Origin of the sequence: Nitrobacter sp. 62-23, assembly GCF_001897285.1 — a bacterium.
Lineage (GTDB): Bacteria > Pseudomonadota > Alphaproteobacteria > Rhizobiales > Xanthobacteraceae > Nitrobacter.
The window spans coordinates 2,008-56,208 of sequence record NZ_MKSM01000064.1 but is presented as its reverse complement, the minus strand read 5'-3'; the positions used below and the strand labels follow the sequence as shown (position 1 = coordinate 56,208).

The 54,201-nt window shown below is 57.7% G+C and carries 60 protein-coding genes, 3 tRNA genes and 1 pseudogene (1 of these 64 only partly in view); 43 read left to right on the top strand and 21 right to left on the bottom strand.

Going from position 1 to position 54,201, the window contains the following annotated elements; translation table 11 throughout:
* The 4 genes and pseudogenes from BGO16_RS05475 to BGO16_RS05460 all read left to right on the top strand — a co-directional run.
* Window positions 1-426, top strand: the 3' portion of a protein-coding gene (locus BGO16_RS05475) for a hypothetical protein (protein WP_292617573.1). 159 nt of this gene lie to the left of the window's left edge; the window shows 426 of its 585 coding nt (coding positions 160-585); its start codon lies off the left edge, out of view; the stop codon is at window positions 424-426.
* A gap of 224 nt (window positions 427-650) precedes the next feature.
* Window positions 651-1,062 (top strand): annotated as a pseudogene (gene arr, locus BGO16_RS05470) (NAD(+)--rifampin ADP-ribosyltransferase).
* A gap of 41 nt (window positions 1,063-1,103) precedes the next feature.
* Window positions 1,104-1,418 carry a YdeI/OmpD-associated family protein gene (locus tag BGO16_RS05465; protein WP_292617572.1) on the top strand — a complete coding sequence of 105 codons (315 nt, stop codon included), beginning with the start codon at window positions 1,104-1,106 and terminating at the stop codon, window positions 1,416-1,418.
* Window positions 1,419-1,515: 97 nt separating this feature from the next.
* Entirely contained in the window at window positions 1,516-1,668 is a 153-nt protein-coding gene (locus BGO16_RS05460; protein ID WP_292617571.1) for a hypothetical protein, read from the top strand.
* A gap of 187 nt (window positions 1,669-1,855) precedes the next feature.
* Here BGO16_RS05460 and BGO16_RS05455 read toward each other — a convergent pair whose 3' ends face one another.
* Window positions 1,856-2,320 (bottom strand): MarR family winged helix-turn-helix transcriptional regulator, encoded by a 465-nt coding sequence (locus tag BGO16_RS05455; protein ID WP_292617570.1) that lies wholly within the window; start codon window positions 2,318-2,320, stop codon window positions 1,856-1,858.
* 106 nt (window positions 2,321-2,426) lie between these two features.
* On the opposite strand from BGO16_RS05455, the gene BGO16_RS05450 reads away from it, so the two are divergent.
* The 5 genes from BGO16_RS05450 to BGO16_RS05430 all read left to right on the top strand — a co-directional run bounded on the left by BGO16_RS05450 (window position 2,427) and on the right by BGO16_RS05430 (window position 5,636).
* On the top strand, window positions 2,427-2,774 hold the full coding sequence (locus BGO16_RS05450) for a VOC family protein (protein ID WP_292617569.1): 348 nt from the start codon (window positions 2,427-2,429) through the stop codon (window positions 2,772-2,774).
* 34 nt (window positions 2,775-2,808) lie between these two features.
* Complete coding sequence (locus BGO16_RS05445) at window positions 2,809-3,255, top strand: VOC family protein (protein ID WP_292617568.1); 447 nt, start codon at window positions 2,809-2,811, stop codon at window positions 3,253-3,255.
* A gap of 126 nt (window positions 3,256-3,381) precedes the next feature.
* The gene (locus tag BGO16_RS05440; RefSeq protein WP_292617567.1) at window positions 3,382-3,918 is read left to right on the top strand and encodes a dihydrofolate reductase family protein; all 537 of its coding nucleotides are present in this window, start codon (window positions 3,382-3,384) and stop codon (window positions 3,916-3,918) included.
* A 64-nt stretch (window positions 3,919-3,982) separates the two neighbouring features.
* Window positions 3,983-5,191, top strand: coding sequence for an MFS transporter (locus tag BGO16_RS05435; protein WP_292617566.1), 1,209 nt, complete (start codon window positions 3,983-3,985; stop codon window positions 5,189-5,191).
* A 43-nt stretch (window positions 5,192-5,234) separates the two neighbouring features.
* Complete coding sequence (locus tag BGO16_RS05430; protein ID WP_292617565.1) at window positions 5,235-5,636, top strand: SgcJ/EcaC family oxidoreductase; 402 nt, start codon at window positions 5,235-5,237, stop codon at window positions 5,634-5,636.
* Between the two features lie 671 nt (window positions 5,637-6,307).
* Here BGO16_RS05430 and BGO16_RS05425 read toward each other — a convergent pair.
* Entirely contained in the window at window positions 6,308-6,970 is a 663-nt protein-coding gene (locus BGO16_RS05425; RefSeq protein WP_292617564.1) for a hypothetical protein, read from the bottom strand.
* 34 nt (window positions 6,971-7,004) lie between these two features.
* Here BGO16_RS05425 and BGO16_RS05420 point away from each other — a divergent pair, with 34 nt between their 5' ends.
* The 9 genes from BGO16_RS05420 (at window position 7,005) to BGO16_RS05380 (ending at window position 16,135) form a co-directional block, all read left to right on the top strand.
* A complete protein-coding gene (locus BGO16_RS05420; protein ID WP_292617563.1) occupies window positions 7,005-7,661 on the top strand; it encodes a hypothetical protein in 657 nt (218 codons plus the stop codon).
* Window positions 7,662-7,779: 118 nt separating this feature from the next.
* Window positions 7,780-9,786, top strand: coding sequence for an outer membrane beta-barrel protein (locus tag BGO16_RS05415; protein ID WP_292617562.1), 2,007 nt, complete (start codon window positions 7,780-7,782; stop codon window positions 9,784-9,786).
* Window positions 9,787-9,798: 12 nt separating this feature from the next.
* Window positions 9,799-10,167, top strand: a complete 369-nt coding sequence (locus BGO16_RS05410; protein ID WP_292617561.1) for a hypothetical protein — start codon at window positions 9,799-9,801, stop codon at window positions 10,165-10,167.
* A gap of 296 nt (window positions 10,168-10,463) precedes the next feature.
* Window positions 10,464-11,591 carry an integrase gene (locus tag BGO16_RS05405; RefSeq protein WP_292617560.1) on the top strand — a complete coding sequence of 376 codons (1,128 nt, stop codon included), beginning with the start codon at window positions 10,464-10,466 and terminating at the stop codon, window positions 11,589-11,591.
* A gap of 191 nt (window positions 11,592-11,782) precedes the next feature.
* Window positions 11,783-12,022 carry a helix-turn-helix domain-containing protein gene (locus BGO16_RS05400; protein WP_292617559.1) on the top strand — a complete coding sequence of 80 codons (240 nt, stop codon included), beginning with the start codon at window positions 11,783-11,785 and terminating at the stop codon, window positions 12,020-12,022.
* On the top strand, window positions 12,019-14,289 hold the full coding sequence (locus BGO16_RS05395; RefSeq protein ID WP_292617558.1) for a DUF5906 domain-containing protein: 2,271 nt from the start codon (window positions 12,019-12,021) through the stop codon (window positions 14,287-14,289). Before BGO16_RS05400 ends, BGO16_RS05395 begins: the two co-directional genes overlap by 4 nt.
* Window positions 14,290-15,023: 734 nt before the next feature.
* Window positions 15,024-15,539 (top strand): hypothetical protein, encoded by a 516-nt coding sequence (locus BGO16_RS05390; RefSeq protein WP_292617557.1) that lies wholly within the window; start codon window positions 15,024-15,026, stop codon window positions 15,537-15,539.
* Window positions 15,493-15,786, top strand: coding sequence for a hypothetical protein (locus BGO16_RS05385; RefSeq protein ID WP_292617556.1), 294 nt, complete (start codon window positions 15,493-15,495; stop codon window positions 15,784-15,786). The genes BGO16_RS05390 and BGO16_RS05385 overlap by 47 nt, the downstream gene beginning before the upstream one ends.
* A gap of 109 nt (window positions 15,787-15,895) precedes the next feature.
* A complete protein-coding gene (locus BGO16_RS05380) occupies window positions 15,896-16,135 on the top strand; it encodes a hypothetical protein (protein WP_292617555.1) in 240 nt (79 codons plus the stop codon).
* Between the two features lie 42 nt (window positions 16,136-16,177).
* Here the strand turns inward: BGO16_RS05380 and BGO16_RS05375 are convergent, their stop codons facing one another.
* Complete coding sequence (locus tag BGO16_RS05375) at window positions 16,178-16,603, bottom strand: hypothetical protein (RefSeq protein ID WP_292617554.1); 426 nt, start codon at window positions 16,601-16,603, stop codon at window positions 16,178-16,180.
* A gap of 24 nt (window positions 16,604-16,627) precedes the next feature.
* On the opposite strand from BGO16_RS05375, the gene BGO16_RS05370 reads away from it, so the two are divergent.
* The 4 genes from BGO16_RS05370 to BGO16_RS05355 all read left to right on the top strand — a co-directional run bounded on the left by BGO16_RS05370 (window position 16,628) and on the right by BGO16_RS05355 (window position 18,919).
* Window positions 16,628-17,038 carry a hypothetical protein gene (locus tag BGO16_RS05370; RefSeq protein ID WP_292617553.1) on the top strand — a complete coding sequence of 137 codons (411 nt, stop codon included), beginning with the start codon at window positions 16,628-16,630 and terminating at the stop codon, window positions 17,036-17,038.
* Complete coding sequence (locus BGO16_RS05365; protein WP_292617552.1) at window positions 17,035-17,295, top strand: hypothetical protein; 261 nt, start codon at window positions 17,035-17,037, stop codon at window positions 17,293-17,295. Before BGO16_RS05370 ends, BGO16_RS05365 begins: the two co-directional genes overlap by 4 nt.
* A gap of 413 nt (window positions 17,296-17,708) precedes the next feature.
* Entirely contained in the window at window positions 17,709-17,969 is a 261-nt protein-coding gene (locus tag BGO16_RS05360) for a hypothetical protein (RefSeq protein WP_292617551.1), read from the top strand.
* Window positions 17,969-18,919 (top strand): hypothetical protein, encoded by a 951-nt coding sequence (locus BGO16_RS05355; protein WP_292617550.1) that lies wholly within the window; start codon window positions 17,969-17,971, stop codon window positions 18,917-18,919. Before BGO16_RS05360 ends, BGO16_RS05355 begins: the two co-directional genes overlap by 1 nt.
* A gap of 29 nt (window positions 18,920-18,948) precedes the next feature.
* Here BGO16_RS05355 and BGO16_RS05350 read toward each other — a convergent pair whose 3' ends face one another.
* From BGO16_RS05350 to hsdR, 3 genes are read right to left on the bottom strand one after another with little or no spacing between them, the layout of a single operon-like run.
* Complete coding sequence (locus BGO16_RS05350; RefSeq protein ID WP_292617549.1) at window positions 18,949-20,295, bottom strand: restriction endonuclease subunit S; 1,347 nt, start codon at window positions 20,293-20,295, stop codon at window positions 18,949-18,951.
* Entirely contained in the window at window positions 20,292-21,773 is a 1,482-nt protein-coding gene (locus BGO16_RS05345) for an N-6 DNA methylase (protein ID WP_292617548.1), read from the bottom strand. Before BGO16_RS05345 ends, BGO16_RS05350 begins: the two co-directional genes overlap by 4 nt.
* A 13-nt stretch (window positions 21,774-21,786) precedes the next feature.
* Window positions 21,787-25,173 (bottom strand): type I restriction-modification system endonuclease, encoded by a 3,387-nt coding sequence (hsdR, locus tag BGO16_RS05340; RefSeq protein ID WP_292617547.1) that lies wholly within the window; start codon window positions 25,171-25,173, stop codon window positions 21,787-21,789.
* A gap of 254 nt (window positions 25,174-25,427) precedes the next feature.
* On the opposite strand from hsdR, the gene BGO16_RS05335 reads away from it, so the two are divergent.
* Window positions 25,428-25,502, top strand: a tRNA-Thr gene (locus BGO16_RS05335).
* Between the two features lie 313 nt (window positions 25,503-25,815).
* Here the strand turns inward: BGO16_RS05335 and BGO16_RS05330 are convergent.
* The 7 genes from BGO16_RS05330 to BGO16_RS05300 form a co-directional block, all read right to left on the bottom strand.
* Window positions 25,816-26,052 (bottom strand): hypothetical protein, encoded by a 237-nt coding sequence (locus BGO16_RS05330; RefSeq protein WP_292617546.1) that lies wholly within the window; start codon window positions 26,050-26,052, stop codon window positions 25,816-25,818.
* 408 nt (window positions 26,053-26,460) lie between these two features.
* Window positions 26,461-26,610, bottom strand: coding sequence for a hypothetical protein (locus tag BGO16_RS05325; RefSeq protein ID WP_292617545.1), 150 nt, complete (start codon window positions 26,608-26,610; stop codon window positions 26,461-26,463).
* The gene (locus BGO16_RS05320) at window positions 26,607-26,957 is read right to left on the bottom strand and encodes a hypothetical protein (RefSeq protein WP_292617544.1); all 351 of its coding nucleotides are present in this window, start codon (window positions 26,955-26,957) and stop codon (window positions 26,607-26,609) included. Before BGO16_RS05320 ends, BGO16_RS05325 begins: the two co-directional genes overlap by 4 nt.
* Window positions 26,958-27,069: 112 nt before the next feature.
* On the bottom strand, window positions 27,070-27,393 hold the full coding sequence (locus BGO16_RS05315; protein ID WP_292617543.1) for a hypothetical protein: 324 nt from the start codon (window positions 27,391-27,393) through the stop codon (window positions 27,070-27,072).
* Window positions 27,390-27,869, bottom strand: a complete 480-nt coding sequence (locus BGO16_RS05310; RefSeq protein ID WP_292617542.1) for a hypothetical protein — start codon at window positions 27,867-27,869, stop codon at window positions 27,390-27,392. Before BGO16_RS05310 ends, BGO16_RS05315 begins: the two co-directional genes overlap by 4 nt.
* A gap of 265 nt (window positions 27,870-28,134) precedes the next feature.
* Complete coding sequence (locus tag BGO16_RS05305) at window positions 28,135-28,800, bottom strand: hypothetical protein (RefSeq protein ID WP_292617541.1); 666 nt, start codon at window positions 28,798-28,800, stop codon at window positions 28,135-28,137.
* Between the two features lie 663 nt (window positions 28,801-29,463).
* Window positions 29,464-31,968: a DUF5906 domain-containing protein gene (locus BGO16_RS05300; RefSeq protein WP_292617540.1), complete on the bottom strand. Its 2,505-nt coding sequence runs from the start codon at window positions 31,966-31,968 to the stop codon at window positions 29,464-29,466.
* A gap of 679 nt (window positions 31,969-32,647) precedes the next feature.
* Between BGO16_RS05300 and BGO16_RS05295 the strand changes: the two genes are divergently transcribed.
* The 3 genes from BGO16_RS05295 to BGO16_RS05285 all read left to right on the top strand — a co-directional run bounded on the left by BGO16_RS05295 (window position 32,648) and on the right by BGO16_RS05285 (window position 37,215).
* Window positions 32,648-32,836, top strand: coding sequence for a hypothetical protein (locus BGO16_RS05295; RefSeq protein ID WP_292617539.1), 189 nt, complete (start codon window positions 32,648-32,650; stop codon window positions 32,834-32,836).
* A 164-nt stretch (window positions 32,837-33,000) separates the two neighbouring features.
* A complete protein-coding gene (locus BGO16_RS05290) occupies window positions 33,001-35,370 on the top strand; it encodes a hypothetical protein (protein ID WP_292617538.1) in 2,370 nt (789 codons plus the stop codon).
* Between the two features lie 27 nt (window positions 35,371-35,397).
* On the top strand, window positions 35,398-37,215 hold the full coding sequence (locus BGO16_RS05285; RefSeq protein ID WP_292617537.1) for a hypothetical protein: 1,818 nt from the start codon (window positions 35,398-35,400) through the stop codon (window positions 37,213-37,215).
* 60 nt (window positions 37,216-37,275) lie between these two features.
* Here BGO16_RS05285 and BGO16_RS05280 read toward each other — a convergent pair whose 3' ends face one another.
* Complete coding sequence (locus BGO16_RS05280; RefSeq protein WP_292617536.1) at window positions 37,276-38,580, bottom strand: site-specific integrase; 1,305 nt, start codon at window positions 38,578-38,580, stop codon at window positions 37,276-37,278.
* A 511-nt stretch (window positions 38,581-39,091) separates the two neighbouring features.
* Here BGO16_RS05280 and BGO16_RS05275 point away from each other — a divergent pair.
* The 5 genes from BGO16_RS05275 to BGO16_RS05255 all read left to right on the top strand — a co-directional run bounded on the left by BGO16_RS05275 (window position 39,092) and on the right by BGO16_RS05255 (window position 41,027).
* Complete coding sequence (locus BGO16_RS05275; RefSeq protein ID WP_292617535.1) at window positions 39,092-39,277, top strand: hypothetical protein; 186 nt, start codon at window positions 39,092-39,094, stop codon at window positions 39,275-39,277.
* Window positions 39,278-39,370: 93 nt separating this feature from the next.
* A complete protein-coding gene (locus BGO16_RS05270; RefSeq protein WP_292617534.1) occupies window positions 39,371-39,550 on the top strand; it encodes a hypothetical protein in 180 nt (59 codons plus the stop codon).
* Between the two features lie 154 nt (window positions 39,551-39,704).
* Window positions 39,705-39,836 carry a hypothetical protein gene (locus BGO16_RS05265; RefSeq protein WP_292617533.1) on the top strand — a complete coding sequence of 44 codons (132 nt, stop codon included), beginning with the start codon at window positions 39,705-39,707 and terminating at the stop codon, window positions 39,834-39,836.
* A 166-nt stretch (window positions 39,837-40,002) separates the two neighbouring features.
* The gene (locus BGO16_RS05260; RefSeq protein WP_292617532.1) at window positions 40,003-40,485 is read left to right on the top strand and encodes a hypothetical protein; all 483 of its coding nucleotides are present in this window, start codon (window positions 40,003-40,005) and stop codon (window positions 40,483-40,485) included.
* Window positions 40,486-40,526: 41 nt separating this feature from the next.
* Window positions 40,527-41,027, top strand: coding sequence for a hypothetical protein (locus BGO16_RS05255; protein ID WP_292617531.1), 501 nt, complete (start codon window positions 40,527-40,529; stop codon window positions 41,025-41,027).
* 168 nt (window positions 41,028-41,195) lie between these two features.
* Here the strand turns inward: BGO16_RS05255 and rlmB are convergent, their stop codons facing one another.
* The gene (gene rlmB / locus BGO16_RS05250) at window positions 41,196-42,047 is read right to left on the bottom strand and encodes a 23S rRNA (guanosine(2251)-2'-O)-methyltransferase RlmB (protein ID WP_292617530.1); all 852 of its coding nucleotides are present in this window, start codon (window positions 42,045-42,047) and stop codon (window positions 41,196-41,198) included.
* Between the two features lie 207 nt (window positions 42,048-42,254).
* Between rlmB and BGO16_RS05245 the strand changes: the two genes are divergently transcribed.
* From BGO16_RS05245 to BGO16_RS05230, 4 genes are all read left to right on the top strand, one after another.
* A tRNA-Tyr gene (locus tag BGO16_RS05245) sits at window positions 42,255-42,340 on the top strand.
* A gap of 165 nt (window positions 42,341-42,505) precedes the next feature.
* Window positions 42,506-42,895, top strand: a complete 390-nt coding sequence (locus tag BGO16_RS05240; RefSeq protein ID WP_292617529.1) for a hypothetical protein — start codon at window positions 42,506-42,508, stop codon at window positions 42,893-42,895.
* Window positions 42,882-43,049: a hypothetical protein gene (locus BGO16_RS05235; protein WP_292617528.1), complete on the top strand. Its 168-nt coding sequence runs from the start codon at window positions 42,882-42,884 to the stop codon at window positions 43,047-43,049. The genes BGO16_RS05240 and BGO16_RS05235 overlap by 14 nt, the downstream gene beginning before the upstream one ends.
* Window positions 43,050-43,194: 145 nt before the next feature.
* A complete protein-coding gene (locus BGO16_RS05230; protein ID WP_292617527.1) occupies window positions 43,195-43,518 on the top strand; it encodes a hypothetical protein in 324 nt (107 codons plus the stop codon).
* Window positions 43,519-44,165: 647 nt separating this feature from the next.
* On the opposite strand, the gene BGO16_RS05225 is transcribed toward BGO16_RS05230, so the two are convergent.
* Window positions 44,166-44,444: a hypothetical protein gene (locus tag BGO16_RS05225; RefSeq protein ID WP_292617526.1), complete on the bottom strand. Its 279-nt coding sequence runs from the start codon at window positions 44,442-44,444 to the stop codon at window positions 44,166-44,168.
* Between the two features lie 571 nt (window positions 44,445-45,015).
* On the opposite strand from BGO16_RS05225, the gene BGO16_RS05220 reads away from it, so the two are divergent.
* From BGO16_RS05220 to BGO16_RS05210, 3 genes are all read left to right on the top strand, one after another.
* Window positions 45,016-45,321 (top strand): hypothetical protein, encoded by a 306-nt coding sequence (locus tag BGO16_RS05220; RefSeq protein WP_292617525.1) that lies wholly within the window; start codon window positions 45,016-45,018, stop codon window positions 45,319-45,321.
* A gap of 894 nt (window positions 45,322-46,215) precedes the next feature.
* Entirely contained in the window at window positions 46,216-46,941 is a 726-nt protein-coding gene (locus tag BGO16_RS05215; protein WP_292617524.1) for a Crp/Fnr family transcriptional regulator, read from the top strand.
* Between the two features lie 400 nt (window positions 46,942-47,341).
* The gene (locus BGO16_RS05210) at window positions 47,342-47,494 is read left to right on the top strand and encodes an aa3-type cytochrome c oxidase subunit IV (protein WP_292617523.1); all 153 of its coding nucleotides are present in this window, start codon (window positions 47,342-47,344) and stop codon (window positions 47,492-47,494) included.
* Between the two features lie 643 nt (window positions 47,495-48,137).
* On the opposite strand, the gene BGO16_RS05205 is transcribed toward BGO16_RS05210, so the two are convergent.
* From BGO16_RS05205 to BGO16_RS05195, 3 genes are all read right to left on the bottom strand, one after another.
* Complete coding sequence (locus BGO16_RS05205) at window positions 48,138-48,320, bottom strand: hypothetical protein (RefSeq protein WP_292617522.1); 183 nt, start codon at window positions 48,318-48,320, stop codon at window positions 48,138-48,140.
* Between the two features lie 339 nt (window positions 48,321-48,659).
* Window positions 48,660-49,097, bottom strand: coding sequence for a hypothetical protein (locus tag BGO16_RS05200; RefSeq protein WP_292617521.1), 438 nt, complete (start codon window positions 49,095-49,097; stop codon window positions 48,660-48,662).
* 352 nt (window positions 49,098-49,449) lie between these two features.
* Window positions 49,450-49,602 (bottom strand): hypothetical protein, encoded by a 153-nt coding sequence (locus BGO16_RS05195; protein WP_292617520.1) that lies wholly within the window; start codon window positions 49,600-49,602, stop codon window positions 49,450-49,452.
* A 395-nt stretch (window positions 49,603-49,997) separates the two neighbouring features.
* On the opposite strand from BGO16_RS05195, the gene BGO16_RS05190 reads away from it, so the two are divergent.
* Window positions 49,998-50,228, top strand: a complete 231-nt coding sequence (locus BGO16_RS05190) for a hypothetical protein (protein WP_292617519.1) — start codon at window positions 49,998-50,000, stop codon at window positions 50,226-50,228.
* An 801-nt stretch (window positions 50,229-51,029) separates the two neighbouring features.
* Here the strand turns inward: BGO16_RS05190 and BGO16_RS05185 are convergent.
* Window positions 51,030-51,173, bottom strand: a complete 144-nt coding sequence (locus tag BGO16_RS05185; protein WP_292617518.1) for a hypothetical protein — start codon at window positions 51,171-51,173, stop codon at window positions 51,030-51,032.
* Window positions 51,174-52,010: 837 nt separating this feature from the next.
* On the opposite strand from BGO16_RS05185, the gene BGO16_RS05180 reads away from it, so the two are divergent.
* Together BGO16_RS05180 and BGO16_RS05175 are read left to right on the top strand one after the other, a co-directional pair.
* Window positions 52,011-52,445, top strand: coding sequence for a hypothetical protein (locus BGO16_RS05180; protein ID WP_292617517.1), 435 nt, complete (start codon window positions 52,011-52,013; stop codon window positions 52,443-52,445).
* A 244-nt stretch (window positions 52,446-52,689) separates the two neighbouring features.
* The gene (locus tag BGO16_RS05175) at window positions 52,690-52,836 is read left to right on the top strand and encodes a hypothetical protein (protein ID WP_292617516.1); all 147 of its coding nucleotides are present in this window, start codon (window positions 52,690-52,692) and stop codon (window positions 52,834-52,836) included.
* 91 nt (window positions 52,837-52,927) lie between these two features.
* Here BGO16_RS05175 and BGO16_RS05170 read toward each other — a convergent pair whose 3' ends face one another.
* Window positions 52,928-53,131 (bottom strand): hypothetical protein, encoded by a 204-nt coding sequence (locus BGO16_RS05170; protein ID WP_292617515.1) that lies wholly within the window; start codon window positions 53,129-53,131, stop codon window positions 52,928-52,930.
* A 254-nt stretch (window positions 53,132-53,385) separates the two neighbouring features.
* On the opposite strand from BGO16_RS05170, the gene BGO16_RS05165 reads away from it, so the two are divergent.
* A tRNA-Gly gene (locus BGO16_RS05165) sits at window positions 53,386-53,459 on the top strand.
* Window positions 53,460-53,728: 269 nt separating this feature from the next.
* Entirely contained in the window at window positions 53,729-54,133 is a 405-nt protein-coding gene (locus BGO16_RS05160) for a GTA-gp10 family protein (RefSeq protein ID WP_292695527.1), read from the top strand.
* The last annotated feature ends 68 nt before the right edge of the window (window positions 54,134-54,201 follow it).

Sequence of the window (54,201 nt, the reverse complement as noted above, 5' to 3'; positions counted from 1 at the left end):
GCCATGCGCGGTCCAAGCTCATGGAGCATCGGCGAGCGCGAGCTGATGGCGGCCATGGTCGCGAAATGGAATTCTTGCCCGTTCTGCATCGGCGCTCACGGTGCGGTCGCCGCAAAGACAATAGAACGCAGCCTGGTCGATGCCGTGCTTACCGACTTCAGATCAGCCTCGATATCTGAAGCACTGAAGGGCACGCTTGCCTTCCTCGAAATCATGACGCTGCGGCCAATGGAGTTGTCTGCGACCCACGCACAGGCCGCGCTTCGTTCGGGGGCGACGATCGCCGCTTTGAGAGATGCCGCGGCTGTGGCAGCAGTGTTCAACATCATTACGCGCTATGCCAATGCGCTTGATTTTGCGATGCCATCCGTATCGGAGTTTGATCGCGCAGCGAGCATGTTGCTGAAGCGAGGCTATGCTTCCTAGCTGCTAAGGGTGAAGCTCAAAGACAGCACAATATGATGCCGAGTTCGCGTGTCCGCCTTTATCGGAAATCTCAGGGTCCAGGTAGCCCTGACTGGCATAGTCTCCGTCTTGAGACGAGACAATTACGGCCACATTGATGAGATTAAAGTTAGACACAAGATTTCCGATGATGCGGCGATGGCGCAGGGACAGCCCTCGATGCAGATCAAAGGAGCAGCGAGTCTATGTCAGCGACTGCCAGTATGTTCGCACAATCGTTCTTCCACGGGACCAAAACCGATCTGAAACCCGGAGACCTGATCGTCACAGGTTGCCAGTCGAATTTTCTCGAAGGCAAGCCGCTGTCCTGGGTTCACGGGCACGCTGGATGCTGCGATCTGGGGCACCGAGTTGTCCGCGGGCAGTGGAAGCGGACGGATTTATGTCGTGGAGCCGACCGGGCCGATCGAGGACGATCCCAACCTGACGGACAAGAAGTTTCCCGGTAATCCGACGCTGTCCTATCGCTCCCGTGACCCGCTGCGCGTTATTGCCGAAGTGATGATGTGGCCACAAGGTCATCCGCCAGAGCGGCTCCAGCAGATGAAGGACGGACTCGCCCGTTTGAAGGCGGAGGGCGCCGAGATCATCGACTAACGAGAGTGGCGGCTGCTGTTGGTCGCGTTGTTGGAGGTTGCATGGCAAATACCTTTCCACATGGCACCGTTCACAAAGCGGGCAAAGACCTTCAAGCGGCCTTGCGATCGGATTCGAAAGTCTTTGCGTTGTGGGAGAACCTGACGCCGCTGGGTCGTAATGAATTCATCTGCTGGGTGGAGGATGCAAAGCAGTCGCAGACACGCCAGCGCCGCATCGAGCGAACGCGCGACGAGTTGCTAGAGGGCAAGAAACGTCCTTGCTGTTGGGCGGGCTGCATTCATCGCACCGACAAGGTGCCAAGCCGATGGCAACAGGCAGTCTTGATCGATCAGAAGGGGAAAAAGAGGCGATAAATGCCCGAGCGAAGGTTCCTTTCTTCTGAGAAAAGGAGCACGGACAGATGACGATTACCGAACCCGCGCCAATGTCTGAGCGCTCGCGATCAGCTACGTGATCGGATTGCCGCTGGCGTTGCTTGCCCTTGTCTTTCTGCCAGTCGGTGGGCTCGACGGGTCGCTCGGCTGGATCTTCGTCGCCTTTCTCATCGTCGTCTATGGCATATCGGCGCTGGTCTTGTGGCGCGTGAATCCGGTGATCTTTTAGGCCCGCATCCGCTTACAACCCGGCACGGAGCGCTGGGATCGCATCCTGCTTGCATTGATGCTGCCCGCGAGGGTGGTGAGGATGTGCTGCGACTCGTGAGACCGCAAGATCGATCGAGCACGCCATGTCTGCGTGCGCTTAGCTCGCGCCGCCACGATGCCTCCGGACGAACGCCCGCTGCACCTTCTTAGCCGGCGACGCCGCCCTCAATGTCGAATCTCGAGATGAGATTCAGTTCGGAACGCAGATGATCCGGATCTGACAGTACCTTTTCGATCTCGGCATGGAGATGCCGCCAGATCGGCACCGCCTTGGCCAGAATCGTGCGCCCGGCGGGCGTGAGTTGCAACAATCGGGCACGACCGTCCGCAGGATCGTTTGCCGTCTTCACAAGGCCACGACGCTCCAGTGGCTTCAGGTTGGCAGTCAAGGTTGTCCTGTCCATCGCCAGCAGCGCCGCCACGCTGCCGAGCTTCGGCGGCGCCGGCCGGTTGAGCGACATGAGAAGAGAGAACTGCCCGCTGGTGATGCCAACGGGTTTCAGCGCGACATCGAACTGGCGCGCGAGCGCACGCGCAGCCCTCTGCGCATGCAGGCACAGGCAGGTGTCACGCACCAGAATGGTGGTTTCGAAGTCCGGGGAAGCCTTCATTTCGCGGGTTGACATCCTTGAATTAGATATGTTGATATCAACTTAGATTAAGAGCGTCAATCCGTTCGGAACCGCTTTCAGCAGTTCCGCACGAAGGAAATGAGCGATGTCGAAGATGCTTCCGTTCCTGATGTTCCAGGGCGGCCACGCCGAGACGACAATGAGTCTTTACGTCTCGCTGCCGGGCGCGGAGGGCAGCATCAAGCTCGCGCGCTTCCGGGCCGCCGGGCAGGGCGTGATGGCCAGCGACAGTCCGGTCAAGCATGCCTTCGACTTCACCCCGTCCTGGTCCTTCTTCGTCGAATGCAAGTCTGGCGAGGAGCAGGAGCGGCTGTTCGCCGAACTTTCAAATAGCGGCGAGGTGCTGATGCCGCTGGATGGTTACGGCTTCAGCAAGTGCTTCGGCTGGGTCGCTGACCGCTTCGGCGTATCCTGGCAGCTCGATCTCGCCTGACACTCTTCGAAATCCGACAAGACAGGAGACGACCATGAAAATCGTGACAAGCCTCAGCTTCCAGGGTCAGTGCCGCGAGGCCTTTGAGTTCTACGCCAAAGTCCTGGGCGGAAAGATCACCGCCGCCATGCCCTATGGCGACGGTCCTCCCGACATGCCGATCACCGACGAGAAGTACAAGACGTGGTTGATGCACTGCTGGCTCGAGGTCGGCGACCAGGCCCTGATGGGCGCAGACATGGACGTCGCCTGGGCGCGCAACGTCGACAAGCCCAAGAACGGGTTCGACGTCACCCTGCATACCACAGACAAGAATGAGGGGCAGCGCTGGTTCGACCAACTATCCGAAGGAGGAAAGGCGGTCATGCCGTTCGGCGAGACCTTCTGGTCGCCCGGCTTTGGCTCGCTCGTCGACAGGTTCGGCGTCCCCTGGATGGTCAACACCATACCTTCAGCCGGCTGGAAGCCGGCCCAGGGTTGAGTCGGCGCTGGCACGAAGCGGACCTCTTGATCACGGATCACCGACAAAGCGGAGCGCGGGTCGGATAACCCGCTTCCGCCCCGCGTCGGACGCCGTCCGGAACAATCGCGAATGAGGGCTTGGATAGTGGCGAAGCTCGTCTTTGCAATGAACCAGTCTCTGGATGGCTACGTCGACCATGATCACGAGGCATTTGCGCCTGATCCCGAGCTCTTCCGTCATTTCATCGAGCAAGTCCGCGGTCTGACGGGCAGTGTGTACGGTCGCGGCCTCTATGAGGTCATGCGCTATTGGGATGAGGATCATCCCGAGTGGAACGCTGCGGAACGCGAGTTCGCTGCGGCGTGGCGCGCCCAGCGCAAGTGGGTCGTGTCCCGCTCTTTGGAATCGGTAGGGCCGAACGCCACACTTATCCGGGATGACGCGGAGACGGTGATACGCGGGCTGAAGGCCGAGCTCGACGGCGAGATCGACGTTGGCGGCCCAGTCCTGGCGCTAAGCCTGACTGAGCTTGCTCTTATCGACGAGTATCGGCTGTACCTCCACCCCGTCGTGCTGGGCCGCGGCAAGCCGTTCTTTGCCGGCCCCCGGTCGCCGCTGCGCCTTGTTGCCCATGATCGTATCGGCGAGCACGCGGTCAGACTCACCTACGTTCCAGCCTGATCGCGCAATTCACTGACAGATCGCGCCGACAACGATGCGGTGCATGGAAAAGCTGGAGAACGCCATGAGCCATTCCTATCGCTGGGTGATTGTCGCAGCGGGCGGTCTGCTGGGCTGTGTCGCGATCGGCGCGATGTTCTCGCTGCCCGTTTTCCTGCGGCCGATGTCACAGGACACCGGATGGTCGGTCACCGGCATTTCCACGGCGATGACGTTCGGCTTCGTCGCGATGGCGGCGGCCAGCATGGCGTGGGGCAATCTCTCGGACAGGTTCGGGCCACGTCCAGTGGTGCTCACGGGCTCGGTCGTGCTGGTGGCCAGTCTGGCGCTTGCGAGCCGGGCGGGCTCGCTGGTCGAGTTCCAGCTTCTGTTCGGCGTTCTGGTCGGCGCGTCGACGGCCGCGGTTTTCGCGCCGATGATGGCCTGCGTGACCGGTTGGTTCGACACGCAGCGCGGGCTTGCTGTTTCGCTCGTCTCCGCCGGCATGGGCTTGGCGCCAATGACGATGGCGCCGCTCGCGGCCTGGCTGGTCACTGTCCATGATTGGCGCACCGCCATGCTGATCATCGCCGGCATCGCAGCCGTGCTGATGATCCCGGCTGCGCTGCTCGTTCGCCGCCCGCCGGCGCTGGAAGGCGCGCAGGCCGAAACAGGCACAGACGAGCCGCAGGCCGGCATGACGGTGCGGCAGGCGGTACGCTCGCCGCAATTCATCATCCTGATGCTGGCGAACTTCTTCTGTTGCGCCACCCATTCCGGCCCGATCTTCCACACAGTGAGCTATGCCGTGACCTGCGGCATCCCGATGATCGCGGCCGTGTCGATCTATAGCGTAGAGGGAATAGCCGGCATGTTCGGGCGCATCGGATTCGGTCTTGCCGGCGACCGGTTCGGCGCGCAGCGCGTTCTTGTCATCGGGCTGCTGGCGCAGGCCTTTGGCGTGCTCGCCTATGCGTTCGTCAGCCAGCTCGGCGGCTTCTATGCCGTGGCAGTGGTGGTCGGCTTCATTTACGCCGGCACGATGCCTCTCTATGCCGTGATCATCCGCGAGAATTTTCCGCTGCGGATGATGGGCACGATCATCGGCGGCACGGCGATGGCCGGCAGCCTCGGCATGTCTACCGGGCCGCTGCTCGGCGGCCTGATCTATGATCATTTCGCGAGCTACGCGCTGATGTATATCGGATCGTGGGGTATGGGACTGGCGGCCATGTTGATCCTGATGATGTTCCGGCCGTTCCCGGCTCGAACGCCCGCGATGGCGGCAGCGTGAGGAGCGGGTCCTCTCGAAACTACTCCTTCAATTCGAGGCTTAGATGGAGGCCGAGATGACGGAAGACGAACGAGCGATCCGGCAAATTGTTGCAACCTGGATGCAGGCAAGCCAATCGGGTGACACGGCCGCGGTGCTCTCGCTTATGACCGAGGACGTAGTTTTCATGGTTCCCGGTCAGGAGCCGTTTGGTCGAGAGGCGTTCGAGGCGGCCGCCAACCAACTCAGCGCCGCACGTCTGCAGATCGACGGGACGAACGACATCGCTGAGATTCAAATACTGGGAAATTGGGCATTCACGCGCAATCGGATCGACCTGAGTATTACCCCACCGACCGGCGAGCCGGTGCACCGCACCGGCTACACCCTGACGCTGTTCCGCAAGGAGCCAGATGGTCGCTGGCGACTTGCGCGGGACGCCAACCTTTTGATGGCGAAAAGCTGAGGCGAAGGACCAAGGATGTTTGGAAGCCGACATTCAAACTGCGACACGGCCCGATGTCGCCGGCAGGCCGGTGAAGAGATTTCGAACAGCCTGCAAACCGCGAGGATCCCGCTCCATGCGTTTCGTATTCCCTCATAGTCATGCGTTTCGTCGCGGTCGCGTCGCCGTCGAGGATGACCAAAAGGAGGGACCCGCGTGCCTTGTCGAGTTTGGCGACGGCGTCACCGTGATCGCCGAGTGCCGCTTGGTTGGCGATGACATCCATCTCTCCATTCCAACCTATCGTACCGCGAAAGGAACACAGGTAGCGCCGCGGACGTGGCGGCTCGTCAAAAGCAAGGGCGGTCAGTGGCGATCGGAGCGAATTTCATAGAACCTAAAGGAGGGCAGGGCGGTGCCGCTGTGCCCCGGAGGCGAGAAACTCAAATTCATCGAGGCGAGCTCGACGTGCTTGCCGCCGCGCGCATCACCGGATCAAGATCGTTGATCTTGATGTCCGCGATTTGCGGGAGATCGAACCCAGACTGTTGCGTCGGGTATCGAGGCGCGGATTTGGACCTAGTCTAGCAACTGAAACCTGACAGCTTCGAACGGAATAATTCGCCCTTTGGGACGCCGGTCCTGCAGAGCTTGTTGTGCTCCAGTCACAGCAGCGAAAAACCGGATTCGAATCATAGGAATATTTGTTGACCAGTCGTCATTTGACGACTGGTCGCGGCCGGCTGCACGGCGGCAATCTGCTGCTTCGAAGCAGAAGAATAAGGAATAGTCATGGCCATTTTATTGAAAGCATTTCGGCTGGCGGCAATTTCAGGATTTCTGGCGGGATCGATCATTGCGACAGCCCCGTCAGCTTCAGCCTTCAGCCTCAACCCCGTTAAGGCCGCAAAAAGCATCGGGAAGGCGGCCGGGGGTGCCGTAAAGGGCGTCGGGAGGGCTGCGGGCGGGGTGGCCAAGGGAGTCGGGAAGGCAGCGGGCGGAGTAGCCAAGGGCGTCGGCAAAGTAGCAGGCGGCGCGGTGAAAGTTGTCGGGACCGTCACCGCCAACACGAGCGGAAAGATTGCGATGGGTGCAATCCGCGCCGGCCAGAAGACCGTCAAGGTCACCGGCAGAGCCGTCCTCTCCGGGGGCAAGAATTTGGGGAAAGGTATCACGACGGTAGCGAACAGCGCCAAGAAGCCACTCGGGGTGCTGGGGCAGAACGCATTGCTGGCGACGCCCGCTGCTCCGGCGATCATGGCCAAACGGGCGGCCGATACTGCCAGACATGGTCCGCGTGCCAGCAGTTTCATACCGACGTCGATCAGGAGATAGAGACGTAAATCGACGCTCATGATTCCATTTCTGGATCGAATCCGGAGAAGTCCCATGAAGAGAAACATCAAACGGACCGTTGCGATCATGGTGACGGGCCTGTTCGGAACATCCCTTGCCGCCACGACGGATTTCGCCGTAGCGCAGAACCGCATCAATGCGGGGCCTGTCGCGCAAATGCACGGCGGCAAGGCGTTTCTGAAGCCGGCGACCAGCCTGCAAGGCACGCGGTCGCAGTTCCAGCGTAATGAGGCTGCCAAGGCGCTGAACCCGCAGCCTCTGCCGCCGGGGCCAGACAAAACGCGCACAAGCGCGGCTGCGCAGAACAGGCAGGCAGTGAATTCGCAACTCAACAAACTTCAATCGATGCAGCAGCAGATCAACAGCAATGCATTCAACAGCAATGCCACCAAGGCGCTGAACCCGCAGCCTCTGCCGCCGGGGCCAGACAAAACGCGCACAAGCGCGGCTGCGCAGAACAGGCAGGCGGTAAATTCGCAACTCAACAAACTTCAATCGATGCAGCAGCAGCTCAACGGCAATGCAATCAACAGCAACGCCACCAAGGCGCTGAACCCGCAACCTCTGCCGCTGCATGAAAAGAGGCTTCAACAGGCGCAGAGTCGCGCCGATAAAACAAGATCAATGATCGGCAAGCTTCAATCATCGCAGCAGCAGATCAACAGAAATATCATCGGTAACATGCGCTGAACTGAGAGTTCACGCGCGACTGATCGATCAGATGGGGTGGGGAATGGATCGTCGGGAAGCATGCGCCGGCCGCGGGTCGGCGCGGTCGGCTTGGTGTGCGTCGGTTGCTGTTTGGGGCATGTTTTGGCTGGCGCAGTTCGATTCAGTGGCGCAGTCGGCCGATATGGCGCTGAAGGCACCTCCGGCTGAAGAGGCCCAGAGCTATCCAGCCTATGGCTGGGCGGGGTGTTATGTCGGCGCCGGGATGGGGATCGCGTCTTCGCGTTCCGATTGGGTTTATCGCAACAGCAATCCCTATACCTCCACCGGCAATCTTGATCCGCAGTTGATTGACGGTGCCGATTTCAAGGATCGCCGCGGCATCGTCGGCGCACAGGTCGGCTGCAATACGATGGTCTCGGGACCGTGGCTTGTCGGTGCCGAACTGTCCTGGATGAGCAATCCACTTCGCCAGGAGAAGAATAACAACTTCGATCCGGCGCAGGGCCAGGCCTTTGTCCCGCTGGAAACCTTCGTCACGACCGACATTCAATCCGTCTTCAACCTGACGGCGCGGCTCGGCTATGCCGTCAACGACAACTGGCTGCTATATGTGAAGGGCGGTTACGCCCTTGGCCAGATCCAGACGTCAGGATACCTCACGCCGAATTTCGGGATTTTCGACTGGAGCGACACGCGCTGGCACAACGGCTGGACGGTCGGGGCGGGTCTCGAATACCGCCTCTTTCGCAATATCACGATCGGCGCCGAATACGCCTACACCCGGTTCGAGGGCAAGGATCATGTCGGCCGCCACGAGGTTATCGACACCACCCTCAATGTCCCGGCCAACCCGGTCATTCACGGCGTGAGCGCCGACATGCACACGGTGATGGCGCGGGTCAATTTCGGCCTGAGCGATCCCGTCGGGACGCTGGAAAGCCCGCAGCAGGATCCGGGCCTTCCGGGTACGTGGTCGGCCTTCATGAGTACCGGTCCGCACTATTCGGCCTGGACCGGCACGCGCGGCGTGAACGTGTTCGCGCCCGATCGCGGCAAGGGCTATCAGGTTTACACGCCGACGCTGATCGGCATCGACTACGATGATTCCTCCTCAATGAAACTCGAAACCCGTTTCAAGGGCGGTCATGTCTACGCGCGGCACGAAACGGCGGGACAGCAGGCAACCTACAACGGTCCGATCGATTCCGAGGCCTCGGTTACTGCGACGCTCCAGAACTTCGAAACGTTTCAGCCGACGTTCGGCGTCGCCCTCAATATCCCGACCGGTACGTCGTACCTTCCGAACAACCAGCGTTTCGCGCGCATGGACCCCGACCTCGTCGACATCGGCAGTTATGGCGCCGGCTTCAACGTCAATCCGACGGCGGGGCTGGTTTTCGGGCTGAATGAAAATACTGCATTGTCGGTTTCGGGCGGCTATGCTTGGCAGGGCAGTTTCATGAGGGAGGGAATAGATCCGTCCGCCGCGACGGGGTTCGGCGTTTTCAACCTCAAGAACCAGATCGATCCGGGCAGCGTCTTTACAGCCAACGCCAATCTGAAGACGCAGATCGACAACCTCGCGCTTGAGGGATCGTTTGCGTACATGTCGGAAACGGTGGTGAAGGTCGATGGCGTCGCCAGCGGCAAGGCCGGTGATCGCTATGTGAGCAACCTCGTCGCGCAATATCAGTTCGATCCGCAATGGGCGCTGGTGATGAGCGTGTCGCATACATTCCAGGAAAAGAACCAGATCCCCGGGATCTTCGGTCCTCTTGTGGTGGAGCGGCGCAATTCCAACAGCCATCTCGTGATCGGCTCGGTCGAGCCCTCCTTTCTGATCACGGAGCAGCTAAAGCTTGCGGCGAATTACAGCTTCCTCTACCGCTCGGATAATTTCTACGATCAGATCAACGCCGAATTCATTCCGGCAAAAACCAAGCATCTGGTTGGCGGGAGCGCGACCTACACCGTCTCGCCGCACGCCTCGATCGAGTTGAAGGGAGGCTATTCCTGGGTACATCAGGACACCGGCGCGTTCCTCGAAACCTCGACCGTTCCGGTGGAAGTGCGAGAATATCTTCCGCCACAGCTAAGCTACCGCGCCTGGACCACGTCGCTTACAGCGAACCTGCAATTCTGAGAGGATAGGAATATGCGCTATGCGATCACTATCGCCTCGGTGGCATGCGGAGGACTGATGTGGGCGTTCACTGTGGGCGCCTTTGCGAAACCCGCACAACCCGCGCCCGCTTCGCCTCAAACGGCCATCCAGGCGCCAAAACCGCCTCAGCGCTGCCTGCGGGCGCTCGACGGGAGTTGCACCAACCTGGCAGTCGTCGATTCCGTGCGGCGGCGTGCGATAATTTTTTCGACGATACGCGTGTCCTATTACGGCACCCCGGCGGGTACGATACCGGGAGGTATCGGTATCGAGCGCTTCTTCCGCGACGATCCCGTCCTGTTCGGGCTGCCGACAGTCGTTTACGGCCCGGGACCCTGCTGCATCCTGCGGACTAAATGACGCTCTTCTGACGTTTAGCTTTCGTCCTTCACGACGATCGAAAGGCCGTCCGGGATTTCTGGACGTGGACGCAGTTGTTCTTCGTCGGTCCTCACGGAACATGAAAAATGGTGCCGGCGGAGAGGATCGAACTCCCGACCTTCGGTTTACAAAATGCGCGAACCTAGGGTGACCGGCAGCGGACTATCGGAGATTATTGGTTCGCGGACAAGGTCTTACACGACACCATAGGCGACGTGCGGTGATCCTCGGCGATCGCCGTGCGGTGCTCAACCCGGTGCTCGGAGAAGACCAAAATGGCTGTCGTGAACCTCACCGAGGCTCGCATCCGCGAGCTTCCCCTCAACTCTGGAATTTGGCGTGACGAGCAGGTCAAGGGCCTGATGGTCGTCTGCCATGCCACCACCAAGACCTTTGCCGTTCAGGGCGACGTTCGCCGGAATGGACGCCATGTGCGGACCGTGCGGGTCAAGATCGACCGGGCCGACCGTATCGGCCTTCGCGAGGCTCGGAACCGGGCCAAGGCCATCATGTCGCAGATACAGTCGGGCGTGGACCCGACCGCGGGACCGGAGGAGACCGGCATCACCGTCTTGCAGGCACTTGAGGCGCATCTCGGCGAGAAGCCGTTCCGCGAGGCGACGACCGAGAGCTACCGCTACAACGTCGATCACTATCTGACCCGGATCAGGAACCGGGCCGTGGCCGACCTTTCGCGCTCGGAGGTCCGGGACATCTACGAGCGCTTGCGGACCACGAAGGGCCAGACCGTCGCCATCTGCGTGATGCGGACCCTGCGGGCGGTCATCAACACAGCGATGCGCCTGGATGAAACGATCCCGGCCAATCCCGTGGCGGCGATCCGCCTGCCGACGCCGAAGCGGCGGGAGGTGGACGCGATTGATCTTGCCGCCTGGTGGGAGGCGACCGAAACCCTGAGCCCGATCCGGCGCGATCTGCACCGCGCCTTCATGCTCACCGGCGCGCGGCGCTCATCGCTCTTGCAGGTGCGCCGCAACGATGTGGAGTTCGAGCGGGGTGTGATCGTTTTCAAGCACATGAAGACCAGCGACCAGGCGATGATGTTTCCGATGGGGACTTATCTCAGAGACATGCTGAACACCCGGCTTGAGACGGATGCACCTTTGAACAGCGAATGGCTCTGGCCGTCGCCGACGAGTGAGAGCGGCAGGGTCGAGGAGCCGAAGGAGCCGCGCCGCGATCTGCCGAGCCCGCACGAATACCGGCATCTGGCCCGCACCATGTTCATCGCGGCCGGCGTGCCCTACGCGGAGAGCGCCTTGCTGCTCGGACAGAAGCTGCCCGGCGCTTCGGGCGGATACGTCCATGCCGAACATCTCGTCGAGCACCTGCGGCCTCATGCGCAGGCGCTTGAGACGAAGGTCATGGCCGCTCGAAAATGAGGATTGCGACCGGGGCACTTTTCCGCCTTGGTTGTCGTGCGCGCGACGGGAGTGCCTTCTTGAGGCTTCGCGCATCGGCAGGTGACTGGGCCGATCCCATCCAGTGAGCAAGCAAGCGAGAGAGCCGGTCACACCTTCCCATCAATCTCGCCGGCGCCCTTGCGCGCCGATGCTTACTGGAGGTGTGTCCCATGACGGACATCACGATCGATCTTGTCGAGAGCACGCTGCGGCGCGTTCTCGATGCCCATAGCCGCTCTCCCTGGCACGATACGGAGTCAGCCGCGGCCTATATCGGCTGCGAGCCCGGAACCTTGAAGACCTGGCGCGCTCGCGGCGAAGGCCCGCGCTACCATCTCATCAACGGAAAGTCGGTTCGATACAACGTTGCGGACCTCGATGCCTTCGTGCGTGGGGAGGACAACCGATGAGCGACGTTCTGGAAAACGAGAACGGGCACATCGGGGAGATCGATGCGCCCGCTGGGGCTCGGGAGAAGAGTGCCGGGTTCGACGCCGACGTTGTTGAGAATGCCGAAGTCGGCATTTCCGAAACGCCGTCGTTCCAGGATGCGAGCTTGCTCAACGAGTACGGACAGGCGGGTCATGGCGACAAGCTGATCCGGCTTCGTGGAAAGGAGCCGGTCGGACGCTGGAAGGACTTGCCCTCTATCGGCGTTGATGGCGGCAAGCGCTGGATGGCCGAAGGTGGCAACGTCGGCTTCAGGATGTCGAACACGGATTTGGTGATCGACATCGATCCGAGGCGTTTCCCCGATGGCGACGACGTGCTTGCTCGCTTCCTGCGGGATTTCGACCTGCCGGCGCACCCTTTCGTGCTGACCGGCGGCGGCGGATACCACCTCTATTTCAGGAAGCCGGCGGAAGAGATCGTCAGATACGAGCACGATAGCTATCCCGGCTTCGAGTTCCGAACGGCTGGTCATTACGTTGTTGCGGCAGGCTCGGTTCATCCTGATACGAGCCGGCTCTATCGCTTCGACGATGATCCGTTGCGCTGTTCGCTGTCGGAAGCGCCGATGCTGCCCGACAGGCTCCTGGACGCGATCAGGAAGCCGACCGTCGAGGCTTCGAGCGACGAGCCCGGCGCGATCGATCCCGAAACTCTGGCCGAATGGCTAGAGTCGGTCGATCCGACCGAGTTCAAGGATCAGAGGAAGTGGCAGGACATGATGATGGCCTGCCACCATGCGACCAACGGCGCGGGCGTCGACCAGTTCATCGCCTGGAGTACTTCGGACACTGACTATTCGGATCATAGCGAGATCATTCGGCGGCGCTGGGATTCGCTCGATGCGAAGCCGAACGGGATCACGGTCAGGACGCTGATCGGCTTCCTGCCCAATGAGAAGCGGCGTCAGGCGGTCGAGGCGATCGATCGTGTCGAGCCCGAGGACGACTTCCCCGATGACTTGGATACCGAGCCGAAGAAGTCGGGCTCGGTGTGGGACGATTGGGTGTTCGTGGCCGATGCCATGCAGTTCGTTCGGCGCGAGGACGGCAAGAAGTACCGAACCGACCAGTGGAAGGCGCTTTATGCCGGTCTCAATCCCGATGGCGAGGTTTTGAACGCCATCTGGAAGGGTCGTGTTCCGATGCGCAAGTTCGAATCTCTGGTCTATCTGCCCGAGAAGGCGGAATTCCCGGATGGCAAGAGCGGCAACCGCTACAACATCTGGCGCAAGGACGGCGTCGATGCGAAGCCGGGAGACGTGACGCCGTTCCTGGTCCACATGGCCTATCTCTTTCCCGACGAGAAGGACCGCGACCACGTTCTCGACTATCTCGCTCTGCTGGTGCAGCGGCCTGCCGACAAGATCCACTTCGCGCTGCTCATCCGTGGCGCGCAGGGGACCGGCAAGAGCTGGATCGGCCGGCTGATGGAGAAGATCGTCGGCAGCCGAAACACTGTTCGGCCTTCGAATGAGGAGGTCGTGTCGCACTGGACGGCGTGGATGGAAGGCGCTCAGCTTGCCGTCATCGAGGAGTTGATGACGCTCGGGCGCAAGGAGGTGGCGAACAGGCTCAAGCCGGCGATCACTGACCCGACGATCAGGATCGAGGAGAAGAACTGCTCGCTCTACTCGATCCCGAACTGCCTGAACTTCATCAGCTTCACCAACCATGAGGATGCCCTGCCGATCGAGCACGGCGACAGGCGGTGGCTCGTGGTGTTCTCGCCTGCGAGGCCGAGGGACAGCGCCTATTATCAGGGGGTGTTCGAGTTCCTTGACGGCGACGGCGCTGCCTACGTCAAGCACTGGCTGCTCAAGCGCAAGGTCGCCTTGAACCCGCATGGCGTGGCGCCGTTCACGGCCGGCAAGGAGGCGATGCGGCGGCTGTCGATCGGCGACGCCGAGGCGTATCTCCTCGAATTGTTCGAGGAGCGGCAGCCGCCCTTCGACTTCGACTTGGTGCGTGTCGATGAACTGGTCGATGCCGTACCTTCGGCGCTTCGTGGTCGCTCGAACCTTCGGGCTCGGGTGTCGAAGTTCCTCAAGGACGAGATCGGCGCCGTCAGCCATGCCCGCTACACCAAGGCCGACAGGAGGCGTCCTGCCTATCAGCTTTGGTCGGTGCGCAATCATGACATCTGGGACAATATCGGCGCTTCCGGCAGGATCGACGCCTATTTGAGCCACAGGTCGGATGACATGCTCGACCAGTTCAAGAGGTAGACAGGAGCGACAGCCGGTGGATGGCCTTCGTCGTCCACCGGCTTCGCTAATAATTTCATGGCTTTAGCTATCAAGTAGACAGGTAGACAATCACTTTTCAGATTATGGCAGGATGGATAACAATGGCCCGATGAAGGGCATGACGATATCGACGCTGTAAGCCTTATGAACTTCGAAACGTCGAGAAAGCTCTGTCTACCTGTCCACCTTCACGCCTGGAAAACACACGCGACACGCAGGCCCCGTGGACCTCGCGCGCGTGGCGCAGTCAGTCAGCGGTGGTCATGGAAGCCTTCGATGACATCGGCCTTGAGGAAGGCACAGGAAAGGGCATCGAAGCTGCCCAGGACGCTGTCAGTATGCCAGAGCATCTAATCAGCGATTGGAAGGCTTGAGTCCCGAAGGCGAGTCCGATCAAGGGCATGGTCGTCGTTGCTATCCAAAGCACCGGCCCAGGCACCGGGAACGCCTCCATGATGCCGGGAGGTAAGAGAGTGCCTAGAGGGGCATGAGGCAATCATGCAAGATGATTGCAGCGGCACGACGGCGGGAGTGAAAACCGACTTCCCGTTGCAAGGCGGCCGGCGTCCTGTGACTGCCACCGGCACAGCGGCCCTCACTTTTGAAACTGAGCCGGCAATCTCACACCTGAAAAATATGCGAGGCAATTGCTGGCGTCCCGCACGCTCCGCAAGCTGCATTCTCTTGCGTGAGAAATGCGAGAGAAGTTGGCCATGACCACGAAAGTAAAGAGCCGGGCATTGGAGACACGCGACATCCGCCGTCCCACCATGGATCGCAAGTGGTCGCCGGCCATCGAGACGCGCGTGCTAGACATCGTCGCCAGGACCGGCTCGCCGAAGACGGCTGCGAACGCGACGGGCGTATCGGCTGCGACCATCCACGACCACCGCAAGCGCGACCTGGAGTTCGGCGCCAAATATGCGCAGGCCATGGACGCTGCCTTTCATCATGTTTTAGGCCGTGCCTTCGAGCGCTCGCTTGATGAAGACGAGCCGAGCGATCGATTGATCGAAGTCCTTTTGAAGTTCCGGTGGCCCGAGCGGTTGAACGGATTCCTCGCCGTTGTCGGCGACGGCCCTGCCGACACGTCCGGGCCAGTCGGGCTCGATCCGCGTGTCATTGCCAAAATGGAGCCGGCCGACCGCAATGCGCTCATCGGCTTGCTGGAGAAATACCTCGATGTCGAACAACACGGACAGCGACAGCCGATCGTCATCGAAGGCTAACGCGGCAAAGCGGCTTCTTCGCGACCTGATAGCCGCCGAGGATTTAATTGCGCGGCTTGACGCGACCGCACCGGAAACCTGTCGTCGCCATCGCGGGGCACAGAAGATGCTTACCGGTTTCGGCGGCGTCGTCACCTGCATTGGCTATTGGCGGTTGGAATTGGGTGCCGCGCCGGAAGGCATCGCATTGTGGGAAGAAATGGCCGCTGAGCATCAGGCCGTTCATCGCGGCAATGCGGGCGGGTGATAAAAGTCAATCAACATTTGCAGACCCAAACGTTGGTCGTCTTCGGCTTGACCTTCTGCTGAGGTGTCCCTGCGCTGATAGTGCAGGCAACAGCGAAAGGAGAAACACGATGATGACGGTGGAAGAAGAAATTGATTTCAACAGGCGGATGATCGCCAAGGCCATAGCTCGGCAGAAGGTAAAGTTTCGCCAGAGCGAATATGCGCTCTGCGCCGATGAAAATCACCCGATTGCGCTGGCGGCGAGCGACCTCGTTCTACAGTGCGGCCATGCCGTCCAGGATTTTCTCTATCGCGGCGGTCGCAAAGATGATGCGGCCCGCTTCTTGCGCAAGCTGATGGAGAGTTAGTGCTGGTCCATACCGGAAGATGATTGTCGCATCATCATTGCGTTAGGGCCGATGCTGATTGGCCCGAACCGCGATGGCGGTGACGACGATGCGGCTGTGCCGCGCCTGTTCTCGCCCGGGCCTTCGCGTGATGCGGAGCGAAAGGAGATGGACATGGCGGTTAAAAATGCGGCCCTTGCGAGCAATTGGCTTTCCGCGACGGATTTGATCCAGCGGCTTGGCCGGGCCAGAGAAAATCGCGATCAGTACGCGAAAATGCTGGCGACTCTTGAAGGCCAGGTTACGCAGCGGCGCACCGACGTCGAGCGCAGCCTGGCCGACCTTTCTGCAAATGAGAGAAGCAAGATCGTGACGCGCGCCGTCAACGGCCACCGCGCCGAACTGCGGCGGAAGTCCGCCGATGCGCGGGTTGCTCTTGTCCGTGAGGCGGGCCGTCTTCGCGACGAGGCCACGGCCGTCCGTGTCCATTACCAATCCGCGATGCAATGCTTGATGCGCGAGAGCCTGGGCAGCGAGCGCCGCAGCCGGCTGCTCGGACAGATCGCAAATTCAGGCCCGACCGAACTAGCATCGCTTGCCTCCTATGCGGCCTCGACGAAAGACAAGGAGTTGGGAGCGGCGCTGTGCACCCGCATCTCGATGCTGCCGATCCACGACCGTCCTTTCTCCGCGCATGAGCTGGCTGATACCTTGGTTGGCGAAGATCATCGCCGCGTCACGCAGGCCATCATGGAAACCGAGCGCATTGCGATCGAAACGCTGCATTCCGACTCCGCCTTCGAGACCGGCAGGACGAACCTGACCCGCAATTTGCAGACCGCGATCATGCGGCGCGAGGAGGAGAAAGTCGGCGCCGATCTCTCCGATCTTGATGCTCTTACCAACAATAATGGGGAGGAATGACCATGACGATTTATTGCGTTTTCGCTGACGCCCCGGAGAAGCGTCGTTCTGATCGCTGCAACACGGTCATCGTCCAAGCCGCCAACGAGGCGGCCGCGCTCACCGCCGCCGAGCAGCACATCGGTGCCAGTCCTGGCGATTTGGCTGGCTTCGCCGTGGTGGACCTATCCACCGCGCCGCCCTTCGTCGTGCGGGGACATCCTCCGCTCGGCGGAGCCGGGCAGAGCGTGTGGCCGAGCACGCCCCACGCATTGTAACCGGAATTTTCCTTTCCGACCTGCCGGTTGGCTCCATCAATCTTTACGCTTCATAAGCGGAACCAAAATAGTATAATCTGCCCAAGAGGGGGAGTGAGGGTGCCGGTTCCGCCATTTGACATGCGCGGCCTATTGCCGCCGTTTGTCGGGGCGGACGCGACGACACAGGATCGCTCCCCGTACCCCGCAACAATGGCAGAGGTCGTAACACAGCTAGGAACGACACCGCAGCGGCGGCAGCTTTTGCGGAACCTGATCGCATACCGCGCGTTGCTGGCCAGCGACGGCTATCAGAGTGGCATTCAATTCATTGATGGCAGCTTCGTCGAGAACGTCGAGGGTGCGGCCAACCGATCACCAAGCGACATCGACGTATTCAGCATATTAAGTGCCCCCAGAAGTATGCCTCTGACATGACGGCATGGGCCAGTGCTGGAATAAGTTTTTGGCAAACGGAAATCGCAGATCGCGATAAGAACAAGCAACGCTTTTCGTTGGACACCTATGCGCTTCTCTACGAGGAGCTCACGCCAATTCGTCTCATTCAGGGCGTGATTTACTGGTATGGGCTATTCTCCCATCAGCGCGGCACGTTTGCCTGGAAGGGATTTTTGGCGCTCATGCTTGATCCGGCAGGCGATCAAGCTGCGCTGGCATCGTTGGGGAGCGCGTGATGCCGACGCTCCTGTCCATCGAAGCTCTTAAGGCAGATCGCCGCTACGTCGAGCGACAGTTGGCGGAGGTTGGCGATAACCCCTGGGCAACCGCGCGCCATATGTGGCAGACGAGGCTCGCGGAAATTGACGCGCAGATCGCCGCGCTCTCCGCTTCGAGCTCCAATTACGCCTCCGTGGCACTTATCTTCGACGGCAATCCGGTCATCGGTTCAGGCGACATTAGGCTCGACTTCACGACGGATGCTCTCGATAGCTACCAGAAGATCATTTCACTGGCGCTTGCTGCGCGGCTCTCGCAGGATGATCTTCCGGAGCGTGGAAGACTGCCTGGCGCCGACAAGTCGCGGCTATTCATCCGCGACCTCGTTCGAGGATCGATGGGCTTTGTGCTGGAGGAGATTGCGCCTGAGCTGCACGAAATGCTTCCGACTCCCCTGAAAGATACCGTCGAGAGCGTCACGCAACTGTTGACGACCTTGACTGACGCGACGGACGATGTCTTCGAGAGCACCCTTGAGAGTACGCAGCCTCGCGTGGTCGGTGCGGTTCAGAAGTTTGCCAAAGTCCTCCACGAGGCGGGGGCAAGCACGAAGATTGTGGGTGACCAAGAGCGGCTGACACTTTCGTTGGCCGATGTGGGGCGTCTTTCACAGCGGCTCAACGAGGTTGAAGTTACCGAGGAAGCCGAAACCGTAGACGGCATACTTCTTGGCATTCTTCCCGAATCTCACGAGTTTGAGCTCAAACCGCCTGGTGACGATGCCGTTACAATCAAAGGCTCGATCTCGGATGATCTCGCCTTGAAGTATACAGCCGACGCGGCGTTCAAAGAACGATTGCTGCTTCAGCCGGTCCAAGCGCAAATCAAGGTGATTAGAACGACGCGAAATGGCAAGCTGATGCGCGAGCGACGTGTCCTGGAAGCCTTGGAGCCGGCGCAGGCTTGACCACCGAAGTCGATCTTCCGAAAACGTCGTTAGCCGCTTGCGCGTGAATGGCGCGCTACCCTTGTCTTTTTGGGAGCGACGGCACGCTGCGCGCGGATGCGCTCCAGCAGTACGCTCGCCGGTTCGTCGTTGTCGTCCTGCGGCACTAGTTCGCCGCGAAAGGCTTTGGCGAGAATGGCAGATTCCAGCCTGTCGAGCAGCGCGCGGGCGCGGGCAGCTTCCGCTTCAAGACGGTCGGCGCGGGCGAAGGCGGTCTCCAACATTCTGACACGCTGCGTTCTCGTTGCGACATCTGGTATAGGTAATTTTATCTGGCGCAACGCTTCTTGGCTGATGTTGCGCATCGAAAGCTGATTACCCGTCGCCAATGCTTCAATCTGATTGCGTCCGTCTGGCGACCTAAGAAACCACAAAATCCATTTCTTATCGGCATCATCGGCAGCAAGGCGAAGAATCTTGTCGCTCAGGAAAAGATCGCGCGGTTGATTTTCTACCAGAACTACGGCGCCAACCAATTCAAGCGTGTTTGCGCGCGATATTAAAAGATCGCCTTTTCTAATACGCGACTTCTCCGGGGCCTCATAGTCAGATGGCAAAGTCTTTGATTGCGTAGCGTCGAAGCGTCCCCATGTGACAGCACTGACCTTCACGACGCCGTTCTCGCCTTCGCGCGGAATACGTTCTTCGCAGCGAAGGTTCTTGCCGGCTTCGATAGCACGGAGAAGCGTTCCCAATTCGATTGGAGCATTGGGAACGCTGCTGAAACATGCGACCAACGCCATTCTACGAAAATGTGCGGCCAGTACCGGCACGCGATCCAATTCCGCCCGCGCGCGGGCGATGCGGGCGGTCAGCGCATCCAGCCTGGCGACGATGCGGCGCTGTTCGGCGATAGGGGGAAGCGGGAGAGGTAATTCGGCCAGTGTCCGTGAAGACAAATGCTTCACGGTAACGGAACTGGTCACCTGATTGATGAGCCGCAGATATCCAGGCAGCAAGTATTCGAGAAGATAGGTATCATACTGGTCTGGATGTGCGACGATCTTGCAGACCCGCTGATTCAATAAGCCTCGCTCTGCTGACCAGCGCCGGACATTGAAATCACCATCCATACCTACGAGGAGATCACCCGGATCGATCCAATAGCCCTCTGTGATAGGACCGTTATAGAAAGTTTCCGTCTGACCGGTCGTGACATCGCGGATACGAATGAGTGGCACGCCGGTCGACTTGTTGAATCGCTCGGATTTCCATGGAAAACCATTGAGAATAACGGCGACTTCACCAAGCCGCACGCGGGGCCATCTGGTCGCTTTTCCGATTAAGTGGTCTTGGGAACCTTCGACAAGGTCATCAACGTCTTCACCAAAACTCACGGACTAACCTCCGCAGTCATTGGTTCTGATATCCTCTCGTCCAATTCGCCCACCAGGGCGGCAATCTCCTCTAACGCAGTTTTCAAGTGTCCTTCGATCGCAGCGGCAATATCCTCGGGTGTATCGAACCCATCCTCTGTCTCGGCGCTCGTGTCCTTCAGCCAAGTGATGTCGAGATTATCTCCACGCGCAGCAATCTCCGCACGGGTGAAACGACGGAAGCGGCCTTCCTCGCCTTGATCCTTGCGCTTGGCGCCGCCTAGCGGGTCGCCGCCAAAAGCATTGGCGAAATCGTCGAGGTCGGAGACCCTAAACGGATTGGTCTTGCCATAAGACGGCGCGCCCGAGCGAGCATCATAAATCCACACCGCGCGGGTTGCGTCTTTCGCCGGGGCTTCCTCCTTGGCGCGGGTGAAGAACAACACATTGGTCTTCACACCCTGCGCATAAAAGAGGCCGGTCGGCAGGCGCAGGATGGTGTGCAGGTCGCACCAGTTCATCAACCGCTGGCGCAGCGCCTTGCCGCGCCCGTCGTCGAACAGCACATTGTCCGGCACGACCACCGCGGCGCGTCCGCCGAGCTTCAAGGCGCGGATACAATGCTCGACGAAGGGCAGCTGATAGGACGATACGCGGTCGGTGATCGTCAGGTCGTCACGGGTCGGCGGTCCGCCAGCCGGGCCGAACGGTGGATTGGTGAGGATCAGATCGGCATTCTTGAACTGCGTGCGTGACCCGGCCGGCGAGAGCGTATCGGCAAGATCGAGATTGTCCGGGTCGATGGCGTGCAGGTGCAGGTTCATCAGGAGCAGGCGGAAAGTGTCGGGCACGTTCTCGATGCCGCGCAGGGCTTGTTGAAGCTGGAATGCCTGCTGCTTGGGCGAAAGTTCAAAATAGTCGTCGCTCGCGTCCTTCATGAAGCTGTTGGCGGCAATCAGGAAGCCGCCGGTGCCCGCCGCTGGGTCCTGGATGACCTCGCCGGGCTTCGGCTGCATCAGGCGGACCATCACATCGATTAGCGCGCGCGGGGTGAAATATTGTCCGGCGCCGCGCTTGGTTTCTTCGGCCATGCGCTGGAGCAGACCCTCATAGGCATCGCCAAAGGCGTCGCGCTCCACGGTGAACCAGTGCAGGCCGTCGATAGCATCGATCAGCTTGCGCAGATTGGCCGGTTCGCGAACGATCGTCGTCGCGTTCTGGAAGATCGCCACCACCGAACGATCCTTCACCTTCGCGCCATCGCCAAGATCGATCAGCGCCTGCTTGTAACGCTGAAGAACCTCGGTCTCGCTCGCACCTTTCAGCGCGCCCCAGCGATATTGCTGGGGGATGCGGCTTTCATCCTTCTGCTCGGACGCCATCTTGAGGAACAGCAGATAGGTGAGTTCGGTGACATATTGCTGATAGGTCACGCCATCCTTGCGGAGAAGCGCGCAGAGCCGCCAGAGTTTGTTCACCAGATCGGAAGACGGATTCATCGTTGTTCTTTCATCATGCAGCTTTTCCGCCGTCCCAGATCGCAGCGTTCAAATCCTTGAGCACGTCTGTCAGGCCGGAATTGAACTCGCGATCAATCACCTCGAAGCCTCCGGCCTGAGCGAACAGAGGATCGGATAGGATTTCGGGGTCGCCGACCGGCTGGGCCTTCAAGACGCGGCCAATGCGGGTCAGCCACTGCTTCTGCTTGGGCGTCCATGATCGGCTGGCCAGAAGGCGTTGGACGCCGTTCTCTACGCGGGTCTCATAAGGAACCAGCGGGTCGCCGAGCGCGGCCTGACGGACGAAGCCGATGATATGGGCAGCGATGTCGGCATTGCGCGCGCTGCCGTAGGCGCGGCGCAGGCTGGCTTCGGAGAAACCCTCGGCGTCGAGCAGGACGGCAAGCTCCTTCAATTCCTTGCGGGTCAGTTCGCGCGGCCTTTGGGTGGCGGCTACAAGCGCCGGCACCTTGTTCATGTTGGCGCGGACAAATGCCTCGAAATGCTCGATGTAATCGCCTGGACTGGCCCGGCCGCCAAAATTGTCCTCGACCGAGACAAGTTCATCCTCATGCTCGGATATGAAAATGCCGTCGCGCGGGCGATCCGGTTGGGCGCCGTCGAGGACGGTTGCAAGCGCAGGGTGCTGCCGGAATAGCGTGATCGTGTCGGCAGGCGGCGCTGCGGTCAGGCGATCAGCCAGCGTGTCGAGCGGCCCGAGCACCGTTTCGAGCGTGTCGCGCTGCGCCTGGTTGATGTGACGGAGGCGCTGGCGCAGCTTTACGATAATCTGGTCGCGGACATAGGCGCGGTCGTCGTCCGTCGTGGCCCGCTCCAGATCGCTGACGAGGGTGGCGAAGGTCAGCGCCGGATTGACCACCACCGGCCGCATGTCGGTGACCTCTTGCAGATTGGCGTAGATGTCCACCGCATCGAAGATGCGGAAGTACTCCTTGCCGATCTCGTCGCAGCGGCGCGTGGCGCGGCCGATCATCTGGTCATAGAGAATGCGGCTGTTCACGCGGCGGACAAAGACCAGATTGACGATCGAGGGGATGTCGATCCCGGTCGTCAGCAGATCGACGGTGACGACATATTTCGGGCGAGGATCGTTCTTGAAGACCTTGATGCGGTCGAGCGGCTTGTCCACCGAGCCGGTGATCTTCTCGACGATGTCGTGCGGCTGGGGGCCGTATTCATCTGTCAGGGCCGCGCGTAGTTCCTCGACAAGGATGTCGGCGTGATCGTCCCGCGCAGCGAACAACAGAGTCTTGCCCGGCTGGTTGGGCGGGCACTCCGCCGCGACTGCTTCCGCCACCGCCCGGTTGAAGGCGCGCGTGTAAACTTTCTTGTTGAACTCGGCGACCTCGAAATCGACCTGGTCATCGAGGTTGAACAGGTCGATTTGGCCGGTGCGCGGATCGACGATATTGACGTCTTCACCCCTGTCGAAGGTGATGCCGGTCTGACTGAGTGCCGTCGTGATCCGGCGCGGAGGGCGATGGTCGATCAAATAGCCGTCGATCACGGCCTGACGATAGCCATACCGGAATACGGGAGCACCGAAAATTTCGCGAGTGTGCAGCGCCGGCGTCGCCGTTAGCGCGATCTTGGTGGCATCGAAATAGTCGAGCACACGGCGATAGGCGGACAGATAATCGTCGAGATTCCGAAAGCCAAGGTCTTCCTCCCGCAACTCGGCATCCAGCGTGTAGCCCCGATGAGCTTCGTCCACGATGATGAGATCATAGGTTCCAGGTGTTGGCCGTTCGGCATCGGGATCATCGAATACACGACGGATCATGGCTTGGACCGTCGCGACCTGGACCCGATCGGTGGCTTCCGGGAATTTGCGGGCAAGATCAGCGACCGGGAAGACCTGGTCGAACTTGAGGAAGCCCGAGGTGTCGGTCGTGCTCATCGCATCCAGAGTCTGCCGGCCGAGTGCGTTCCGGTCCACGAGGAAAAGGATGCGGCGGAAACGCTTGGCGCGCAGAAGCTCGTACATGAGCGCGATGGCGAGGCGGGTCTTGCCGGTGCCGGTCGCCATCGCGAGCAGAATGTGGTCCTGATGGCGGGCGATGGCTTCCTCGACCGCGAGAATCGCCTCTTGCTGATAGGGACGCAATCCGGTCACGCCGATTTCCCGTTCGGCGAGTTCCGTTATGTTCGGACCAACCTGCTGCTCCAGTCGCTCCGTCAGGTCGCGGGGCGAGAACCATTCGGCGAGCGCGTGTGGTGCGGCATCGGTTCTCGCGTCCCAGAACCAGATGCCTGACTTGGTGGCGAGTTGTTTCACATAGGGCCGACCGTTGGTGACGAAAAGAAACGGCACACGGAATTGCTCAAGACCCTGCGCCCAGGGGCTGTCGAGCGGGGTTTCCTCCTGCGTCAGGATGATGTCGCGCGCATAACGCTTGGCCTGTCCCAGCCGACCCGGCACATCCTTGACGTTCCGCTTGGCTTCGATGACGCCGACGCATCGCCCTTCGACAAAGAGCGCATAGTCCGCGGGACCGCTTTCTGTCGGCCATTCGGCGATGGCGATTGCCTGTCCCGGCTGAGGCCGAACGCCAGCCGAGTGCAGTAGCACTGCACTGTCCACGGTCCAGCCAGCCGCACGAAGCTGGTCATCGATCAGAACTCGCGTCGTCGCTTCGTCCAGTTCGACCGTTTCAGCTTGTTGTCTCGCCAGCTTAGCCAGCAGATCAAGCTGTTGCGGGGGAGTTGCTTCAGCCGCCGCCTGTGCGGCTTTCAGATCGGCTTCAGCCTGTCGAAGCCCTGCCTCGGTTTCGGCGGCATAGTTCTCCCAGAACTCGCGTTCCCGCTGCCTGGCTTCCGCAGCCTCGATCGCCTGAAGGCGTGCTCCCTCGGCCTCCTGATAGGCGAGGAGTGCTTTCGCTTCGCTATCGGCACTGGCCCGCACCTGGGCGCGTAGCTTCTCGATTTCCACGGCGAGCGCGGCGCTGGAATCGACAGGTTCGGCCGGCGGGACGAACGGCCCCGGCTTGAAGCCCGGCGCACCGCCATAGCTTTGATGAAACCAGATCGCTGCCGCTCGCGCGATTTTCAACGCGGTGAGAGCCTGCGCGGCCGTGCCGACATTTTCGTGAACCGCAGCGTTTCCGAGCTTCTTCAGGTGGAAGAAAAGATCGGCAATCTCACGCGGGAGAGCAGCCTTGACCTTCAGGACCCGAAGCACGTCGTCGAAGTTGGCTGTCTGTGAAGGTAAAAGGCCGTGACGGGCGGCAACATCCTTGGCGATAAATTCGGCGAACTGCCGGAGCTTGATGAGCGTCGAAGGCGCATCGTCAAAGAAATAGCGTTCGGCCAGCGCGCCCAGGCGCGCTAACTGTTCATCTTGCTCTGCAAGAAAGCTGAAATTGCTGATCGCCCCCATAGAAAGCCATGTTATCTACGTTTCTATCTGTCTCAAATACCCCAACTCGAACGCATTGGTTGAGCGTTCGGGGAATGGTGCCGGCGGAGAGGATCGAACTCCCGACCTTCGGTTTACAAAACCGCTGCCAATTAAAAATGATCTAAATAATTTCAATCATATAGTGGTTGATGCTGTGTAAGGGGTAACCGTTCGGGTAAATCCATATGCAATCGTTGCCGCAAACGCCGCAATCCGATATGAGGGCGCGACGGGCCGGTGTAGCACAGCGGTAGTGCAGTGGTTTTGTAAACCAAAGGTCGGGAGTTCGATCCTCTCCACCGGCACCACAAATAGAGAACGGCCCGCGCGAGTTCATTATGAGCGATCGTGGCGGATTGCGGCAGAGATATCAAAATGAGCCGTATTTCGGGGTTGCTCCCTTTTTCCCGATTGCGGAAGTTATGATCCCGTTTTCCTTCCAATAGGTGAAACCATCGTCGCAAGCATAGGAGCGCTTGTGCTGTAACGGGTATTCCGATTGCAACGTGCAATGGGCATTAAATATGTTGTCGTCATGAAATGCGTGAAAGAACAAATAAACAAACATCAGGGCAGGGACGGCAACGATTATTCCGACAATAATCAAAAACGTGCGCATTGCTATTGGCTCGCTTCATCCAAACGCTTTTGATAATTCTTTTCATTCGCCTTCATTGCTTCGTATAGGGCTTTCATCGTGACGCAATCTTTGCGATCTTGCGCGCTGGTATATGTGACAGCGCATTGAGCGGCCCAAACTTCACCATTGGTTTTAGGTGGTTTTGAATGCTCATAACCGATCAAAGATATGCCGCCGCAAAGTGCGAGAAATAGAGCGATGTTCATTAACGTCCGCATGTCCTAAGCATCCTCCAAAATAGAAACAGGAGGATCAGACAACTTTTCGGACGTTGTATCAAGTGATGCGCTATGCGCCATAGCTTCCGTGATCGCGTCAGCGATGGATAGTCAGGCAATCGCAGATGGGCATATTTTTCGATGATTGGCGCGATGGTGATCGGTGTTAGGCCGGTTTCTTTACTGAGCGCTGTGATTGCCGCGTCATGTTGTGATGGTGGGAGCGCTGCAATCTCGGCGCATCGATCTTTGACTTGGTTGTAAAATTCAATCGTCCTATCGTTCCGTTGCGGCTGCTGCATCGTGGCAATATCTCGAAAATATAAACTCCGATCACATCACGTACATCCGGTGATGTGATCGGAGTAGCTGCCCTGATAGGAAAGCGACTAACTATCGGGGTTGCATTCAATGTGCAGTCGGAGTTGCCGCTGCGAGCAACGCGCGCAAGTGATCGGCGTGCAATGCCAGCGATGCTTCGTCTCCGTTGCGTTCCAGTAATTCGCGAAAATATTCCAGATGGGATAGACCGGCCTTGCGATATTCTTCGTTGGTCATGGTGGTTTCCTCTGTGGGTTTGGACGTTTGAGAACGGCCGTCCTGTTGCCGTTAAAGACAAGCAATCCTTTGAATTTTAGAATTTTGTAGAATGCTTGCATGCGTTCGCGGGGAGTAACTACGCCCAACCACTTCAACGCATCGTTTCCGCTCATAGTGTATTGTTCAAAAAACCGATTAATTTCGCGAGGTTTGAACGCGAGATTTCGATTGCCGTTTCGCATCGAATAAAAGGTAATGATCGCGCACAGCGTTTCCGCGTTGACCATCAAGTCGTTTCCATCGAACACAGCGTTTTTGACGACACGAAACGGCTCCTTCATCCCGTCAGTGAAGGTTAGCGCCATGCATCGTTCGATATTCGGGTCGCGGTTTGCGGCGTAGCGGCCATGTGCGCGGTCGAATTGCTGGACCGTTGCGAAAAATCTAAATGTTGATTTTGGTTCCCATGTGATCGGATCAATATCTGCGCCGTTGTTGGATAACGAGTTCGCTATCGGTTTCGAGGATTTGCACTGCGTTGCCGAACAACGCTGTCTCAATATCTTCGCGTAGATTTGGTCCGTATCCAGCAAGCGCGCGAACGTATAACCATTCGTCCGGATTTTCGTAATCGCGGGGGCATTCTGCTTTGGTATTCGTTTCCCATCGGCTCAAGCGCCAACAATAGAGAGCATATCCTTCGCGTTGCTCGGCAGTTAACTTTTCGATCCGCGCGAATATTGAGTTTTCATATTTTGCAATGATTGCTTCGATGTACTTCCGGTCGCGGTCCTTAATCATTTCCCGTACTGGTCAAGCTTCGCGTTAATGCGGGCCAGTTGCTCGACAATTTCGGCACTCTCAACGCGTTTCAGTTTCTCGACCGCGCTCGCAGCAGAATTTAGTTCATCCGCCGTAATTTGACCGTCGCAGAACGACTGCCTCAAGTCTTCAGGAGTGCAGCCAAAAAGTTCTATCAAGCGTCCGGGCGCTACGTATTTAAACACGCATTGCACAGCCCATGCGGGAACAGGTCGCTCATCAAGCGCTTCGGCTAGAGCCGCTACAGCGCGAGGCCCAAGAGCGGCTATCTGCTTTGCAACGTCGCCTGACACGCGGTTCCGACTTCCAACCGGTCGGCCCGGTCCACCTTTTGCGAAGCGACCGCCTTCAATGCGCGGTGCGCTAAATTTACCGTCGTTTAGCGCAGTAACGTTGTTCGGAAGTGCGTTCATGATCAGACCCAAATCACTACAATGTTGTGAGACGAACACCATCTCACAATTTCCGCCGTCCGCGACAGAGAGGCATTCCCAACGCGCGACGGCGCGGGCAGTCCATATAACTTTCTCCACAGATGAATGACGCCGCGCGAACGTCCGAACGCTTCACGCAAACCGGCAGCATCGATCGTCAGCGCGGTCGGCAATACGATGGTGTGTGGGAATGTCGGACGGGGACCGCGCGTCATTGGTGCGAAATCTCGATCATGTTGCTGCGATGCTGGACGGTGTTGCGACCGTCCAGCCGTTGCGTTGTGGGTCAAGCTGCGATGTTGCTGTTAACGAGCAAATCATATGCCTGATTGCGATGTTGATCAGTGGCAAGGGCCACAAGATCGATAAGACCGAGAAGGGTATTATTGACGTTCGCAATTGTGTCGGAGCGCGCGTTAAGTCTGTTGAGCGCATCGCGTGATGCCGCCATTGCAGCTTCAACATTTGGCCCCGTTCGTAATGGAAATTCGTGATCGGGTTGCAAAGAAAATTCGCTTTGGAGACCCGTCCGATTAATGTGACGTTTGAGTATGAAATCATCCAAAATTGTTTTCTGAAATTCAACGGGCAAACCTTGATATGATTTCGTTTCGATGACAGCGCTTAATTCTTCGACCGTTGCAATAGCAACCAAGTCACCTTTTTGACCGATGTTGGCGGCATTCCAGTGTGCTAGGAAGTTCTGCCGAATGTAAGCCGTCGCAGGGGTTGCCGGATCAACGCTGAGCGCGGTTGCGCGGGCGGTGGCAATCTGTTGGCCTTCTTTCCGGCCATCGATCTGTGTGGCTGCAAACGCCTTGGAGACGACATTTGCAACACCGCCCCGCAACTGTTCGGCGCGAGCACCGGCCTTGAACTGAGCATCGGCGCTGTTAACGACGCCAGTGAAGTCGCTGAGCCGGGCGGTAAGGCCCGCGATCGCTTTGGACATGGCGTTATCCTGCCCAAGCGACTGAATATGTACGACAACGCTGCGACCGTCCTCATGAGTGAGTGTGAACACCGGCCCGCGCGGCGTGTTCTCCCTTCTCATTTCCATTTTCAAAATTCCTTATCTCTGAACGCGCGACCGAAGCGCCGCGACTGAACGTGTCAAGCATTACTGCGCCTCAAAAGTATTTGTCAAGTCTATCTGTTCATAACTATTTGATATTGCTTCGATAATTGCGATTGTCAAACAATCTATATTGCGATTGACTTGCGATATTACTTGCGATGGTCAAGTGATGAAAGTTGAGCATCGGTTCAGCAATTTGATGTGTGGAAACGCGATAGCTCGTTAATTGTAGCATTTGCGCGATGTTGAATTTGGAAGGGGAATGTCCGGGGTATTTTTGCCGGGTTGCAGCTAACCCCCATCACTGTGCATCGGTGCCGGAATTGGAAATTATAGAGGCGATGCACCGCTACTTCGGCTGGACAGCTTGGACAGGTCTCCTATTCCCCTACGCCCTAAAACATGTCTGATGTATTTATTTGTAGGGCAGTAGAGAGGCTGTCCAAGCTGTCCAGAAAGGGAGAAGCGAAAATTACGGAAACCCGGCACTGTGACCGGAACGGCAACAAAAAGCCCGGCGCGAAACGGGCTTGAAGATTATTCCGATGGTCGATTGAAAAAGGTTGCTGCTGCATTGTGGGTTGTTGATGCCAGCCAGCGGGCCGGGTTGTCGTAAACATCGGCGGGTTTCAAGTCGCGAACGATGACCAAACGTTTTTTGTCATTGCCGGTGCCGACGCGTTTATCGAGATAGATCATATCGAGTTTCATCAAGTTGCGTCGAATGGCGGCTCTGTTGAGTTGTTCGCCGGGTGCCCGTTGCCTAAGAAAGTTTTCGATAGTGAGGAATTCGACGACTTGGGCGCTGCATTGGTCTCTGAATTCCTTTAACGCCTGTTCAAGATCGGTCGAAACGCTGTTGAGCATCCTTTCGCGCGCGGCGTTGTTAATCGACCGATCGCCAACATTGAAGCCCGCAAGCGATCGGGTGGACAAATGCGCCCATACTGCTGCAATGAATTCATCGCGCCGAGCAAGATCATAGATTTCTTTGTAATACGCGGTTGATTGCGGTTTTGTCGGATTTTCAACGATGTTCCATCGGCGGTCATCATGTTCGATCGGGAGAGCGTCCCAATTGTTCGAGAACACAAGCCAACGCATTGCGTTGTGTTCCACCCATTCCAGCCCATGCTTTTCGTTAATCTCGCGAAAATCCGGGTTGACCATTGTTTTTAGTTTTTCAGATAGCGCCCATGTGTTCGGGCCGCGCATTCCTGCTTTAGCTTCATCAACGATCATCAACAGTTTGCGCGACATGCGACCGTTAAATTTGCCGTCTAGAACAACGTCCAAAATCGCATTGTTCAACACATAGCCGCGCAATACCCGGGAGAGAACACCACCAAGCCAATTGCGGCCAATGCCGGTCATGTTGGCGACGAAGCACCACGCGGTTTCGACTTTTTCGCCGGGATGCTGCAAGATATGCGCAAGCCAACGTTCAAATAAATCCCGTTCGCTTTCGATCGGCAAGAGATAGGCAAGATGTTCTCGCCATTTGGCCAGCCAGCATTCGCGTAACTGATCATCGTTGGTGAAATGATTATGCCACGTTGGCTTGATCAATCCTCGCCATGTGTTGAACCCGCTTAGACCAACCTTTTCGGGAACGTCGCAAATCGATCCGCCTTCCGGCTTCCATGTAACGCTGTCAACACGCTTTCGCTTCTCATGCGGTAACCATTGCTCAAACGCCGGAACAAGTTTCGTCTTTGTTTCACCTGTTCGCTTATCGGTGTATTCAACTGGATATCTTGATGGTGCGTATTCATTTCGCGCAACCGCAACAGATAGAACATTTAATGTTCTGGCACTCGCTACACCGCCCGATGCACCGACGCCGCTGACGAAATAGAAATCACTGATCATTTCGTCCAAGGTGATTAGCTTTGTCGTGGTGTCGAATTCAAGCTGTTCTCCTAGACGCTCGTTTTCTTTTCGTTGCTTGTCGCGTCGCTCCTGATTAGTGCCGCGATACACATCGCGGCATGCCACGTTGCCGCTACTAGCCGTTCGATTGCGATAGTATGCGCGATTGCGCCATTTATCGCGATTTCCCAATGCGGACATGCTGAAAAGGCGGATCATTCGCTCATGATCCTTTCCCGTCCAGAATGCCAACTTGTTCATCAGCGCTAGGTCCGCACCGCTGTGGTCGAATTGCTGTCCAGTCGATGACGGGTAATGTTGGCCTAACACAATCGCGTCAGCGTTCCAAAGCGCGGCGAACGGAATGCGGCGGCTCAGTATGTCGAATTGTGCCTTTGCGACGAAGTTATTTGGGTCGCGCATGATTGCATCATTTAGTTCGGCAATTCGTTCTGATGACATCTTGTCATCAGATGCAAACATGCGGATCAATAGTTCCTGATCATCTTCCGGTCCGGCCCATTGTTGGTCGCAGATGGTCTCTATTTCCTGATTGTCGCGGTCATGTTCGCGGATTGGCAGGAATGTTTGCAGCGACGTCGTTTGCTCTAAGTCGGCGTTGCCGATCCATTCGTTGCCTGCAATCGCGATAAAGCGGTTATGCTGATAGAATTCAAATCGTCCGCCCCATTTGTTTCGGCGATTGCCAAACTGTGTTTTGTCGCCCCGCATGATCAGATGCAGACCTGATCCCGATTGGCTAACCTCTGCTGCAACACCCGGAAACAATCGCGTGCAAATGTGCGTCGCTTCGTCGTTATAAGTTCCGGTTTCCGGATCACGGCAACTGTCAAGATCAACGAACACGTAGGGATCGTTCAGCGTAAAGACGAAACCAAGCCTGTATTGCGTGTCGGATTTTACGATTGCGTTTGCAACAATAGAGCTCGCCCATGTGGCAGGATTTGTCGTGTCGGCGCGTTGAAGTGTTTTTGGATCGTATGGGACTTTGCGCGGCTTTGGTTCATCGGGATATTGTTCGAGCTTCCACACCACCCATTGCGGAAGTGCTTTTAGTCCCGCAAGAGGGTCGAGAAGCTTGCCGGGATCGAATGCGCGCAGTGTTAGACGCGCACTATTGATGAGCGCGGCGCTAGCGTGTATAGTCATGATGCTTTCCTAAGAATGATGATTAAAGGCCCTGCCAGCGGCAACCGGCAGGACCTTTTCCTTTGCGCGCTAGGCGGCTCTGGCGCGGTCGCTGATGAACTTTTCAAGATCGGACCGACGCCAATAGCGCCGACCGCTGATCATGATCGGCGCGGGAAAGTCAGCCAGCGGCGGGATGATCCTGTTTCGCGTGCGATGGTGTAGGCCGTGCTGCCAGCAATGCAGCGTCATGTGGGAAATGTTCCCAAGCATCGTTCTGGCAGTCTTAGAATTTACAAGGATGTCGGTAGGGGCAAATGCCGCGTGCGTACTCGCGTCAACGAGCAAGACCGTTGATGTCATGGCGGATGACCTGATGATGATGTTGAGGGGTTTGCAGGCATCCGCCCGCCGCGCGCCGCGTCTTTACCGCGACTTGGGCCATCTGACCCTTCACACCCGACGCATGTGCATCGTTGCTGGTCGAAAATGATTCAATGAATATGGTTCGTCAAGCGCGAGGCGCAGCAATCAACAGCGCGTTTTCACCCGTGCGGTTACCCGTGAATTGCCGACGATCGAAAACCTCTGGAAAATAAGAGCATCTGGCGTGATTGCCTGCAAATTCTGTAACCGATGCTCACTGCAAATGTTATGATCGTGACGCGCGCCGCGCGGGCGGCCGATAGGAGATCACGTCATGCCGGGCACCACGACGACCGCCGATTTCAAATCCGACCTCGCCACCGCGCGGGCGGTCTATGCCAATGCAGTTACCGTGCTCGTCAACGCAATCATCGATCTTGAAGCGCTAACCAATGTCGTGAATTACACCGATCCGAACGCTCATGCGGCAAATACGACGTTCGGCGGCGCGAAGGGATATTAGTCGGATTTGCACGTTGCTCTTGAACATCCGATCGCCGCGCCGCGTAATGTGCATGCATCGCTCAAAAATCTGAACTTCGCTCACGCTATCAGGGCGGCTCAGCAGGGCTACCTAGCTCAGTGGTCCGGTAGCTGATCGCTGCAATAGCATTTAGGAGCGCCCCCATGGACCTTGCTCAGATCGGTTTTGCAGCAGACACTTCCGACCTCGATAGGGCCGCTGGCAGCCTGCAAAAGTTGGTCCCGGCCAGCGCAGCAGCAGAGAAAAGCGCAATCAAGACATCGGATGCACTTTCCGATGTCAGTGCATCTGCCGCGAAGGTCAACAAGGCTGCGACCGGCACGGCAACGCAAATGAGCGCAACCGCGAAAGTGATCCGCGCGGCAATCGGCGATATCAACCAACAAGCAAATGCCGCAAAATCAGGAAAAAGCGCGAACGACAATCTAGCAAAAAGCCACGCCGGATTATCGACCCAAGCAATGGCAGCACAGCATTCAATCCGATCGATGGTGGAACAACTCGCAATGGGCGTTCCACCATCGCAAGTTCTAACTACGCAACTCAATCATCTTGCGTATGCGGCAAGCGGGCCGGGCGGACTCAAACAAGCGTTCGGTGATGCGTTCGCATCGTTGACGAAATTAATTAGCGGCACGGTCGCATTCGCGGCCGGTGGCGTCGCAATTGCTGCCTCAATCGGCGCGATTGCCGCTGGGGCAATCAAGAGCGCGCTTGCACTGGACGATTTACGAACCATGACCGATCTAACGCTTAAACAGGCGTCCGGATTGCAATCAATGGCCGGGATCAAAGGAATTGCGAAGGATGAATTTGCACAAGGCATGATTCAATTCGCAACGTCGGTTGACGATGCGCAGCACAACATGGGTTCGCTTAACGGCCTCATGATCGCGAGCGGCAAAAGCGCGAAAGACATGGTTGGTTATCTTGCTAAGGTAGCCGATATTGTTGCGCAAACGAACAGCAATGTTCAAAAGCGCAACATCCTTGAAGCCGCTGGATTGCCGACAACTGCAAAATGGGTTCAACTAATGAACCGAGGCGGGGATGCAATTCGCAGCGCTGCACAAGGTACAAGTGATTTCGATACGAAAGCCAATGAAAATCTGATCGCGAACGCGCGCAAGTTCGATGAAATGTGGAACGGCGCGATTACGAATTTCAAAAACAATTTTATCAACGCCACTGTCGGAATAACATCGGCGTTCGAAACCTTTTACGACAAGGTAGCGAGTAAAGCCGCAGGGTTTGGCAGCAGTTCATTTTGGAAAAACTTTTATCCGTCCGATTGGGAAAAGAATGCGAAAGACATGGGTTTAACCTTCGCTCCAAATGATTTTGCCAACCGCTTCGGTCAATTTCAACAACCGGCAAATGCCGCACAACTTGCGGCGGGATTGCTTGGTTCACAGGGCAAGGGCAGGACAGGCGATCAGCAAACGCAAGCGCAGCTACTTGCTGCAAATCAGCAGGCGCAACAGCACATTGGCATTCTAGGTGATCTTGCGACCGTTGAGCAGCAAGTGACGCAAAAGCGATTGGAATTGAACGCGGCAGGACTACAAGGAATTGGCGTTGGCAAGAATATGGCCGCAGCGATCTTGAACAATACGCGCGCCATGGCTGAAATGAACCGCGTGCAGCAACAGGCGAGCATTGGCATTTACAACGAAACTGCCGCACGCAAGGCAGCGGCCGACACGTTGCAATCGTGGATCGATAAAGGGCTGATCGATAAGACGAACGTTGAACAGATGGCGGCGGCGCATCTTGTGCTTGCTCGCAATATTCAAGCGACGAAAGATGCGGCGACGGTCGCAGCCGCACCGCTGTCGCAACTCAAACAGCTTGAATTGGATAGCGGCAATTTCGCAAAAACACTCGACACGGCGCTAACCGGCTCACTCAACAATCTTGTGCAGCCCATTCAAGACGTGATGAACGGCGTTACTGGCTTATCGCAAGGCTTCAAAAACCTTGGCATCGTCGTGTTGCAAGCGTTGCAACAGATGATCGTCAAAATGCTGATCATTACGCCGATCGCAAGAGCGCTTCAAAGCGTCATGGGCGGTATGTTCGGCGGCATCGGAAGCATATTTGGATTTAGCTCTGGCGGCGTTCCGTCGCTCGCAAAGAACGCGGCGGGCGGTGTTTATAATAAGTCGCCGTCCCTTAGCGCGTATTCTGGCACGATCGTATCTAATCCGACGCTGTTCAAATTCGCGTCCGGAACGGGATTGATGGGCGAGGCGGGACCGGAGGGTATTCTTCCGTTGAAGCGCGGACCATCCGGAGCGCTTGGCGTCCAAATGTTCGGTTCGCAATCGAGCAACGATAATTCCGCTTCGCCGGTCGCTGTGACGTATGCGCCGACATACCAGATTGGCGGCAAAGTTTCGCAAGACGATCTTGACAAAATCAAACGAGCGCAAGCGGAGGATCGAAAGCAGTTCACGGCGAACGTAGCGAATTCGATGCAGCAATTGCGCCGTCGAAATGTAGGGGTTTGATCAACGCTGATCGAATAGGGGCAAAGCATGACGTTTCTCAATGAACGCGATCTTACATACGCGATCGGCACCGTTTCAATTACGAATGGTGCGACAACGGTTGAAGGTGCATCAACACTTTGGGGTGGCGTCGTTCGGCAATGGGATTGGATATCGATTGATGGTTCCGATCCTGTTCCCATTACATCAATGACGGATGCAAGCTCACTCGAAATTCCAGCTTGGCAAGGTGCGAGTAAAGCGGCCGTTTCATATGTTGTCTATCAGCTTTCGCCGTTGCGTTATTCCGGCGCTCAGCAATCGGTTGATATCGACAATATGCTTACATCCCTCAATACAGATGGATGGTATCGGTTCGTTAAACCGTCTGTTGCTAGTCCGACCGCGCAGGGTATCGTTGCGAACGATGGTCAATTTGCTCTGCAATATACGACTGGTAAACTTTGGGTTATGGATGGTGGTGTGTGGGTGTTTGTCGGAACGTATAAGGGATTTCAATATAAAGGTGCGTATGATGATGCAACTTCATATGCGACGTATGATGTTCTGACCTATGATGGTACGGCGTATATCGTCACCACACCAACCACCGGAAACGTTCCTCCAAATGCAACTTATTATGATGTGTTTGTGAGCAAGGGTGATGTTGGTGAAACGGGAGACCCCGGACATGATAGTACAATTGCTATTGGCACCGTAACTAGCGTTGCGTACGGACAGCCCGCAACGGTGACCAATGAGGGTACTGCTGGCGCTGCGGTATTCAACTTTGAAATCCCTAAAGGACAGGACGGAACGGGCACCGGCGACGTTCAGGGACCAAGTGGTGCGACAGACGCCGGAGTTGTCGGCTTCGACGGCACGACTGGAAAGCTGGTCAAGGGACTGACTGCGAGCGAGGTCCGATCGGCCGCCGGTGCGACTACTATTGGCGAGGCTCTGCTAACGGCGGCGGATGAGGACGCGGCTCAAAATGCGGCTGGTGCTACAACTATCGGAAAATCATTGCTTACGGCGTCGGATGCCGCTGATGCTCGCGATACTCTTGGCGGAACGGCAATAGGTGAGGCGTTATTTACAGCGGCGGATGCTACTGCGGCACTCGCTGCCCTTGCTATGCCGAATTACTTGACCGGCCTGACGCTTTCGACGGCGGGCGGTTCGTCGACGTTTGGCATCGCAGCGGGCTTTGCGACGGATAGCTCCAATGCGTCCATGATGGCGCTGTCATCGGCTTATTCCAAGACGACCTCCGCGTGGGCTGTCGGCTCGGCAAACGGCGCGCTCGATACCGGGACGATTGCGGCAAACACTTGGTATCATGTCTTTTTGATCAAGCGCACGGACACGGGCGTCGTCGATGTTCTGATTTCGACCTCGGCGACGTCGCCGACCTTGCCAACGAACTACACGCTGTTCCGGCGCATCGGAACGATGAAAACCGACGGCTCATCTCAGTGGACGAAATTCGTTCAGGTTGGCGACGAATTTTTGTGGGACGTTGCGGTCCTCAACGTGAGTACGTCCCCCGGAACTACAGCTATTCAAACGTTGACCGTTACTACGCCGCCCGGCGTTAAGACAATTGCGCTTTTTAATGTTGGCGGCGTCGGAAACAGTGATAACCGTGGACGGATATTTTCACCAGATGTCAATTCGGCCGGGGCATTAGCCAACACCACATCTACGATTAATTTCGGTGGATCGGGCACCATTCAGGTTTGGTCAACCGCTCGGGTTCGGACGAACACATCGGCACAGATCAAATACGCTATGACGCTATCAACCGGAATACCAGCTATCACAACGGCAGGATGGGTTGATGATCGCGGCAAGGTGCAATAGGTCAATCGTACTGAATATCGGCCGCGCGTTGCCTGATCTGACCGGACGGCGGAAGCGACGTTAGGAAGATGCGACCAGCTTTGGTCGCGGCCTATCGATAACGATCGTTTGCAAGCGGTCAGCCCATACTTTCAAAGCTTCGTGTTTTTCGTCGTGATATTCATGCCGATTGTAGATCGCCGCAACGCCACTGACCTTGCCTGATTTGTGGTTCAAGATTGCTTCTGTCACTTCCTGCTTTATTCCAAGCTTGGCGAGTTCGGTTGCGCATGAGCGCCGCAAATCGTGCAAATGCCAATTTGGCAAGGCGGGTTCAATATACTTGTCGAGTGCGATCTTTCCATTAGAAAAGCCGCTAAACGGCTTGGTCCCAAATGTCGTAAATACGTATTCCGACATTTGGTCGATTGAGGTTGCAATTCGCGGTAACGCCTTGATGATCCCGGTTGCCAGTTTCGGAAGCGGCACAATATGAGCATGGCCGTTTTTGGTGCGCGATCCCTCAAACGTGATTGTGTCGAGTTCTTCGGACAACTCGGACCATTTGAGATTTGCGATTTCGTCGCGGCGTTGTCCCGTCAACAAAAGCAATTTCACGATAGGTCCGAATGGATATCCGCATGATGTTGCAGCATTCCAAACCGCCTTGATTTCATCGTGCGAAAGAACACGTTGGCGGCTTTGTGGTTTTGGCGGCGCGTCCGCACGTTCAATTACGTTGCGATTGATAACACGTAGTACGGATTTCCAGCGGAAGAATGTAGATAAGACGGCAAAAGCGTTGCGTCGTGCGCCGGGGCTGAGCTTTCCTAGAAGCTTTTCGATGTCGCGTTCATCAATTTCGCGAATATCAGTGACGTGTTTCCAGTTGGGCTTGATATCCGTTTCAATGATCCGTTCGTATTCGTCCGCTGTGGATGCTTTGACCGGGCGTCCTTTGAACCCTGTAGACCTTGCGGTTTTGACGAATTCACCAAGCCAATAGTTGAGGCTCAGTTTGTCGGTTTTCGATTGTCGTGGATCGTGCCCACGACCGACATCGGCAATCGAGCGCTTGGCCAATTCCCGCGCTTGGGTGATGCTCAGGACTTGCTTTGTGGATGGCCGATCGGGCTGTTGGCTTGAGCCTTCTTCGTCATAGCGGCCGAGGGTGATTTTGACCGCCTTGCCGTCCATCTTCGTCCGGACGGCCCATGACATCGATCCGGAGGGGCGGGGCTGGACGACGAGATAGAGGCTCCCGGGGAGGCTTGGTTCCGATGAAAAGCCATCATCCGGGATTTCCTGACGGGCATCGGTGGCCTTCAAATTCTTGATGAATGTTGCGGCGCGTTTGTACTGCTTGGGAAGCTTTTTCGGGAGCATCGGTTTGTCCGGGGTAACCGGCCGGGTAATTCCGGCGGGCCTTATTGTGCCATACCGAATCATACATAAACCGATGCTCAATGGAACGATAAACGACTGAATCAACAGCAATTTTGCCGCTATAATCACCCAAAACAGGGTCGGGGCAATTGATCCATATTCGCGAAAATCGAATTACAAAACCGCTGCACTACCGCTGTGCTACGCCGGCTCTGGCGGACACCGATTTCCGGTGCCTGTTTCAGGTCAATAATCCAAAATCGATACGGACAACAGTGGCGGATGCTGACGCCGATCCGGGGGCCGCTGGCCCTGCTTATGGCGGCTTGCCGGCTTTCGTCAACACCGGCTGGCTGAAGGGCCCCGCAAGCGACCGGAGCTACGGTTGCCCACGGACTTCCGGGTTTTGCCGCGCTTTGTGTGATCAAAATCACAGATGCGCCATGCACTGCTGACCTACACAGATGCCACGGAGGGAATGGTTCTTCCGAGGCATAAATGGAGATCAGCAATGTCGAGCGGAATGCGTGGCCTTACGATCGATGAACTGGATTCAGTCAGCGGCGGCGCGGTCCATACCGAGGTCCGGAAAACGACGTTAATCGGGATCGAAGGCAAGGGAATTCTGGCGATCGGGACCGTCAGCATCGATGGTGGGCCGGCGCTGCCGTCCGCGGAATGGATCCCGCTGAAATAAGAAATCCTAGCTTCATCCCCCACACCGATCAAAACCCACAAAGATCAGTAGACGGGACGACTATGTCCGTCGCGAACTTCAAGGAGATTTACAATGACGAATTCCGACATGCGCGAATTGACGATGAACGAACTCGATGCGGTCAGCGGCGGAGAGGTCATGGCGCAGGGCACGGTCATCAAGATTTCGATGGACAAGGGCACGCTTACCGTCGGCTATATCAGCACCGGCGGCGGCCCGACCCTGCCGTATGCGAAATGGCAGCCGAAGTAGGCCTTGGCTACGAGACGCTGAAAGCCTCGACCCCAACCGGGCCGAGGCTTTTGTGCACCGAGGCTTTCATGTGCGATTCGGCCTCGCTCAAAATCGTAAACGACTCCTGAATCCCCACAGGCTTGCCGGAAAAATATCGACCGGGACTCACGCGATGGAATCGCCTGATGGTCCGGTCATGGACACGATGTCGACACCGGCGACCGACGGCCTGCAGCTCGCGCTTGCCATCGCATTATTTGCGGCCTGCTCGGTGAATTTGGTGTTGCTCAGCTTCTGGCTGTAGCAGGAACCCCGACCTCGTCCGCCCCGTTAACATTTGGTAGCGGAATGCTCCGCAATTGATTGCCGGCGCAGGCTTGCACATTAGGCTTACCGGCAGTTTCCGCCGCGGCCTTAACCCTTGCCGGCGCCGGTTCGACTAGGGTCGGCGAGAAAACCGGACTCTTGTAATGCGTATCGGACCTGGATTTGCGCTGGCCCTTCTGATCGGGACGTCATCGACCGCTCTCGCCGACAGCGGGCCGGTGATCGTGATTCCCGGCCGTCCCGGCGTTCCGATCATGATCAACGGCATCGACGCCTCGTATGCGGTCGTTGAAGGCGACTGGGGCCTCGCCCGAAGGATCCACGTGCAGCCCACGGTGTACGGCGGACGCTACATCGATCCCGAGCCGCACGTCGGTCATTATTATCCGAGCCTCGGTCAGCGGCCCGGTTATGGCCGCCTCGAAATCGAACCTCCGGCGAACCGCAAGCTGCCGCCGCGCGCTGAAAGTTTTCATCAGTCCTGGTCGGCCCGCTCCGACCCGACGCCCGCGCAATCCGATATCCCGCTGACGCCTCCTGCGATCATCGTCGCACCCGAGATCGGATCCACCGGGCGGCCGCAGGATTCTCAGCGGATCCCGCAGTTCCGCAGACCCGGACCGTAAAATCGAGCTTCAAGAAAAACAGGTAGAACAGGAGAGAGTAGATGCGTCAGATGATCTCGGGATTGGTCGCCGCCGTAGCCGTGGTTGCGGCAAGCACTGCGCCGGCGATGGCATGCGGCGGGCTGTTCACAGGCGTGGGGTGTTCACCGTGCTGGGCTTACAGTCCTTGCGCGGGATACGCCGCCTACGAACGTCTGCCCGCTCCAACGCAGTATTTCTATGTCAATCAGGGGCCGACCTTCAGCGGTCCGGGCAACTTCGCGCCGGTGCCGACCTATCAGGAAGCCGCCGTTTCGGGATGGGGCGCCTACCGTCATCATCCCTACTACTACCCCTACGACGGTGGCCGTTACGCCCATGCCATGCATCATTACTATGACGGCGCGCCCGTGACCGGCCCGGTCGTGTACAGCTATCGCTGGCATCACGCCCATCGCCATGGCCTCCGGTATGGCCATGCGTCGCACCGGCATGGTCATGTCCAGGGAACGCCGCATCATCGCCATGGTCACCATCATCCGGTGGCGCACGGCCACCACTGATAGGCCACGCTTCTAGGAAAAGACGCCCGTTCGCAATCGCAATGCGTGCGGGCGTTTTCGTGCCGTCAGAGCCTTTCCGCTTCTGATGGAATCAGAAGCGGGGCTCCATGATTTTGATTTGACGCGTTTTCTTCACGCGAACCGGCATCCACTTCGCTCGAAAATGCTCTAGCGCATCAGGCCGAGACGGCTGGCACCGATATAGAGCGCGAGCACTGCGGCGTTCGAGACGTTGAGGCTCTTGATGTCGCCGGGCATGTCGAGGCGCGCGACCGCGCTGCATGTTTCCCGCGTCAATTGCCGCAGACCCTTGCCTTCGGCGCCGAGCACCAGTGCGAGCGGTTGCCGCAAAGGGATGGCGGCAAGGTTTTCGTCCCCGGCGCTGTCGAGGCCGACGGTCATGAAGCCGCGGTCGTTCAGCTCGCTCAGCGCCCGCGCCAGATTTTGCACCAGCACGAGCGGCACAAGCTCCAGTGCGCCGGAGGCGGATTTCGCCAGCACGCCGGTGGCCTCGGGACTGTGGCGCGCCGTGGTGACGATCGCCTTCACCGCAAACGCCGCCGCCGACCGCATGATCGCGCCGACGTTGTGCGGGTCTGTGATCTGGTCAAGCACCAGCACGATGCCTTCCTGCGCCAGCGTGTCGATATCCGGCGAGGGCAGGGGGTCTGTTTCGGCGAGCAGCCCCTGATGCACTGCATCCGGGCCGAGACGCTGGTCGATCGCGCCTGGACGGACGATCTCGGGGGCAATCCGCGTGTCGATGTTTTCATCCACGAGCCGTCGCGCGGCGTTCTCGGTGAGCAGCAGCTTTCGGATGGTCCGCCGGGGATTGGCCAGCGCGGCTGTCACCGTGTGCCAGCCGTAAAGGATCGCCGGGCTGTTGGCGCCGGCGTCGCGGCCGTTCCGCGCCGAGCCTCGTCCGGGGGAGCGCTTGCGGTCGCCGGTCTTTCCGGCGCGGCTGTCCTTCCCTGGCCGGGAATCCCGCCGGAATCGCGGTCCTCGATCACGATCGCTCATGCGTGCTTGTCTCACGGGCCTGAAACAATGGCAATTTCCACCGCTGGATACACGGAAGTCGGTATTCCCGGCCGCTCTCGGTTGACTTTGCGGGGCCGCTTCGCCCATAAACGCGCGCAACCGTAGGCCCGGTATCCGGGCCGGTGCCTTCAATGTCATCCACGGTCGGTCCGGCCACTTTTTCAGTGGATGACATCCGATGGTTACGGGGGAGTGTCCCGAGTGGCAAAGGGAGCTGACTGTAAATCAGCCGCCTCATGGCTTCGTAGGTTCGAGTCCTACCTCCCCCACCAATAAAATCAATTCAGACAATTTGACGAAACTGGCTCGTGAGAAGGGACCAACTGTGTCTTCCAGGGTGGGCTGGGGCGTGGGTGCCTGCCCGCTACCGTCCGTTTTTTATCCGTTACTCTCCGTCACAGGGAGGTATTTCGCGACCGCTGAGAGAGCCGGAATGGTTGGTCTCGCGGCGAGTCGCACGCGCGCGTTTCGGGCGGCGGGGGTGGTCGTGGTGGCGGGGGGCAGGCGGCTACGGCACGGTCGGTAACACCACAATCAATGGCGGCACGCTGTCGCCGGGCAATTCGATCGCCACGCTGGCGGCGGCGGCCAATCTGGTGCTGACAGCCGCTTCGACCTACATGGTCGAAGTGTCGCCGACGGCGTCCGACCTCACTCATGTGACCGGTTCGGCTACGCTGGGTGGCGCGACCGTGACGGCGCAGTTCGCTTCCGGCGCTTATGTCGGGAAGCGCTACGCCATCCTCACCGCCGACGGCGGCGTCAGCGGAACGTTCTCAGGCCCACACCAACCTGCCGACCACCTTCAAGACCGTGCTCGCGCATGACAGCAACAACGCCTATCTCGATCTGATTTTGAATTTTGGTATGCCCAGCGGTCTCAATCGCAATCAACAAGTGGTTGCGACCGCACTGACCGATTTCTTCAATAGCAGCATCGGGATTCCGTTGGCGTTCGGCGCGTTTTGCCGCAGGGACTGACGCAAGTTTCCGGCGACTTGACCGGCCATGTTGATGGTTCTGCCGGTGCGGTGTATGTGCATGACGTCTCAGTGGAAATGATGGCGAATGCAATTTGAGAATCGCCTTAGATTTTTCATCCAACCAACAGAAGGCTGCTTAAATTATGCCTCCTCCGCGCGACCCAAGCTCCGGTCAAACAGCCGAAGAAATCGAGCGCTACTATCGCAACGTCAAGATTGGTGATCCAGCAGCGATCAGAACAAGCCAATATGGACGTCTCGAAATCAAGATCACAACTGTAAGCAACATCAATCCAGAAGCTGGAAGCATACATTTGAATGACGATGCCGTATGGGGCGGGGTCGCTTATTCTGTGGAGAGCGGAAAGAGTTATTACGCGACCAGCGGCCAGTCATCGCTTATCGTTCCAAATGAAAGCGTTACGGCCTGGGCTAAAGCGAATCCGCGCGGCACCCCCGAATATTGATGTGTTCTATCGCAGCGGATCGGAATGGTCGTTGATGGGCTAGCGCTCGCAAGAAAATTACAGACTGATGAACAAACGTGACTTCAATCGCTTGCCGCGGCGTGATCGACAAATCATTCGACGCGCCGGATGGTTTGCGAATAGCGCGGACTGAAGGAAATATCGGTGCGGTGACGAAGGTTGAGCGCGGACCTACCCCAAATGGAAACCCGGCCAGCCGTTGCCTTCTACAGTTGCTGATGCACGATCTGTCCGCCATATCGCGCGTCAATCGATTATCAGCACGCTTCGTAAGATGTCGGCTAAGCCTCAGGAGCCGCTCCCACCCTCGTGCCTTATCCGGTCCGGGCGGCGCCTTGGCCGGGGGTTCCGTCCCGAGGCACCTTTTCGCCTGTCATGCCCGGCGGGCCTTTCTTTGGTTGGAACTCCTATCGGCCTCATTGCATTATCAACCCAGACGCGTACCTACCAGCACTCTCGTCCGTGCGTGGTGGTCGATAGTCGGCCCGTCGGTGACCCACATTGCCGGCGGGCTTTATTGTGAGGAACGGGCCTCGGCTCCATGCATTGGCTCCATGGACGGGTCTGCAGTCCACTCCCCACTAACCTCCGGATGGGTTGCGGTCTCCCGGCCGCCCGTCGGGGCCTCAGACCAGCTCCGGCGGGTTTTCCCTCCTGTCGCTCAGGTCTTTCAGCATCGCATCACAGGCGGCTTTGGCCTCATCGAAAGACTTGAACGGTGAGCCCACGATTTTGATTGCGCCATGGCCTTGGTAAAGAGGACGCCATGATGCCACGTATCCAGACGTGCGGCGAAAACCAGGACCGGAAAGACTGTCGAAATAACTGATTGTGAAAGAATAGTTGCCGCTACTTACACTCCAAATTTTCATCTTTTCGAAGACGCGATGGAATTGAAGAGGCATTCAGTCACTCAACCGTCGCACGCCGAGCCGCCATTTCCATTGGAGAGTTTTTCGGAGCGCGAAGTCGCGGCGCTACAAACGTGATATAGTGATCGCCGCACTGCCATGCCAGCGCCCGATCGCCGCGCAGCAGGCTAAAAGTTGCTCTTTCTCTGACGATATTGTCAAACCATCAGCAGCCAACGGCTTTTTTTAGTCAACGCTTTCGACGGGTAGGCTTTGTGGTTCCGCTGACCTTCCGGTTGCGTGGTTGCCCTTGCTCGCCGACCTCGACAAAGGGGTTTGGCAACGCAGCCTTTCTATCGATCAGATGAGACGTGTTGCAGTCGGCCCTGGTGCGCCGGCGTCGTGCCGCCACCTGATCCGCTAGGTCTTTCGGAGCACGAGGCATCGCGATACTCCAGATGCGATGCAGGAAATGTAATGCTTGTGCCGGCAAATTGGAGTCCGGCATCGCGGGGGATCGGTTGGCTCTCTTTCGGTTCACGCTCTGCCGAGCGATTTGAGCGCGCTTAAGACGATCCGTAAAATTGCCGCTTGCCGTGATATTAAGCATTAGGAACTCGCCAGCTTGAATATCGGCATGGCACGACTCTCGATATTTGCAATTCTCATCGCTTGGACGATTGCCACTTATCTGTCGTCCACATGGGACTCTATACAAGCCGAGACGCAAGCCGACCGACCGACGTTCGTTTCGACGAACTATACCTGCAACATCAAGGGTAATATCAGCCTGAACACTGGTGAGCGCATTTATCACGTACCAGGCCAAGAACACTATTCCGAAACGATCATCACACCATCGAAGGGCGAGCGCTGGTTTTGTTCAGAAGATAAGGCGCGCGCCGCGGGATGGCGAAAAGCACGGCGGTAGCTGCCTAACGCCCGGCACAGACCGCACCGGGTGGAAATGGCGTTACGCATCGCGCGGCGTAGAAATTCACTCCGGCGACAATGGGTCATCCGGTCCTACCGCTGATTCAGCAGACCATTGCAGTCTGATTCCAAGGTCGCAAGCGCTACCGAGGTTGAGCGTCCATTTTCTGCTTAAGCGCATCGATCAATCGTTGATCGTCTGTGCGCACCCTAAGATATCCATTCCAGGTGATAGGGCCAATCTTTGTTGGGCCCGTAGCATAGTGCTCCTTGAGCACTCCGAATTGCTCTCGGTGCCGAGGCGGAATAAGAAGTTCCATTGTAAGGGCCTCTCGGTGAGTTATCGGTACGAATCAAACAGCTTCATGCGAGGGCAGTTTTCTGGCCAGAGTATGTCAACCCGCATGGACAGGCATCGATCGACACTTTCGGAAAGCGCTTTCACTGCTCCGCTTCCATCTGCCGAGGCAAGATCAAATGGATATGGGAAAAGGGGAGAAGTCGTGGTGCGATCAGGCCGCAGGCCGCTGGCACGCATGAGCATCCACAACAGGGTCCAGTTCTCCGCTTCCTCGTAAAGGCCAATTTGCCGTCCAGCTTGGTCGACGCCGGGCGAACGCGAGACTCGATTCCGAGAGCCAGATTGCGGCGCGAGGCGCCCGTCGTCGGCGGCGGCGTGTGCCAGTACGAACAGACGGATTCGCCATTGTGAAGCGCCGACCTCACGGGAGAGGATGAGGTTGCGGTAGCGCAACAATTCAGGTTTGCCTTTGCGCGATCGCAAAGACAGGAAGATTTATGGAATGCAGGGTCCGCCTGGAGAACCGGCAAATCGCCTCTTGAAAGAGGGATGTTTCGGCTCGGCAGACGATTACCATCGAACCAAAGCAGCATGAACACGCCCCGGAAGGACATCCATAACTCCAATGTGCCGAAGCTCTGTCGGAGTTGCGAGGTGCGGCACAACGGAATGTGCGGCGCGCTCAACGGCAACGAATTAGTGGATTTCGCCAAGTTCACGCGCGTCGTGGCGGTGGCCGCCGGTGACGTTCTCCTGCAGGAGCAGGGGCCGATCAAGTCCTATGCCAATGTCATGCGCGGCGTGCTCAAGCTGACCAAGACTATGGCCGATGGTCGCCAACAAATCGTCGGACTTCAATTCGCGCCAGATTTCGTCGGACGACTTCATCAAGACGAGAGCCCTGTTCGGGTCGAAGCCTGCTCGGATGTTGAGGTCTGCAGCATAACCAGGAATGCACTGCGGCATATGCTCGAAGAAAATCCGGCTCTCGAAACGAAACTGCTACACCAAGCCCTGCGTGAGGTCGATCAGGGTCGCGAATGGATGCTGGCGCTTGGACGAAAGACGGCTCGCGAAAAGGTGGCCAGCTTTCTTATGATGATGGTTCGGCAGATCGATCCGTTTGCCGAAAGCAACGCCGTCACGGCTTTCGACCTTCCACTTACGCGCGCCGAAATTGGCGACTTTCTCGGCTTGACGATTGGAACCGTCTCGCGCGAACTCACGCGGTTGCGGAAAGCCAGAGTGATTCAGATTTCCTCGCATCGCCACATCGACATTCTGGATCTCGAAGCGCTTCGCCAATGCGTTGGCTAGAAGCATAGGGGGCTCGCGCAGAAAACGCGGCAGCGCATGGTGCCACGAGATATCCATTCCTGAAGATTCAGAGCATTCTGTGTGAGAGAATAACGGCATCTTTGCGCTAGATGAAAGCGTAGGTGTGATTTGAATGTATTCTTGGCTCGTCGAAATCAAAAAAGGGGATCGACATGCCAACCGATGCACTCGTTGTCACTTTGTTTGTTGTCGCCGTTATAAGTATATTTTCACTGGCCATAGCCTGGGGCGAGCGTCAGACAGAAAGCGGCCGGCGCGAAAGCCACCCAAGGTAAGCTCGCAGAACTGCTGAATGGGCGGCGACCGCGGGCAGCTATCTCGGTCTCACTGGTCACCGTCGTGAAAGACACAAGATCAACCGCACCTTGGGAAACTTGACATGTCTGATCATGGCGAATTGACGTACTCCACCGCAGAAGGAATGGATTATCCGGCGCACGAGGAAACGTATAAGTCCTTTCTCAAATTTGGGACGATCGGTGCCGCGGTCGTGGTCACCGTTGTCGTGTTGTTGGCGGTTTTCCTCCTCTAATCCCCCTCGCGCGCCATTCCAAAACCCGCCGGCCGACTCGCGCGACGGCGGGTTTTGCGCATCGCAGCTCACGTCACCATCTGCCGCGTCGGCGCGGTTGAGCGCCCCGTGGGCTGCACTGATCGCGGGCAGGCTGGTCATCCTGAGAACCGCATCGAACAGCCTCTCATGCGCGAGCGTAGCCGCAGCTAACGGGGATGGCCGAGGTGGCTCTGGTGAATAAATGCGAAGGGACCAAATGGAGGAGGCCGGTTTCAATTTTTTGTTATGTTCACTAGTAAACAGACGCTCATCTGGCGGTGATAGTATGCTGTGTGGATCACCGCGAGGCTCTAGGCATTCATCGGTGATGAGAACGCCCGGTTGCGCTCCCGCCTTCCTCTTTCGGAAAGGAGTGTGCCATGGGGCAGCTTTTTCAAAACAAGAACTGTCCGTGTTGCAAGGAACCGATGACCATGGCGTTGCCGCCAGGCGGCAACGGTCCCCGTGTCCTCACGTGCGTAGGCTGCGACCCGCTACGGGATGATCAGGCGAGGGGCTGGTTGGCAGGCGATTTGGGTCGGGCTCGGACGAGGCCATAGACCGCCGCAGAATGGATCACCGGCTGCTGACGGATGCGCCGCTCGCATCTGCGCCGCGCGGACTAGCTGCTGGGCGTTGTTTTGAAGCGTCCAACCAAGCGCTCGCCGTCCCACAATTCCACGTTACGAGCGCCCCTTATCTTCTTTGCAGCTTCGATTGCCTGAGCGTCGTCTGCACTCTCTATAAGCGTGTCGCTCTGGATATGACCTTTGTCGTTGAGGATGTACACTCGATAATCGGTCACGCTATCCTATCTCCAGATTTTACCAGTGGCCTACGAGCAGAGCGGAGCCGCAACCACTCATACGGCCTCAATGGGATACAAATATCCGGCTGCCCCCGTCAACAGGTCATCTATGATCCCGATTGTCCTTCGTTAAGTTGGCTCGAAGGGGAGGGGCGCGATCCCGGTCGCAAGAACGGCTATGGCAACGAACTGCCAACGGCTATCCGCTCAATCTCCAACGATCACGCTGCTCGCCCTCAACAGTTCGCCGGACCGAGAATCGATCCGACCTGCGACGGCACGGGTCGTCTGCACCTTTGAATTAGTGATAGTCACCAGTCCAACGATCAAGATGCACTAACCCTGCTGGTTGCCACGCTGCGGTGGCTGCGGATTATTTTCGGGATTCGTATCGTACTTGGATATTCGCGTAATGAGCCCGCTGGTGGCGAACGGCTGCAAATCGGCCTCCAAGCTATCAGCAATCTCCTTGGCATAGACCTCTCTGTCGTCCACGTAGAGCGTAAAGGATTTCAAATATTTTCTCTTTTTTTCCGGATCCTCGATCGTTGCTTTGGTCCAGTCATAAAGCGGATAGCCCTCGACGCCGCGCTCCTCCGCTGCGACGACATACTCTGAAAAGGCATCGAACTGGGATTTTGGGACAGCGTGATGTTGGGCGAGGATATCGAAGAGGCGCGTTAGTGCCGGTTCAGACGTTTTGCGTCGTATCGATTCCGCAACGGCTGCATCGTTTACATCGAATCTGACCTGATACTGCCACTGAGGAATCATGCTAAATCCCGCTCCCTGATCGCGCCCCTCGCCGCAAAGCCTAATGCTCGCTCATATCGGTGTCCAGTAAGGAACGCCCGCCGAGGGCCGCCGAAATGCAGAGACCTGCCGGCTGGTTCATGTGAGAGGCGGCAGGGACATTTTATATGTTTTATATGTTCGTCGGGACTCTTGCCCCTTCAACATCCGTCAGCATTCAATCGCTCAAGAAAATCGCTGCGCCGTCAATAAGAGCAGGCGCAAGGACTGGCGCGGCCATTCCAGGCGAGCGCAACACGAGTCGCAGTTCATCGTCGGTCAGGTCAGGATCTCCATTTGGTCGAACCACTGAGGCCGTTTTATTGAGGGCCCTTTATTCTGGCGGCTCCTGCTGTCCCGAAGAATTGACCCGCTGCTCCACCTCCATGGCGGTCTCGGCTTTCTTCACCTTTTTGAGCAACGCGTCGCGCTCCCGACCGGGTGGAGCGAGTTCGGCACGCTCTCGCATTGCATGGATGAATGCCAAAAGACGATCCCTTAAAGGAACCGATTGTTTCACACGTCGCCGCATGGCGCGGCTTCCTGTCGAGTTGCGGGAGCGCGCGTTGTCCTCGCCGATCGGGCTACGATGAAGTGAGTGTGCGCCCGATCAATCCGGAGCGCCAGCCGATTACAGATATTTGATCAAAACACATCGAGGAATCCACTTTTCGTAAACTCCTATTTCGCGCTGCGGCATTTCTCGGGAATGGAGTCGTGTCGCGCGGAGTTGGCGGAAAGGGCGGCCATTTGAAGGAGGCCACTCAAGGTTTTTCTGACGCCCGCCGAACGCGCTCCAGGTGAAACGTTTATTCTTCGGAACGTTTGTGGTCCTCACGCTTTTTCCATCAAACTCACGACATTTGTTTCGAAGGAAACGTCATGCCAAACGTCAAGTATGTGTCGATCATCATTCTGTTGGCCCTTTTGGTTGGAACGTGGGCTTGGGCGGCGTCGGCGTGGACCAGCGATATTCCCATGAGTGACTGGATTGCCTTGGGCTTTGGTGGTGTTACGACGCTCGTCGTCGGCTGCGGTTTGATTGGCTTGCTATTTTATAGCAGCCGTCACGGTTACGATGACGAGGCGTTCCGGAAGAGGCGTCCGAAGTAGTCGCGCCGAAGGAGTGGCAAAGAGTGGCCGTGCTCCTTCGCCGGCTCTTGTCACTGCGCGATCTCGGTTATCTATCGGTGGTGACAACGCCAGTCGTGCTCCAGCCTTCTTCTGAAGGAAGCAGCACCTCACATGTACAGGTACAAGGCGTTTCAAAAAAACGTTTCAGGAAAAAAAAACGTTCAGACTCGTCTTTCAGGTTCATCGCCGACGCGAGCGATTAGCTTTGCTCCCTGAGGAGCCAAAGCGCGGCGATCTGCTTCATAAGATCGATAGGAGTGTACGGTGAGGATTGGAGCGGCTTCAGCTTTTGCTCTTGTTTGTATGTGTCAGGCAGCTCATGCGGACTGTTCGTGCCAGTGCATAGACGGTCGAATGCAGCCGGTCTGCTCCAATCTCGACGTTCCGCCTCTCTGCCCTCCGACGTTCTGCCCGCTCGGCGCGCCATCGATTACACCGCCCCAGGTGCCGACGGTTCCTCCAGTCGGTACAAGATCATGCCGGCAAATCAGGGTGTGCGACACACTCGGAAACTGTCGATTGCAGCGGATTTGTAATTAACACGGCGCGCGGGATGGGACCGTCAAACTAGCATATAGCCGGCATCTGGAAGTGAGCGAGCGACGTGCATCAACGATGCGCAACATTTGTGGATGTCATGTCGCCGGACATGGCCGTATGCCGTTTGCGAGTTGGCCCGAGCGGCCGGATTAACCGCGAGGTTTGAAAATGGCTGCCGGGTAGGATTCGAACCTACGCCATGAAGGTACGCGCGCCGGTCCAGCCAAAAGGTCTCCGCGCTTAGTCGAAAACGAACAGTCCGACGATAAAAGCGACAAACAGCAGCGCCAGCAAGGTGCCGAAAATGTAAGCGTTCCTGCGGCCCGTCTTCTTCGATCCCTCGAATTCTCGCACCGAGCTGCGCCATTCCCAAAAGTCGTTCATTGTTCACGTCTCCGTCGTCTTAAAATGTCGTGGTGGTTTTTGTTCATGTCTTCCCGAAGCCAGCGCGGTCCCCATCGATGATCCGGAGATGGCTCGGAAATTGAAGCGATTGCTTTAGGCGTCTTGCTCGCGGCGCGTCTGGCGATTTCTCGCTTGCACACCAATGCGATCCGAACGTCGCGGAGCCTCAATCTGGATTGACGTTTACGCTGCTGTCCCTCCAGACAACCCCTATTTCGAACACGGACCTTCTCCTCTGCGCGCGCATTTCAAGTCAACCCAGGCAGGTCCATGGGTCAAGTGCAAGCTTGCCTTTATGTAGAGATTGATAAGAGGGGTGCCAGCGAGGGCCAGCCTTCAGCCGGCCACGCTCCTCAGCGGATTCAGGCGAATCAAATGTTTGATTTAATTGTACTTTCTGTCGCCGGGCGACCGCTCGATCCAGCCGTTTAACCTAAACTCTCAATGTTAATTCAAACGGCGTTCCGCGTCTAGCTAGACAGGCCGTTACCGCCGGCTCTAGGTACTCGCCATCATGACCAGCGGTTCCGTGCCGGACATTTCGAAGCAGGGCTTCAGTTACTGCGTTCCCTCACTCCAGCGTTTCCCGGAGATACGATGATCCGACTGCTTATTGCGTCGGCGATGCTTTTCATCGCCGCCACACCGTCGTCTGCCCGGTCTTCTCAAAAAAAGATGCAGGCCGGCATTGGCTGCGATGTGATGCGTCCCTGCTTTGGCAACGGCGCATCGCTGTTTGGTTCGGAGGATCACGCCGTCGGGTATTCCCGTCATTCCGCCGTGAGACGTCGGGCGGATCACAGATCGCATCGCCCAATGCCGAAAGGGCTCGCCCGGGTCATGGCCGAAGGCGCGGGGCGGGCGGCCGGCGTAGTCCGCTCATCCTCCGGCGCCACGGCGCATGTCGCCGGCCGCGCCACCGCTGCTTTTCAGTGTCTCGTTTCGGCTCTGGACCGGCAGGGTTATCCGATCCGCTTCATGGGCGGATGGAGGGCGCATGGTAGCGTGCGGGGCTCGCTGCATCCCGCAGGGCTTGCGCTCGATATCAACCAATATGGGCGCAACGTCACACGTCCGCGGATGCCTCGCAACGAAGTCACGCTGGCGAATTCCTGCGGGCTGGTTGCCGGCGCGCAATGGGCAAATGCCGACAGCGGGCATTTCCAGCTTGGCGGCTGGAGCGGGGGAGGGCGGCATTACGCCGGTCGTCACCGCGATCATCGTCCTCAACGCTACGCCAATGCGCGATGATGTCAGACCACGGGCGGCTCATCGTCGTCCTTTGAACGATCCGTTGACCCCGGGGTGACGTTATCCGCGCGCGATCCGCGAAAATATTCGGGCCTGCCCGCTCTGAAAGATCGACGCGGGTTGCGCGGGCAGCCGCGCATCCGGGAAAATCCGCCGCAACCGGGTCTTATAATTTGCCGACGCCACCGCATATTAGACAGGTAACGTGTCCTGTTCCTCAACGAACAAGAACGGAGAAGGCGACATGAAAATTAAAATTGTCCTGGCAACAATACTGGCCGTCGGAACCTTGCTGGGCTTCAGCGCGCTGGTCTCGGCTGTTCACAACGCGGATCATGGGACCGCTCATAGCAGCATGCAGAATTGGGAGCCTATGCAGCGCGCGGCATAAGTCACGCTCGCGAGACGGCTATCATGGATCCAGAACCCGGAAGAGGTTGCTTGGAGCCACTCCATGACGCCTTTTATTTTAATGACGCCTTTTATTCTGGTGGCCGAAGTTCCCGGGAATTTGCCCAACCTTCAACATTTGCTGCCCTCTCGGCCTGCTCGGCCTTCGCCAGGGTCGCAGCCTTCTCCGCGCCAAAGGGCATCAATGCTGCCCTCTCGCGCATAAGCCTCGCAAATACGCCGAGGCGCTCTTTCAAGGATTGCGTGTGTTTGAAACGCCGCCGTCGCTTGGACATGGCGCGCTCCTTCCAAAACCGAAAGAGGAAAGCGGGAGCGCAACCGGTGTTCTATCGATGATAAACGTCTCGAGCCGCGCGATGATACCGAACAACGTCGCGCGAAGGGAAAAGTTCTGTTTCGTCCGGAAGGGATACGGGCTTTTGTCTCAAAGTCGCCGTTTGGGGCAATTCTGCTCCGAAAATTGACGGATTTACTGCCTTGCGGAAAGCATCTGCAAATGGCAATAAAATCAGAACGCTAGATGCGTTTCGCGGGTGTAGCTCAATGGTAGAGCAGCAGCCTTCCAAGCTGAATACGAGGGTTCGATTCCCTTCACCCGCTCCAGGGTGTTTCTTAACAAGATCAAGTAGTTGGTAATGCTCTCGCCATGTCGTTACGCTCAAGGTCGCGAGGCGGAAGACTGCTTCGATCCCCTAGCGTCCGCACAGCACACAGGGACCCCGAACCATCGCAGCAATCGTGCTGCATGAGGTTACTCTGTTCGATCGCGCTGTCCGCGTCATTTCCGAGAGCATCGGCCAACTTCGCTGACGGCTCCAATACCGGCTTATTCCGTCGCAGATCGCCGCCAACGTCACCCATGAGGTTTTGAAATGACCAGCCACAGCACCAATCCCGGCGTTCGCAAGATTGAGTTTGCCGGCAAGACGCGCGTCTTCAATTTGAACGAGCCCAAGGTTCTCGCCATGATCGCGGGCGGAGCGAAATTGAAGCAGGTCGCGAGAATGGTCACGATTGCCCGTCTCGGCATTGGCAGGGCCCCGCTCGCCGGCCAATACGGCGATACCCCGGCGGCTTGCCACCAACGCTTTGTCGAAAAGATCTATTCGGCCGAGGATGTGGAGAATGTCATCGTGCTCGGATTGATCGGGGGCGGGATGCCCGAAGACGAAGCGTTCGCGCTTGTGGATGAGCATGTCCATGGCAAGCCGCTCGATGCCAATGCGCAGATTGCATCGGAAACCATTGCCGCGCTTGCCGGCGCGGGAAAAACCTGAGCATCCGTCCTGCCGCCGGCTCCAGCGTTTTTCGATCCGACGGATCACCACGAATGCGCTGATTCCCT

Excerpts from the sequence above, each read along its gene's own strand:
- BGO16_RS05445 (WP_292617568.1), top strand. The coding sequence starts at position 2,809 with ATGAAAATCGTGACAAGCCTCAGCTTCCAGGGTCAGTGCCGCGAGGCC.
- BGO16_RS05315 (WP_292617543.1), bottom strand. The coding sequence starts at position 27,393 with ATGATTAAGGACCGCGACCGGAAGTACATCGAAGCAATCATTGCAAAA.
- BGO16_RS05260 (WP_292617532.1), top strand. The coding sequence starts at position 40,003 with ATGCGTATCGGACCTGGATTTGCGCTGGCCCTTCTGATCGGGACGTCA.
- BGO16_RS05430 (WP_292617565.1), top strand. The coding sequence starts at position 5,235 with ATGGAGGCCGAGATGACGGAAGACGAACGAGCGATCCGGCAAATTGTT.
- BGO16_RS05200 (WP_292617521.1), bottom strand. The coding sequence starts at position 49,097 with ATGATTCCTCAGTGGCAGTATCAGGTCAGATTCGATGTAAACGATGCA.
- BGO16_RS05275 (WP_292617535.1), top strand. The coding sequence starts at position 39,092 with ATGTCGAGCGGAATGCGTGGCCTTACGATCGATGAACTGGATTCAGTC.
- BGO16_RS05355 (WP_292617550.1), top strand. The coding sequence starts at position 17,969 with ATGCCGACGCTCCTGTCCATCGAAGCTCTTAAGGCAGATCGCCGCTAC.
- BGO16_RS05435 (WP_292617566.1), top strand. The coding sequence starts at position 3,983 with ATGAGCCATTCCTATCGCTGGGTGATTGTCGCAGCGGGCGGTCTGCTG.
- BGO16_RS05455 (WP_292617570.1), bottom strand. The coding sequence starts at position 2,320 with ATGAAGGCTTCCCCGGACTTCGAAACCACCATTCTGGTGCGTGACACC.
- BGO16_RS05270 (WP_292617534.1), top strand. The coding sequence starts at position 39,371 with ATGACGAATTCCGACATGCGCGAATTGACGATGAACGAACTCGATGCG.
- BGO16_RS05230 (WP_292617527.1), top strand. The coding sequence starts at position 43,195 with ATGCCTCCTCCGCGCGACCCAAGCTCCGGTCAAACAGCCGAAGAAATC.
- BGO16_RS05400 (WP_292617559.1), top strand. The coding sequence starts at position 11,783 with ATGACGGACATCACGATCGATCTTGTCGAGAGCACGCTGCGGCGCGTT.
- BGO16_RS05415 (WP_292617562.1), top strand. The coding sequence starts at position 7,780 with ATGTTTTGGCTGGCGCAGTTCGATTCAGTGGCGCAGTCGGCCGATATG.
- BGO16_RS05410 (WP_292617561.1), top strand. The coding sequence starts at position 9,799 with ATGCGCTATGCGATCACTATCGCCTCGGTGGCATGCGGAGGACTGATG.
- BGO16_RS05185 (WP_292617518.1), bottom strand. The coding sequence starts at position 51,173 with ATGAACGACTTTTGGGAATGGCGCAGCTCGGTGCGAGAATTCGAGGGA.
- BGO16_RS05370 (WP_292617553.1), top strand. The coding sequence starts at position 16,628 with ATGCGCGAGAGCCTGGGCAGCGAGCGCCGCAGCCGGCTGCTCGGACAG.
- rlmB (WP_292617530.1), bottom strand. The coding sequence starts at position 42,047 with ATGAGCGATCGTGATCGAGGACCGCGATTCCGGCGGGATTCCCGGCCA.
- BGO16_RS05425 (WP_292617564.1), bottom strand. The coding sequence starts at position 6,970 with ATGAGCGTCGATTTACGTCTCTATCTCCTGATCGACGTCGGTATGAAA.
- BGO16_RS05290 (WP_292617538.1), top strand. The coding sequence starts at position 33,001 with ATGGACCTTGCTCAGATCGGTTTTGCAGCAGACACTTCCGACCTCGAT.
- BGO16_RS05465 (WP_292617572.1), top strand. The coding sequence starts at position 1,104 with ATGGCAAATACCTTTCCACATGGCACCGTTCACAAAGCGGGCAAAGAC.
- BGO16_RS05300 (WP_292617540.1), bottom strand. The coding sequence starts at position 31,968 with ATGACTATACACGCTAGCGCCGCGCTCATCAATAGTGCGCGTCTAACA.
- BGO16_RS05365 (WP_292617552.1), top strand. The coding sequence starts at position 17,035 with ATGACCATGACGATTTATTGCGTTTTCGCTGACGCCCCGGAGAAGCGT.
- BGO16_RS05330 (WP_292617546.1), bottom strand. The coding sequence starts at position 26,052 with ATGCGGACGTTAATGAACATCGCTCTATTTCTCGCACTTTGCGGCGGC.
- BGO16_RS05420 (WP_292617563.1), top strand. The coding sequence starts at position 7,005 with ATGAAGAGAAACATCAAACGGACCGTTGCGATCATGGTGACGGGCCTG.
- BGO16_RS05325 (WP_292617545.1), bottom strand. The coding sequence starts at position 26,610 with ATGACCAACGAAGAATATCGCAAGGCCGGTCTATCCCATCTGGAATAT.
- BGO16_RS05385 (WP_292617556.1), top strand. The coding sequence starts at position 15,493 with ATGTCGAACAACACGGACAGCGACAGCCGATCGTCATCGAAGGCTAAC.
- BGO16_RS05395 (WP_292617558.1), top strand. The coding sequence starts at position 12,019 with ATGAGCGACGTTCTGGAAAACGAGAACGGGCACATCGGGGAGATCGAT.
- BGO16_RS05160 (WP_292695527.1), top strand. The coding sequence starts at position 53,729 with ATGACCAGCCACAGCACCAATCCCGGCGTTCGCAAGATTGAGTTTGCC.
- BGO16_RS05360 (WP_292617551.1), top strand. The coding sequence starts at position 17,709 with ATGACGGCATGGGCCAGTGCTGGAATAAGTTTTTGGCAAACGGAAATC.
- BGO16_RS05380 (WP_292617555.1), top strand. The coding sequence starts at position 15,896 with ATGATGACGGTGGAAGAAGAAATTGATTTCAACAGGCGGATGATCGCC.
- BGO16_RS05285 (WP_292617537.1), top strand. The coding sequence starts at position 35,398 with ATGACGTTTCTCAATGAACGCGATCTTACATACGCGATCGGCACCGTT.
- BGO16_RS05450 (WP_292617569.1), top strand. The coding sequence starts at position 2,427 with ATGTCGAAGATGCTTCCGTTCCTGATGTTCCAGGGCGGCCACGCCGAG.
- BGO16_RS05215 (WP_292617524.1), top strand. The coding sequence starts at position 46,216 with ATGAACACGCCCCGGAAGGACATCCATAACTCCAATGTGCCGAAGCTC.
- BGO16_RS05170 (WP_292617515.1), bottom strand. The coding sequence starts at position 53,131 with ATGTCCAAGCGACGGCGGCGTTTCAAACACACGCAATCCTTGAAAGAG.
- BGO16_RS05175 (WP_292617516.1), top strand. The coding sequence starts at position 52,690 with ATGAAAATTAAAATTGTCCTGGCAACAATACTGGCCGTCGGAACCTTG.
- BGO16_RS05405 (WP_292617560.1), top strand. The coding sequence starts at position 10,464 with ATGGCTGTCGTGAACCTCACCGAGGCTCGCATCCGCGAGCTTCCCCTC.
- BGO16_RS05190 (WP_292617519.1), top strand. The coding sequence starts at position 49,998 with ATGCCAAACGTCAAGTATGTGTCGATCATCATTCTGTTGGCCCTTTTG.
- BGO16_RS05375 (WP_292617554.1), bottom strand. The coding sequence starts at position 16,603 with ATGGACACGGACGGCCGTGGCCTCGTCGCGAAGACGGCCCGCCTCACG.
- BGO16_RS05310 (WP_292617542.1), bottom strand. The coding sequence starts at position 27,869 with ATGGTGTTCGTCTCACAACATTGTAGTGATTTGGGTCTGATCATGAAC.
- hsdR (WP_292617547.1), bottom strand. The coding sequence starts at position 25,173 with ATGGGGGCGATCAGCAATTTCAGCTTTCTTGCAGAGCAAGATGAACAG.
- BGO16_RS05390 (WP_292617557.1), top strand. The coding sequence starts at position 15,024 with ATGACCACGAAAGTAAAGAGCCGGGCATTGGAGACACGCGACATCCGC.
- BGO16_RS05255 (WP_292617531.1), top strand. The coding sequence starts at position 40,527 with ATGCGTCAGATGATCTCGGGATTGGTCGCCGCCGTAGCCGTGGTTGCG.
- BGO16_RS05280 (WP_292617536.1), bottom strand. The coding sequence starts at position 38,580 with ATGCTCCCGAAAAAGCTTCCCAAGCAGTACAAACGCGCCGCAACATTC.
- BGO16_RS05345 (WP_292617548.1), bottom strand. The coding sequence starts at position 21,773 with ATGAATCCGTCTTCCGATCTGGTGAACAAACTCTGGCGGCTCTGCGCG.
- BGO16_RS05265 (WP_292617533.1), top strand. The coding sequence starts at position 39,705 with ATGGAATCGCCTGATGGTCCGGTCATGGACACGATGTCGACACCGGCG.
- BGO16_RS05225 (WP_292617526.1), bottom strand. The coding sequence starts at position 44,444 with ATGCCTCTTCAATTCCATCGCGTCTTCGAAAAGATGAAAATTTGGAGT.
- BGO16_RS05180 (WP_292617517.1), top strand. The coding sequence starts at position 52,011 with ATGCCGAAAGGGCTCGCCCGGGTCATGGCCGAAGGCGCGGGGCGGGCG.
- BGO16_RS05210 (WP_292617523.1), top strand. The coding sequence starts at position 47,342 with ATGTCTGATCATGGCGAATTGACGTACTCCACCGCAGAAGGAATGGAT.
- BGO16_RS05305 (WP_292617541.1), bottom strand. The coding sequence starts at position 28,800 with ATGTCCAAAGCGATCGCGGGCCTTACCGCCCGGCTCAGCGACTTCACT.
- BGO16_RS05320 (WP_292617544.1), bottom strand. The coding sequence starts at position 26,957 with ATGGCGCTAACCTTCACTGACGGGATGAAGGAGCCGTTTCGTGTCGTC.
- BGO16_RS05295 (WP_292617539.1), top strand. The coding sequence starts at position 32,648 with ATGCCGGGCACCACGACGACCGCCGATTTCAAATCCGACCTCGCCACC.